Consider the following 57,671-nt stretch of genomic DNA (forward strand, 5'->3'; position numbering starts at 1 on the left):
TGGCCAGATCAACGCCGATTGTGGTAACTTGCATGGGGTGGCTCCTCTCATAAGCAGTCTTAGACAACTGCACTATGGCGCATTGCGACGCCCGTTGGAGCAGGAGCCATCCACACCATCAGGTTTGTGGCCCTCATGACAACCGATACTTCCCGCGCGCCTTGCCCTTGGGAGCAGACGACGAACACGTCATCGATACGTTCCTTACAAAGGAACCGCTCGAAGCAATGATCGCTGTGTTTTGGCTTAGGAGTTCACTCCAGAAGACAAAACACTGAACTCAAACGAGATCAGGATCATTGCCATCGAGTACGTCGAGGACGAAGTGCCGTCCTGTCCAATCCCAATATTGGCGGCCCAGCCATCGCGGCTGGTGGGTTGATAGTTTCCTTGACCTATGAACCGTTGCTTGCTTGTCAAGGGCAGCACGGCGTAGTGAACCCACGGTTACCGACTCAGAGATCAGGCCGGACTCAACATGTGTAAGTTAAAGTAACTATTTGTTTTTACCTTATTTTGGCTTGGGGTGGTTATCCGAACGTGATACCTTCATGCGCAAGGGTGCCGGGTGAGGTCCGGATTTAGCTGCGATCCGCTAATCATGCAAACTGCGGAGAACGATAAACTTGAGCCCGAAGCGCAAAATGCGGAAAGTTGCTCCAACGGCAGCGAACCACAAGAAACCCACTTTGAACATGGTGATGACGACCCTTAAACTTTTACAGGTCAACGGTGCTAGTAACCCCATCTGAATATCGGCAACTGAGCTTCCAGCCAATTCCGTCTTTGCGCACCGCCAGATAGGTCGGTCCATCACCTGCAGAAGGGCGTGTTGCCGCGACCTTGCAAAAATAATCGATTCCGCCCTGCCTTACAGCTATCGTTTCACAATCGACAAAGTCCTCGTCGATAGCATTTGCAAATGGAAATGGCGACCACATTGCCGAAGTGTGGATAGAATGCACCCGCGTGATCAGACTACCTTGATCATCATTCAGGTCTGCCTTGGCGATGCAGCCCCGGTGTTCGTCGCCTGAAAGGAAAACAACGTGCTTGATCGCGTTCTCTGCGATAAACGCAAGCAAGTCACGCATGGTTTCAGGGTATCCGTCCCACCCATCGGAATGAAGGGCGCTGAGGTTTCCGGCATTCAAATCACTGTTGCGTTGCACTGCACGTCGGTGACGTGGCAGCAGCATTGACGGCGTGACGACGAACTTCGGTAACGATTTGATTTCATTTTGGTTCAGCCAGTTTTTCAGGTGGGCAATGTCGGGATCCGCAAAGAGCTTCGCAGTGTTCAGCATTCCGACTTTTCGATGTGATCGCATCGTCCGTGCATCAAGGAAGTAGAACGGGAATCCATCGAAACTGAAATCGCGCAGCACTTTGTTCACACCGCGCTGGTACTTTTCAAACGCGGGCCAGCCATTTTGCAGCGCGGCTTGGTTCTGTGCCGTGTCTGGCGTTGCGACCGGTTCCCAATTGTCCGTAATCTCGTGATCATCGAGCAGCATGAAAGACGGGACAGAGCGCAGAGCGGTACGGGTGCTGCGCATACGCAACCAGTTTTCATAGGGAATGCGGTATTTGTCATCGCTGTCCGAAGGATCAAACAATCCGGCGGTCGGATCCACATAGACCTGATCGCCCGCAAAGATCATGAAACGAGGCGCTTCTTCCGGCGGGCCATCCAATGCATCCGCAATGCTCTGATATGATGCAGACGCGACGGGTGCATCGAAGAAACCAGTTGGGTATTGGCAGGATGCCAGCGTGAATCGCGTTTCGTTCAAAACGGCGTCCAATGTCTGGTCCGGGATGATGCCATCCATCAACCTCCGGTCCTGTCCCAAAGCCTTGGCGACAGCGGCGCTGTTCACCATGGCCTGCTCAGCCGGTGTCGTATCCCTGTCGTGGATGTTACGTTCTGTTCCAAGCGAGTCTGTATTTTTGCCCCCCTCAGGATCCGTCGCCGAGCCAGGCGTTGCGAGTTTCATGAGGTCGCTCGTCGCCTTCGACATGCGCTCGAAGGTTATGTATTCGAAATCACTGCGCTCTCTCTGAATGTCATAGTCGTTGGGATCAAATTGTATGACCCGTCCGGCCTGCGCGATGAAATAGCCGACAACCGGCAGAAACAGGGTGTCGGATTCGTCGTAGACAAGTAAAAGCAGCGTGGCGTTGCCTGCATGCAGGGGATCATGGTGCGGAAACGCAGTGGGTGGCGGCACTTCGAAGGCTGCCCAACGATGATCCGTCAGGTCCTCGATCTTGAGAACGATCATGTGTTCGACAACATAATCAGGCGTCCACTCTGCGGTTTGATCGTCGGGGCGGAGAATCTGGTCTCCGACGACCTGAGCGCGCAGCATCACGATCGCCTGGGCTTCGCGATGTGTTGGCGCCGATCCCAATCTTGCGATCAGCTTTGCCTTGGAGCCTTGGACTTCTTTGGTGATGATCGGCCCAATCCACGGCGGAAATGCGACTTTTTCATCATTTGGGTCTCCGGCCGTCAGGTCTGAGAAATCTTGATCTAGAAACGTCTCGATCCGGCTAGCGGTTGCAAATCGCTTTGTGCCAATCAACGAATCCTGATGACCGGCCCCGTCGTTTATGAACGGATCGACGAAATGCGCGCCTGCGTCGTCGAGGATCGTCTCCATTCGGTCCAGCGTCGATATCGCCGACATCCCATTTTCTTCGCCATGCATACTGAGCGTCGGGAAATGCCAATGTTGGCGAAACAACCTGCGGGACACCCTTTGATTGCGTCCATGCCGATCCGTCATCATCGCGTAGCGTGCATAGTGCAATGCTGTGCTAACCGTGCGGAGGCTCAACGCGCCGAAATGCTCATCCAGATAGGTCAGAACGTCTGGTTCCATGTTCTCTGAGCTGAAATTTCGACCATAAATCGCATCCATTCGATGTCGTGTCCGCGTCCATGGCGTCCGTTTCCATGGCAAAATCGGATTCTCGATGTCGAATTCTTCGATCGGGTAAGGCAGGCTGGTGAGCAGGCGATCCAGCAAGTCATCCGCCAGCGTCGGGTCTTGTGGCTTGAACTGATAGTTGTCGGGAAGGAACTCGATCAGATACCGCGTCGCATAGGCCTTGAAAATGTTGATCGGCGTAAAGACGACAAGCGGCCCGACTTGCGAGAATACGGCGCGGTTGACTTTGGATGGATGGCCAGACGCGGGCAAGGCCGAAAACCTGCCGCTCAGCGCAGCCATGCTGAACATGACCGTTCCCATGCAATGCGCGACGACGTCTACCTGTCCATCCGGAGACGCCTGTGCGGCTAGGTCAATCACCCAACCAACATCTTTGTCAGCGACCTGCTCAATACTCCAGGGTTTAGTCGCCGTATCGGGCACGGTGCTTTCTGTTCCATCCGGTAAGGTAAATGTCGTGGCACTGGAAAAAAGTGGGCTGGTGCGAAGATCGGCAAGCCACACGTCTCGGCCGGTGTCAAAAATTCGACTCGCAAGGTTGGGTTCGACGGCGTGATGCGCAAATGTGGTCGCACCAGAACTGTAACCGTGCAGCATGACGACGGGCCGTTTGGTCGAATTTTCGTGCTTGTATTGCGTGATCCAGACTTCGGTATCTATCGGATCGTGTTCCTCACCAAGTTCGGGCACCTCAGCGGCAAATGTCTTTTTCACAATTGTTGCTGGAACTGAGCCGCTGGGGACACTGCTGACTTTCAATTCAGCAGGTGGCTGGAAGTGGATTTCATCATTTGCAGGATCCAGATCTTCGTCGGGTGCGCGGAAACTCCAGATATGGATGCCAAGCAGCATTCGCAGGAAATATCCCAGGAACCCGATCATGTCCCCAATTGCACTTACAGCATCGTCTTGGCGGGCAATGCGAAAGAGTGGAATGTTGATCCGTGCGAAAAAAGCCAGATCGAGCTTGAGTACCGGCTTTGAAGATGACGACAGTCCGGGGAATTCCTCCAGATCCACGTCCATCAGCTGCCGCCACGGATTGCCCCTGCGTGCATAGGTAAACCGCTTGAGCCCAACGATCTTGTTGCCATCCAGCGCTATGTCAGCTCCGGCCTCGGCGGTGCCGATATCCAGATCATATACGAAGCCGCGCAGCTCTCCGCTGCGGCTGGCAATGGCGATACCCGACTTGATGCGCGCAAACAGGCCGGGGCCATCACCGCCATCGACCAATGCCTGATATGTGTCGCGCGCGCCCCGGTTGGGCAACCAGGCCGCCAAGGCCCTGACGATACGGCCAAAGCCAAATGAACTTTGGCGTTCAAATACCTTGAGCGTGCCGCTGATCGGGGCCTTGAACACAGCAAGCTCGTTCAGTTTCTCCTCACGCAGTTCAGGCGGATCCCAGCTGTCATTGAGAGATTTCCAATTGTCGTCATCCGCATAAATCCGAACTGTGCTTTGCAGGTGAGCGTTGGACGGATCAACCGAAACACTCAGGGTGCAATCGCCCCCCGTCGCTGGTGACAGATCAGCAATTTGTTTGGGCGCGAAGCGCAGGGTCAACTCAACAACATAAGATGCCGTTGACCCGTTTTGCGGCGCCATTTGAACCTTTCCGACAAGGCGCTCGAAGACTTCGACCTCTGTGCGCGGCTTGGGCGCTGCGACATCGGTCCCCCGGAACACAGGCCGTTCAAGGGGGGCTATGGGCGCAACTGCAGGCGGAGCGTCTTCATATCCCCAGATATTAGCAAGGTTTTCGGCCGCACGCAGCGCGACTGCCGAAATCGTCAGTGCCGGATTTGCCCCAAGCGCGGTCGGCACGATCGATCCGTCCAGTACGACCAAACCATCGTGCAAACTTGAAGACGTGCTTGAGGCGTAGACGCGTCCAAACGGATCAACAACACCATCGGCGCCGGTATCACCCATGACCAGACCACCGAGCGGATGGACCGTCGTAACTGGCCCCTTTTGATCTTTCAGCAACCAGTTCATGGATTTTGGCAGCAGCCTCCAAACCGGGTTTGGAATGATGTGACCGCCAGTAATGTCTGTCAGACCAGATAGGGTGTCGACTTCGGTGTTAAAAATCGGATGATCTCGGACATCGCTCCAGTGCATCTCAGCGATTCCGTCACGGTCCGGCGTCGGGTCACCGTTTAGGGTGATGTGGCCGCCCGCGCCGTCATTCCCCATCACCGCAAACAGCGCAGTATTGTCTATTCTCTCTTCAGCAACCGAATAAATGTCGTCCTGCGGGAAGCCTTTTGAATGCGTGGACCAATCGATTTCGTCCAAACTGTGAAGTGCGTTCACTGTTCCAAATATCTCTTTGAATGCGATGCGCAGCGAAGCTGGAACAGAAATTTCTTCGATCAATACACCTGCGGTGTCGCGCAAGTCGATGATGCCTGTAATCGTAGGGCCGATTTGACGTTGGGAGGGTTGTACCTGTTCGCTGGCTACATTGTTTACTCGGGCACTTGTATTGTAGTCTGCGACCAGCATATCGCCATTTGTCGAACAACGTTTTCCGATCATCGCATCCGAGACGACAAGACCTTCTGATTTTGACCGCAGCAGAATCTCGGTGGACCCAAGAGTGCCTGCCGCGACGATGACCTTTCGCGCGCGAACCCTGACAACTTCGGGATCGCCGTTCGCGTCAGAGTGGCGTTCGCGCAGGGCCGCGTTCGTGTAAACGGTGTTTACGACCCAGTTGTCGCCGTCTTTTTCAATGTGCAAAACCGTTGCGCCGCTGAAAATGTCCGCGCCATTTTGCTGTGCTTGGACCAGTAGATTGACATCCAATGAATCTTTGGCACCGAAATTGCAGCCCGTCGCGCAATCCCCGCACATCTTGCACATCTTCAGGGCGACGTTTCCAGTATTTGTACGATCCTCCATGGCCACGGTAATGGCGGCAGGACGAAACTTGCCGCCAGGCGCTATGCCCTCAAGCGAATTGTATTTCTGCGGTGGGCCGCCAGGGCGCTTGAGAATAGTATTTGGAGCGTTGTCGGCGGTCGCGCCAAGCAATGCAGATGCGCGGTCAAAATAGTTTCGCCATGTATCCAAGTCAGAAAGTGCCGCCGGCCATCCGGATTGAAAAATTTCGGGGCGAGGCACCTCCATCACGCCTGCATTGATCAGGGAGCCACCGCCGACGCCGTTTGCCGTTACCGTTGTCACACCCCTCCCCAGCCGGACATCAAACAGTCCTTCCCGATGTCCATCTCGGCGGAGATGCTTGGGCAATTCAGCTAGTCCGGTCGGGAAGGCGCCAGGCAAATATTCTCTACCACGTTCCAGAATGCCGATCGTAATGCGCTGGTTGTCATGATGTTTCCCAGCGAGCGTCGCCGCAGAGATAGCGCCTCCATACCCGCTCCCAATTATCAAAATGTCGAAATGCACATCGTCGGGGTCGGTCAGAACGCGGCCTACAAGGTTTTCAAAGCCTTGCGAAATCCAAGCGGTGCGAGAATCAGTGTCCAAGTTAACCGGCATTGCAACGTCTTCCCCCGAGTTCAAAAAGCGTTGGGAAACGGCGGTAATCTGGTCCGGTACTAAAATCCCAAAGCAAAAAATGCTGTGTAATTGGACAGTCATTTGCTCAGAGCAGAACTGTCCGATGCACTTATTTATTCAAACAACTCAGCAACCAATTGTACGCGTGGCGGCTAAAAATACAAGAAATAGGCCAGACAAACGCCTTCTAACCCGAATATCCTCGGCAAGCACTTACAACACGTTCTTCGCAAATCCGTCTAAATGTGTAAGCATTAGCCTGATTTTAGGTCGTGCTGACGCGAACTGAAGCTCGATTTGGTGAACATTTTTCTGACCATTTCGATGCCTTCCCATCTCCATGCGTCAGCATCCCGTTGTTGGAAAGGGATTATGGGCGAGGGCAATTCTATTCTGGCGAGCTTTTTACCTTTACGCTTGCTTGGAAGCATGTATCCCAGGCACCGCGCACGCCCCTCTGTCGTCAGACTTTCTGGCGCGGCTCTGTTTGTGGATGTGTCACGCTACACTGCGCTTGTTGAACAGTTGGCGCGCCGTGGCCAGACGGGCCTTGAAGAAATACCCAAGCTGCTTGACCAGACCTATTCACGATCAGCGAACCAAATCATGGCGAACGGAGGCGAGGTGCTCAGCTTCTCCGGAGATTCCTTCCTCGCTTATTGGCCTGCGGACACGCTCGGCGCTGCGGAAGCTGTTCGTCGCGCGATATCATGTGCAGGTGCAATCTGCCGAAAAAGCGAGAGAGGTGCTGATCTTTCTGTAGTCTCAGATACACCCGCCATTCACGCCGGTATCGGTTTTGGCGAGATGTGGGTGGCGACGGTTGGCGGAAATCCGGTTTGGAACCTGATCTTCGGTGGCACAGCCATCCTGCAAGCGGCTACAGCGCAATCTCATGCTCGCAGTTCCAGCTATGCATTATCCGACGTTGCGCAGGCGGTACTGGACACCTCCGCGGACCCCGTGGTCAAACCGGCTCAAGCTGATCTGAGCGATTGCCCGCCTTACTCATGGCTTCGCGGCTTCTTGCCACAACATTTTCAGGACAACCTTTTTCCTCGCGAAGAAGATCGCAACCAGGACAGCGCGTCTGGGCGCAACACGCTTCACAGCTTGAAAGACGTTGACGCGAAGCTGGATGAATTGGCCGAGGTTCGTCCGATTTCAGCGCTATTTGCGCGGATTGTCGGGATCTCCACCGACAGTCCACCTGCAACGGAACAGTTTCAGGCGCTATGTGTCTCGTTGCAGGCATTGTTGATCGCGCGGGATTGTCCGGTCGGCGAAATGCTCATCGATGATAAAGGCCTGGTTTATTGGGTCGCCTTTGGGGAACCTGGAAAATTCCATCGTGACGATCCGCAACGCGCCCTTGATGCCGCGTGCGCGATCCGTGCAACCGTTCTGGCGCACGGATTTGACACTTCTATTGGAATTGCAACAGGTGAAGCATTGTTCCGGGTCGTCGGAAGTCCGCGTTGTCGTCAATGGATGGTTATTGGCCAAACCGTCAACCGCGCCGCCCGCTTAATGACCGAAACCGATGGGGCAATACTATGCGACGCCCCGACCGAGCGTGTCGCACGCAGCGAGTTCTTGTTCAAGCGGCGTGGAACGCTTCAGCTTTTGGGTCTTAGCGATATGACACCCGTGTTCGAACCGCTGGAACGTACACCCAGCACCGTATCCTCTGTCGATATCGTCGGGCGAACGAAAGAGATCGAGGCGCTGAAATCCGCATTCGAAAATGTCAAATCCGGCGCAAACCACATTGTCATTGTCGACGGCGAAGCAGGTATTGGCAAGACAACTCTAGTCAAGGCGTTTGCCGATGATCTCAAAGCGGAAGGATATGCGGTCTCGATTGCTTGCGCTGACCGCGAAGTTCAAAGAACCTCGCTGCTGATCTGGCGTAGAGTTTTGGAATTTCTTGTCGGAGTGCCCATTGATAGCAATGGGAATCAAGTTCTTGAACTGATCCGGGTTCGCACGCAAAATCAACAAGATATAGAAAAGCGGCTTCCACTGCTTGGCGATGTACTCAGCATTGATATTCCACAAACCGAGATGACTCGGCATTTGCAAGGTGCCCATCGCGCCGACGCAACAATGCGCTTGCTTGGCACCATTATTGATCGACTGGGTCCACGCCCCCTAACCTTGGTATTGGAAGATTGCCAGTGGCTAGATTCCGCGTCCTGGCGTTCGGTGGAATGGGTGTTCGGTTCCGTTGATTCTCTATTTTTAGTTCTATGTGTTCGCGCGGGCGAAGCCCCGGAAGAGCTTGAGGATCTGCGTCGACGTACAAATCTGATAGGTTGGCAAAGTGACGGTCCAGCGGTTGCGTCACATCGGGCATGTGAAACGTTAAAATTGATGGCGCTGGATGAACGTTCCATTCAACAACTCGTGGCCCGTACACTTGGCGATGCTCCACCAAGTGATGAACTGGCTGAAAACGTGTCTCGACTAGCTGGCGGAAACCCGTTTTTCGCCGAGGAGATCTCCCTGTCCCTAAGGAACCAAGGGCTGATTACGCTCCGGGACGGGTTTTGGTGTTCGAGCAGGCCTTTGGATGAATTGACGTTTTTTGAGGGTGTCGAAAAAGTTATTCGCGAGCGGGTCGACCGCCTGGACATGGCCGTGCAGAAAGTTCTCAAATCCGCTGCGGTGATTGGACGTCGATTTAACATCTCTGCACTCAGGTTTCTCAATGGTGCAGGGGCTAAAAAAATCGTCCTCCAACTGGCTGACGCCCAACTGATCACAGACACCGATGAACCCGATGTGTACGAATTTCGCCACGGGCAAATTCGTGATGTCGTGTACAATTCGATTCCCAGCGAAATTCGGCGTCAATTGCATGGGGCCATTGCACGCTGGATTGAAACCACCCGCCCCCAAGCCACAGGTGCGGATCTTGCCATCTTGGTACAGCATTTCGAAGCGGCGGACGACTTTGATCATGCCGTAAAGTACGCAGACCTGGCGGCAACAAACGCGGTGCAGGTCGGTGCTTTTCGAGAGGTAGAGTCCTTTGTGGGTATTTGCCTTGACCATGAACGACGTCAACGCGCGTTGGAACCGCTGGAAAAGCTGCGCTCGGTGCGTTGGCGACGGCAACTGGCCGAAGCGCATTACAGTCGGGGCGACATTCGGGCGCAGGGAGTGGCCATCCGCAAAGCGCTTGATGTGGCCGGGCAACCCGTCCCAACGAACAGCGGCAGGATCCTCATGTTGCTGATCATGCGTTTCTTGTTGCTCTATTTGAGGAACCTGTTGCCCATCATTCAAAAACACTTGGACCGAACCGACTCAAAGGAACGTGAACGCGAAATCTCACGCTGCTTAGGTCAAGCTGCCACCGTCGACTACTTCGAGCTGCGAATGACTCGCGGTATGTGCAATTTGGCAGGTTCGGTCTTACATGCTGAAAAAGCCGGTGAAACTGTCGAAACGGCGATTTCGTCCGCACAACTTGCCAGCGGCCTGGGCATGATGCGCCTGCGCAAAGCGAACAACCGGTTGATGCAACGAGCCGAACAGGTTGCCGTCAAACTGGATGATCCGTCGACACAATCACATATTTGTACGGTGGATGCGCTTTGGCGCTTGGGTTTGTGTGAATGGCACGAAGTTGATACACGCGTCGATCAAGCCCTGCAGTTGGCGCAAAAAGCGGGTGATCAATTGCGCTGGTGCAATGCACAGGGAATTCGCTTTTGGTCGCAATACTATCGTGGCGATCTGAGTTCGCTGGAAGAAACGGCTTTGGCGTTGTTGTCCCGGGCACAGAATGCGGGTCACACGCAACAGGAAATCTGGGCTTTGCGATGCAAGGCATTGTGCATGCTGCACATTGATCGCCCTCGTGAGGCCGTCGAGATCCTGCACCTAATTTCTTCCGGTACAACAAAAATTTCCGATCTTGCCGCGGAGGTTTCCATCAAGGGAGCCCATGCCTTGTCCCTGTCGCGCGTCGGCAAACACGGCGCCAGTTATGATACGTCGGTCGAAATGATGCGGCTTCTGGAGCAGATAAAGCGGCCCTCATCGCACGTCATCATTGTTGGAATCGGCAGCGTGCTGGAATTGCTCTTGCGCGGGCGCGAGGCGGGTGTTGCCGATGGGTATGACGAATGGAAACGCTTGGAAGACAAGGCCTTTGGCCATCTAAGTCGCTACTGCAAGACATTTATCATCGGAGAAACCCAGCTAGGTCTTTGGTCAGGACTGGATCAATGGTTGAACGGTCATTGCGATAGGGCAATGCAGACTTGGAGGTCTGCACTAAAAGTCGCGCAAGACCGAACACTGCGCAAAGATGAGTCTCTAATCCTTGCCGAAATCAGACGGCGGGAGTGATTGGATGCTAAGTTATCTAGGCCTCAAATCCAATAAAGCGTTGTATAGCTCCTAGGAAAAGACTGGGGTTAAAATATGGCGGCTTTGGTGAGGGTGCACTGCGCCATCAGAAATTGTACGTTTACCGCACTAGGTGCTTTTGCGACATTCTCTAAGCGCCCAAACCCGTCGTTCGAATAAAAAACTCTTAACGGCTAATCTGTCCGCATCTCGGAAGTTCACTAGTGAAGTTTTTTTATGTCCGCTTCCGCGCTAAATCTGACATCTTAATTTCGTCCGGCAACGGTGGTTGCGCCCTCCCGCAACCAGGTCGGAAACCTTCAAAGCAGCCCGTTCAGACTACGATTGATCCCCCGGATCAATTGCTTAACGTCTTCACCTCGTCAGGCTCACAACCTCAAGGTAGAAGTTCAATTCCCAATCCCGAAACCAAATTTACACCAATGAAAGCAGTGCGTTAAGGGTCAGGTAGGCGCACTCCTGTTGCTGCAATCCATTCCCACTGGAAACACTGTGGAAGCAATTCGAGCGAAAGTGTGCGGCACTTCCAATCAATGCTTCGCCACATTGCGCCCAATTGGGTTGACCAATAGAACTGGTCGATACACTTAGAGGTACCTTCCACTAGTGATTTGTTGCCCTACTTGCCTCTCCTAAGAGAATCCGTGCAATCAGTTCGTTAAAGTAAACGCCGCTCGTTTATAGCGACCAGACGCGACTTCGGATCGCGGCATTCTGATGAGTCCTGCATAGCCGTAGTAAGAAACCGGCAAGTCAACCGGGGACTTGAGGAAATCGAGTATGTTTTTAAGCATTTGTACCTGAAAGAACTTGAGGATCTTGTGTGAAAAGATCCGAGCGTTCGAAAAGATAAACAAGTGACCTTGAGATGAGCAGACCAGTTTCTGCTCTTTCGTGTGATCTATTTACCCGGGGTGTACCCAGCTCCGCGTTGGCGGAGCGTATGTCGGTGATCTCGCCGCCGTTGCGGCAACCCTACATGACCCGATTCAACATTTGTTCCGACAAAATATCCAAAATGCCAACAAAATGACCATTACATCCGTTATTTCGTCAATTTGAACCCTGCGAAATGACGATGTTCTCCGCCACTCTGGATTAAAAACCAGACTGAGGAGGCGCATTATGGGTTGGAATATTTGCATCGTAGGAGCTGGCAAGATTGGGCAGATGATCGCCACGCTGTTGAAGGGGTCGCCAAACTACAGCGTCACGGTTGCGGATCATGATCTCAAGGCCTTGGGCGACATTGCCAAAATGGGCGTAGCGACCAAGCAGATTGATGCCTCGGATATTGAAGGTCTGGCGCAAGGGCTGAAGACGTTTGACGCGGTGATCTCGGCGGCTCCGTTCTTTTTGACACCAAATATCGCGCAAGCCGCCCAGCAGGCCGGGGCGCATTATTTTGACCTGACCGAAGATGTCGCGGCCACCAATGCCGTGCGCGCTTTGGCGGAGAACAGCAAGACCGCGTTCATGCCCCAATGCGGGTTGGCGCCCGGTTTTGTCGGGATCGCGGGGGCATCGCTGGCGGCTGAGTTTGATGAGATCGACAGCCTGCATATGCGGGTTGGGGCCTTGCCTTTGTTTCCGACCAACGCGTTGAAATACAACCTGACCTGGTCGACCGATGGGCTGATCAACGAATACTGCAACCCGTGTGATGCCATCGTGAACAGCAAACGGGTTAAGACCGCCCCGCTGGAGGACTATGAGGTCTTGGGTCATGACGGGGTGGAGTATGAGTGTTTCAACACCTCAGGCGGCCTTGGAACCCTTCCCGAAACCCTGGAAGGCAAGGCGCGGGCGGTGTCCTACCGCTCGATCCGGTATCCGGGTCATTGTGACATCCTGAAACTGTTGTTGAACGATTTGGGGCTGGGTCAACGCCGCGATCTTCTGAAAGAGATTTTTGAGGCCGCCCTTCCGCGCACCGATCAGGATGTTGTGCTTGTCTATTGCACCGCCAAGGGCAAGATCGACGGAGCCCTGCGCGAAAAGTCCCTGATCAACAAAAGCTTCGCGCGTGAGATCAACGGACAGGTCTGGAGCGCCATTCAGGTCACCACCGCAGCGGGCGTTTTGGGCGTGGTTGATCTGATGCGTACGGGCGTTCTGCCCTCAACCGGTTTTGTCCAGCAAGAGCAGGTGAAGCTGTCCGATTTCCTCAATACCGAATTTGGCCGGCTCTATCGGGCGGGCGACGTAACCCCACAGAACAAGGCGGCGTAAAAGATGAAAGACGTTGTGATGACTGCAGAAACCACTCTGGCAAACCTCGACCTGACCGCAGCGGAGCTGACAGGGGGAACGTTGGCGGTAAGGTCTCCGATCGATGGACGCACCCTGGCGGACGTGCATGAAACACCGGCCTCTGAGATGGAGGCCATCCTAGCCAACGCCAAAACCGCCTTCAAAGCGTGGCGCACCGTGCCCGCCCCTCGGCGGGGGGAACTGATCCGCCTGCTGGGCGAGGAGTTGCGCGCCGCCAAGGACGATCTGGGCGCCTTGGTCAGTTGGGAGGCGGGCAAGATCACCTCGGAAGGACTGGGCGAGGTGCAAGAGATGATCGACATCTGCGACTTTGCCGTCGGCCTGTCGCGGCAGCTTTACGGTCTGACCATTGCCTCGGAACGTCCCGGCCACCGGATGATGGAGACATGGCACCCGGCAGGTCCGGTCGGCGTGATCTCGGCCTTCAATTTCCCGGTTGCGGTCTGGTCGTGGAACGCGGCGCTGGCGCTTGTCTGCGGCGATCCGGTGATCTGGAAACCGTCCGAGAAGACGCCTCTGACCGCGATGGCCTGTCAGAAGATCTTTGAACGTGCGCTGGCCCGGTTCGGGGACGCGCCCGACAACCTGCTGCAAACCCTGATTGGCGGCGCTGCTCTGGGTGAGGCCCTGGTGGCCAGCGAAGACGTGCCAGTGATCTCGGCCACCGGCTCGACGCGTATGGGCCGTGCGGTTGCACCGATTGTGGCGGCGCGGTTCGGCAAGTGCATTCTGGAGCTTGGCGGGAACAACGCGATGATTGTCGGTCCGTCGGCCGATCTGGAAATGGCGGTGCGGGCGATTGTCTTCTCGGCGGTCGGAACGGCGGGTCAGCGCTGCACGACACTGCGCCGCCTGATCGTCCACAACTCGATCAAAGATGAGCTGGTCGCGCGTCTGAAGAAAGCCTATGCCGGATTGCCCATTGGTGATCCGATGGCTGAGGGTACATTGATTGGCCCACTGGTCGATGAGGCCTCGGGCGCGGCGATGACAGCGGCGCTGAAAGCCGCCGAAGCCGAAGGCGGCGTGGTCTTTGGTGGGAAGTGCGTCACCGACGGCGTTCCGGGCGGCGTCTATATGGAGCCTGCCATTGTTGAAATGCCGGGCCAGACAGCAACGGTCAAAACAGAAACCTTCGCGCCGATCCTCTATGTCATGGGCTATGACGATTTTGACGATGCCATTGAGATTCAGAACGGTGTGCCGCAGGGCCTGTCCTCGTGCGTCTTTACCCTGAACATGCGTGAGGCCGAGCAGTTCCTGACAGCCGCCGGATCGGATTGCGGTATCGCCAACGTCAATATTGGCCCGTCCGGCGCCGAGATCGGTGGTGCCTTCGGTGGTGAAAAGGAAACCGGCGGCGGGCGCGAAAGCGGCTCGGACGCGTGGAAGGCCTATATGCGCCGTCAGACCAACACGGTTAACTATTCGGCAGAGCTGCCGCTGGCGCAGGGTGTGAAGTTCGACATCTGAACGCTCGTCCGGCGGCGGGGTCACGCCGCCGGGCCATCAATCTGAGAACAGATAGTCCAGCTGCATGATGGATTGGGCTGTCTCGTTTTTCACACCAAGGAACTTGGAGATTGCGGCCTCATTCTCGGCTCGATCCGATGTCTCGCGCAGGCGCAGATAGCCATCAATTCCGGCCTTGCGGATTTCTTCGGACTCGTGTGCCAGATCATTGCGCAGGGTGGGCAGCAGGCGCGCAACGGTCTCGGATGGGCTGTTTTCGCCTGCAAGGCCGACACGGCGCGCATGGCCGATCAGGTAGTCGTCGGAATACTGACACTCGATTTCCAACACATGGGTCTTGGCGGCATCGCCGCAGAAATCCTGAATGGCGTCCAGATTGGCCGGATCAAGGCACAGCGCCAGTTGGTTCGATCCGAAATGATCAAAGAGCATGCGCACAACGGCCCGCCTGTGGCGCGAGCGTTTGGTCAGAGTCGTCTCGATCCCGCCCAGATCCGGCAGCGGAGTGTCCTGCTCGTTGAACAGATACTCGACACAGGGGATGTCGGTGACCGAAGCAATCTGATCCACCAGCCGCTTTGCCACGTGCCACTTTTTGCAGACGATCAGAAACAGCTCTCGTTCCGGGCCCAGCGTATTCCCGGCCTCCCAGAACCGTTGACCGAACCGGCGGCCGACACGCCCACGCCCGGCAAGGAAGGCATAGAGGTTGCGCCCCTCATCCGAGATCGGGAAATCGACACCGGTGCTGGCGTAGAGGGTTCCGAGACGCTCTTTCAGCTCGTGGGCTTCGGGGCTGATCTTGCGGGCGAATAGGTAATTCTGCCCCAATAACATGTCGAAGTGATCATTGTAGAAACTCACTGGCATGCCGTAATCCGAGAACATCAGAAAGGTCAGCGTGCGGTTTTCGATTTCGTTCTTCGGGATCAGGTGCCGGACCAGCGTCTGAAAGAAGGTCTCGTCGGGAATCCAGGTAGAGGAGAAAAACCGGACCACATCGCGCCGCTGTTTCAGGAAATCCAAAATCATCTCGACCGTCCGGCGACGCAGGCACCACCACTGGCTGCCGATCATCACCTGAATATCGTCGGGGATGTCGCGCGTGATTTTGAACCGTTTCTGCAGCTCGTAAGAGGTATAGAACCGCTTGGGCTGCGTGCGTTCGTTGAAGTAGTGGCGGTAGATCAGCCGGTCTTCTTTCATGCCGGTCTTGATCCAGTTGCTGGCAAAAAAGTCGTGGCTTTCGATGAAATCCGTGTCGTGCTCGTCCAGAAAGTTGTGGGCGTATTCTGCTGTCTTGATGGCCATGCAATCGCCCGACAGCATGTAGAAATGCGTGGCACGGGGAAAGGCGCTTTCGGCCGCTTGCAGGGCGTGCAGGGTGGCCTGCACCAAAGACCACTCACCCCAACCGCATTTGATGCGTTTGGCGGCGAAGGTGACGTTCGGATTGTCCTTCAGGGCGACACGAATGCGGTCATAGTCCGACGCCTTGGCCCGCGCATCGAAATGGATTGCCATATAGTCGCCGACGGCGGTCAATTGCTCAGCCTGCGCGATGATCGCGTCGGGGTCCTTGTGACACAGCAATATGTAGGCAATCTTCGCCATGTGGGTCCGCTATTTCCGTTTCTGCCCGTTTACACTCGTGATACTGAGGATGAGCGATTGAATAAACCGAATAGTTTTGGTTCTTTGCTTGTAAAACGACTTGCGCGTAACAAGTTCCGAGATTTTGAGGAGGCATAGCAGATGGGGTTCCCCGGCACCTGGATGACCGAGAGCGAAAGCATGGTGTACCGTGTTGTGCCTAAATGTGCCTGCTCGACCATTGGCCAGATTATGTACTATTCTGATCATGGCCGGTTTTTTGACGGCGACATTCATGATGCCAAGGATGGGATGCACAAATGGGCCTTTGACCATAGTCAGGGCATGATATCGGCCAATGTACGCAATCATGGGTCTTATGCGTTCACCTGCGTGCGCAATCCCTATACGCGGATCCTCAGCTCCTTCTTCGATAAGATCTGTGGTATTCAGCGCAACGGAAAGCGGTACCGGGGCAAGCTGGTGCCGACGCTGGTCTATAACTACGGGATCGAGGTTGGCGGTGAGGATGGAAAGGGTGAGTTCGACCAGATCGCCAGTTTCCGCCGCTTCCTTCTATTTGCACGGGATACGATCCGGTGGCGCAGGCCGATGGACCCGGATATCCACTGGTCGGCCATGTCGGGCCACGTGTCGACCTTTGTGGTCAATGGCGGGCGCTACGACAACATTTTCTGGACCGAGAAGTTCAACGACGGGATGCAGGATGTTCTGGAGCATATCGAGACCGCGCATCCCGTGACCCTATCTGAGATCCCGAGATTCAACGAATCCGAAGGCCATGGTCCCAAGCGCGCTCACCCGGTCGAGGACTATTTCGACGATCTTTCGATGCATCTGGTCTATGAGATCTACAAACAGGATTTTGAGCTGTTCAAATACGATTTCGAAAACCCGGCAAACAAGATGCCGGTGGGTGAGATCGACTTGGATGAAATCCACGCGAAACTCGGGTCGTAGTTCTGGTTTATTTGGGGCAGGGGAACGCTCCCGCCCATCGTCAATGTCTCTGACGAGACATCTCCTCTGGTTGGGCCCGGCGCCGCGCTTTGCGCGGCGCCGGGCCCAAGTCCGAACGGGGTATCGGCGTAGCCGATGGCACGGATCGGGCGCGGGAGCGTTTGGGATTGTGTCAGTGGTCAGCGAAGTCTCGAATCCAGCTTAGCGGGAGTAGGGGGCCCTCGACGTCGCGTTCGTGGGCGATGAACTGACGCACAGTTTCCGTATTCTGGATGGGTCCCAAGACGTGTCGGCCGCGTGAGTGTATCCCGAAGAGGACAGTCCGACTGTGGGATTGCTCCATCCACCTCAAAAAAGGCCCCATCCGCCAGGCGGGTGGGGCCTTTGGATTTCGCTTCCGAAGACGTTACAGCTCGCGCACGGCACCTTTTGCTGCGCTGGTGGTCAGCTTGGCATAAGCTTTCAGCGCGGTGGACACTTTGCGTTTGCGCGGTGCTGCCGGGGCCCAACCTTTTTCGTCCTGCACCTTGCGCCGTTCAGCCAGATCCTCATCCGAGACCGCCAGATGGATCGAGCGGGCAGGGATGTCGATTTCGATCTTGTCGCCGGTTTGCACCAGGCCGATGACGCCACCTTCAGCCGCCTCGGGCGAGACATGACCAATCGACAGACCCGATGTACCGCCTGAGAATCGACCGTCAGTCAACAGGGCGCAGGCTTTGCCCAGACCTTTGGATTTCAGGTACGAGGTCGGGTACAGCATCTCCTGCATGCCCGGCCCGCCGCGCGGACCTTCGTAGCGGATAACCACCACATCGCCCTCTTTCACCTTGCCGGTCAGGATGTCGCTAACGGCCTGATCCTGGCTTTCGCAGACATAGGCCGTACCGGTGAATTTCAGGATATTCTCATCCACACCCGCGGTTTTCACGATACACCCGTCACGGGCGATATTTCCGAACAGAACTGCCAGGCCACCGTCCTGGCTGAACGCGTGTTCCTTGGAGCGGATGACGCCGCCTTCGCGGTCGGTGTCCAGCTCTTTATAGCGGTTCGACTGGCTGAAGGCCTGCGTGGTGCGGACGCCGCCGGGGGCCGCTTTGAACAGCTCTTGCGCCTTCGGGTTGTTGGCAACCTTGATGTCCCAGTTGGCAATCGCTTCGCCCATGGTAGCTGAGTGCACCGTGCTGCAGTCTTCGTGCAGCAGCCCGGCGCGGCTGAGTTCGCCGAGGATAGAGAAGATGCCACCGGCGCGGTGCACGTCTTCCATATGCACATTCTCGGTGTTCGGCGCGACTTTGCACAGGCAGGGAACCTTGCGGCTCAGCTGGTCCATATGGCTCATGTTGAAGTTCACTTCGCCTTCATGAGCGATGGCCAGAAGGTGCAGAACGGTGTTGGTGGACCCGCCCATAGCGATATCTAGGCTCATGGCGTTTTCAAAGGCTTCAAAGGTCGCAATCTCACGTGGGAGGAAGCCTTTTTCGTCCAGATCGTAGTGCCGTTTGGTGATCTCGACGATGCGGCGACCGGCTTCCAGGAACAGCTCTTTGCGGTCCGAATGGGTGGCCAGAGTCGAGCCATTGCCCGGCAGGGCTAGACCCAGCGCCTCAGCCAGACAGTTCATCGAGTTCGCCGTGAACATGCCCGAGCAGGAGCCGCAAGTGGGGCAGGCGTTTTCCTCGATATGTTTGACCTGTTCGTCGGTGTACTTGTCGTCCGCTGCGGCAACCATCGCGTCGACCAGGTCGATCTTCTTCACGTCCAGATCGGCGATGTCGATCTTGCCGGCCTCCATCGGTCCGCCTGAAACGAAGATCGCCGGGATGTTCAGGCGCATCGCGGCCATCAGCATGCCGGGGGTGATCTTGTCGCAGTTCGAGATGCAGACCATCGCATCGGCGCAGTGCGCGTTGACCATGTATTCCACCGAATCCGCGATCACCTCACGCGAGGGCAGTGAATAGAGCATGCCGTCGTGACCCATGGCTATGCCGTCATCCACAGCGATGGTGTTAAACTCTTTGGCAACGCCGCCAGCGGCCTCAACCTCGCGCGCAACCATCTGGCCCAGGTCTTTCAGGTGGACGTGACCGGGCACGAATTGGGTGAACGAGTTGACGATGGCAATGATCGGTTTGCCGAAATCGTCATCCTGCATACCGGTGGCGCGCCACAGGCCGCGGGCACCGGCCATGTTGCGGCCATGGGTAGAGGTTCTGGATCGGTACATTGGCATGATGCTGTTTCCCTTTTGCCCCGGTTGCGATATGCGGGGTGCGTACGTTATAGCGCACGTACCACATGTGCGTTATAACGCACAAGACAAATCGTTGGGCGCGGATATGGAATCGGACGAAATCACGCTGAAACTAAAGGATGTGCGGGCAGCGTCGGGCCTCAGCCTGTCCAAAGTGGCCGAGTTGACGGGTGTCAGCAAGGCGATGCTGGGCCAGATCGAGCGTGGCGAATCAAGCCCAACCATCGCGACCCTGTGGAAAATCGCCAAGGGGTTTCAGGTTCCGCTCAGCGCCTTGATCGGAACATCGGACGCGCGCGCGCAGGGCGTGTTCCGGACCGTGACCTTTCCGGGCAGCATTCAGGTCAAGATCGTCTTTCCCTTTGATCCCGCCCTTGGCGCCGAGACCTTCCATGTCGAACTGGCCGCCAATCAAAGCCACGAATCCCCGGCCCATGCCGCCGGGGTGACCGAAGAGGTCTTTGTTCTGAACGGCGCGCTTGAGGTTTTGCAGGATGGCAAATGGGTCGCCCTCAAAGCCGGTGAGGGACTGCGCTTTGCCGCCGATCTGCCGCATGGCTATCGCGCTGGGCCAGATGGGGCGGCCTTCCTGAACATGCATCACTATTTTCAACCGGCCGAGCTGGCCTCGGTCGGGTAGCCCGGCCTTTCAGGATTTTTTGCAATGACGGACGTGCTGAACAGCCTGACTATCGTGGATGCCGTGGGATCGGTTGGCGCGCTTGTCGTGGTCGCGGCCTATTTTGCGACGCAGATGCGGATGATGAATTCCGACGATTTGGCCTTTCCGGTGATCAATCTGCTGGGGTCGGTGCTGATCGCCTACTCTCTGCTGCATAACTTCAATCTGGCCTCGATGCTGATCGAGGGGTTTTGGATCATCATCAGCGTGATCGGGATAATTCAGTATTTCCGGCTGAAACGGCATGCGGAATAGCGCTCGGGTCAGGACCCATTAATCTTGTACCACTGGTTTGGCTGATTTTGGTTTTGACAAGGTACGTCCCTGCAGGAATAGTGGTTCTATTTCAAAGGGATGTAACGCAGCTCAGAGCTAAAATCAGCCAAATCCTTCGGACGCGTGAACCGCTGCAAAGCAGCGGCTTTGACCGCTTGAAATTGACACCGCCAGTTCCGGCGCGTTCAAAACCACTGCTTTTTTGCCGTTCACGCGCCAGTGGCGCAAGATTAACGGGTCCTGACCCTAACCCGGCTTGAATACGGCCCTTTGCGCGTATAGGGAAAACCCAACCGCGCTAAGGGGAGGCTTTGATGCAAGACGATCCCAAAACCCTCGTTTCTACCGACTGGCTTGCCGCCCATTTGAAGGACCCGGATCTGCGGATCCTGGATGGATCGTGGTACCTGCCTGCGCAGAACCGTGATGCCAAGGCGGAATATGACGCGGCACATATCCCCGGCGCCCGGTTCTTCGATATTGATGACGTTTCGGACCACCGCTCGGACCTGCCGCATATGGCCCCTCCGGTCGAGAAATTCATGTCGCGCCTGCGCGCTATGGGCGTAGGCGATGGCCATCAGGTGGTGGTATATGACGGGGCCGGGCTGATGTCCGCCGCGCGTGTCTGGTGGATGTTCCGGCTGATGGGGCAGGAAAACGTCGCCGTTCTGGACGGCGGTCTACCAAAATGGCAGTCTGAGGGGCGCGAGGTCGAAGACTTGCCGCCCGTGATCCGCGATCGCCACATGACGGTGCGGGTTCAGAACCATCTGGTTCGGGACGTGACTCAGGTCTCGGCAGCCGCCAAGCTGGCCGATCATGAGATCATCGACGCCCGCTCAGCCCCCCGTTTCGCGGGCACCGAGGCCGAGCCGCGCGACGGTCTGCGCTCGGGCCACATTCCGGGATCGCGCAATGTGCCTTTTGGCCAATTGCTGAACAAGAACGGCACAATGAAATCGCCTGAGGATTGCCGCGCCGTATTCGAGGCCGCAGGCGTGGACCTGTCGAAACCCGCGATCACCTCCTGTGGGTCGGGCGTGACAGCAGCGATCCTCAGCCTTGCGCTGGAGCGCATGGGCAAGAAAGACCACTCGCTTTATGACGGGTCATGGGCCGAATGGGGTGCCTTCCCAACCCTGCCTGTCGCAACCGGAGAGAACTGATGTTCGAGAACCTCAAGCCGCAGCCAGCCGACAAGATCCTGGCGCTGATGCAGATGTACCGCGAAGACCCGCGCGACCAGAAGATTGATCTGGGCGTCGGCGTCTACAAGAACGCCGAGGGCGTGACCCCGGTGATGCGCGCCGTCAAGGCCGCCGAAAAGCGCATTCTCGAAGAGCAGGAAACCAAAGCCTATACCGGTCTGGCCGGTGATCCGGCCTATGCAGATGCGATGATCGGTCTGATCCTCGGCGACGCAGTACCGCGCGCCAATATTGCCGCCGTTGCGACCCCGGGTGGCACCGGCGCCTGCCGTCAGGCGTTTGAGATGATCCGCATGGCCAATCCCGAGGCCCGCGTATTCGTGTCGAACCCGACATGGCCGAACCACCTGTCGATCCTGAACTATCTGGACATGGAGACTGTCCAGTATCGCTACTTCGACGGCGAAACCCGCGGCGTCGATTTCGATGGCATGATCGAAGACCTGAAAACCGCCAAGGCGGGTGATGTGGTTCTGCTGCATGGTTGCTGCCACAACCCCACCGGCGCGAACCTGAACCTCGTGCAGTGGCAAGAGGTCGTGAACCTGATCAACGAGCTTGGCCTCGTGGCGATGATCGACATCGCCTATCAAGGCTTTGGCGACGGTCTTGAGGAAGACGCGCAGGCGACTCGTCTGGTGGCATCGTCGGTCAAGCGCTGCCTGATCGCGGCGTCCTGCTCGAAGAACTTCGGCGTATACCGTGAGCGTACCGGCCTTCTGATGGCGATCAGTGATGATGCGGCGCAAACCTCGCTGAACCAGTCGACGCTGGCCTTCCTGAACCGCCAGAACTATTCATTCCCTCCGGATCACGGCGCGCGCGTCGTGACCACGATCCTGACCGATGACGCCTTGCGTGCCGATTGGCAGGCCGAACTGGAAGAGGTCCGCCTGTCCATGCTGGGCCTGCGCCAGCAGCTGGCGGATGAGCTTCAGCGCCTGACCGGGTCGGATCGGTTCAGCTTTGTCGCCCAACACCGCGGTATGTTCTCACGTCTGGGTGCTGCACCTGAGCTGGTTGAGAAACTGCGTGCGGACCACGGGATCTACATGGTCGGCGACAGCCGCCTGAACATCGCCGGTCTGAACGCAAACACAGTGCCTATTCTGGCAAAAGCGATCGTGGATGTGGGCTGCTAAGCCACCCTTTGGAAAACAAGAAAGCCACGAAATTCGCGGCTTTCTTGTTTTGGCGGTCAGGACTTGATCCAAGCCCAGGCTTTATCAAGTTCGTCGGTGGTAAAGTGCTTTTCACCGATATCGAGCATGGCGGCAAATTTCGCGTCGATCTCGACCAGGTGACCCAAGAACATGCTGTCAGCGACAATCGCCAGCTTACCAAGTTTCTTCATATTCTTGATGATCCATTTCAGATCAGTCATTGCGGCCTCAAATGTGGCAGAGACCCCTTTGTCAACGACCAAGAGCACGCTGATCTTGGCGTGATCTTTTAGTATGTCTTCGGCTTTTTCGATCAACTCACGTTCCTGCGTGATGTCGATTTTGCCGGAAATTTCTAGACCGAGGATATTGCCCTCGCTTTGGTCCAGCACCTTGTACATAACTCTCTCCCGATCTGATGTACGTCTTTGCGACCCTTGGTTGGTCGGCTGTGTCCAGTGTTCACCCATATACCAGAGTTGAGGGTGCAAGGGATCGGACAAAAGCAAAATGGCCCGGCATTGCGCCGAGCCATTTCAAAGGTGTTGTAAGCGGCACTTACCCTTTCGAGAACTCGGGGTAAGCTTCCATACCCAGCTCTGCCATGTCGAGGCCGTTGATCTCATCCTCTTCGCTGACGCGGATGCCAACGATGGCTTTCAGGATGGTCCACAGGATCAGTGCGCCAACAAAGGTGAACACACCGTAGGCCGCGATACCCAGCAGCTGGGTGCCCAGAGACGCCTCGCCGTAGAAGATGACGGCGATGGTGCCCCAGATACCTGCGAACAGGTGAACCGGGATTGCGCCGACAACGTCGTCCAGCTTGAACTTGTCCAGCATCGGGACAGTGAAGACCACGATGATACCGCCAACTGCACCGATCCACAGCGCACCGAACAGGGTCGGGGCCAGAGGTTCAGCGGTGATCGAAACCAGACCGGCCAGCGCGCCGTTCAGCACCATGGTCAGGTCAGGCTTTTTGTACAGAAGCTGGGTCAGGATCAGGGCTGTAACAGCACCCGAAGCGGCGGCCATGTTGGTGTTGGCAAAGATGCGCGATACGTCTGTTACGTCACCCACGGTGCCCATCGCCAGCTGCGAACCGCCGTTGAAGCCGAACCAACCCAGCCACAGGATGAACGTACCCAAAGTGGCCAGCGCCAGGTTCGAACCGGGCATCGGATGCACTTTGCCGTCCTTGTACTTGCCGATACGCGGGCCCAGAACGATCACGCCTGCCAGAGCCGCCCAGCCACCGACCGAGTGTACGACGGTCGAACCAGCGAAATCCGAGAAGCCGGCTTCAGACAACCAGCCGCCGCCCCACTGCCAGGAACCCGAGATCGGGTACAGGATACCGGTCAGAACGACCACGAAGATCAGGAAGGGGAACAGCTTGATCCGCTCGGCCACGGCACCCGACACGATGGACGCGGTTGCAGCCACAAAGACCAGCTGGAAGAAGAAGTCCGACCCGATCGAGGCATAGTCCAAAGCAGCCTCGGCAGGGTCAACGCCAACCGGGTCCAGCACGGTTGGGCCGCCAATGGCAAAGAAGCCGTTGAAGTCGCCGGGGTACATCGTGTTGAAGCCAACCAGCCAGTACATGATTGCGGCAATGGAAAACAGCGCCACGTTCTTGATCATCTGCATGGCCACGTTCTTTGAACGCACCAGACCGCCTTCCAGCATGGCAAAGCCTGCCGCCATGAAGAAGACCAGGAAGCCCGCCATCAGGAACAGCAGGGTGGTGAAGATATACTGAGTGTGCAGCGCGGCTTCGCCTTCAGCGGCAGCCTCTTGCGCCAGACCCATCTGCGGCAGCGCGACAATCACGGCAGCAGGGATGAGAGATTTCATCAGGTTCATAGTCAGTCCTCGAATGATAGTGAGTGTGGGCGCCTTACAGCGCCTCTTCGTTCGTTTCCCCAGTCCGCACGCGCATGGCTTGCTCGACATCGAGGACGAAAATCTTGCCGTCACCGATCTTGCCGGTCTTGGCGGTGTTGGTGATGGTCTCAACGATCTGATCGGCCATCGTTGCAGGTACCACGATCTCAAGCTTGATCTTGGGTACGAAGTTCACGGCGTATTCCGCGCCACGGTAGATTTCGGTGTGACCGGATTGCGAGCCGAAGCCCTTGATTTCGGTCACCATCATGCCGCGTACGCCCGCTTCGGTCAGTGCCTCGCGCACCTCCTCGAGCTTGAACGGCTTGATTGTCGCAATGATCAGTTTCACGTCTGTCCCCTCTACTACTCCGGATCGGGCCGGCTTGTTTGCACGTGCAGAAAAAGAGCGCGTGTCGGGGCGTTAAGGAACGATTCCCCGACGTGAAACCGACTGAAAATGACGCAATATTGCACAATTTTTGCACAAACAGTGCTTGTTGATTAAAAAATAGGCGATAATGGGAAGGGGAGTTCCGGAAAATCGGACCTCAACATAGGCGGGACGTCAGGGTATGGTGAGGTAAAAGTATAAACGGGCAGAGTTTGAGCATGTCTGAGTCCAAGCGCCGCAAACCGACACTGGTCGCGGATAAAAGATACCCTTCGAAGGCGCGCAAACCTTCGACGACCAAGCGGGCTGCCAAGCCTGCGGGCAAGAAGTCGACCGCCCGAAAAACCGCGACCCGCAAGACGACACGGAAGAAAACGCGCAAGCGGTCGGGCGGCAATGGTGATGGGTTTTTCCGTCGTCTGTTCCGCTGGATCTGGCGGCTGGTCTGGGGCGTGACATGGCGCGTTGGGGCCGTGGTCGCCACGCTGATCGCGCTGGCGGTGGGCGTGGTCTATACCTCGCTGCCGGATGTCGATGCCTTGCTGGATGGTCGCGCGCGCGGGTCGGTGACGATGTTGGACCGTGATGGCAAGGTCTTTGCCTGGCGCGGGGACCAGTTCGGCGGGGTGATCACCGCCGATACCGTCTCGCCCCACCTCAAAAACGCGGTGATCGCGACCGAGGATAAACGGTTCTACCGCCATTTCGGCGTCAGCCCGCGCGGTGTGGCCAGCGCCGTGCGCATCAACCTGAGCGAAGGGCGCGGCCCGCTCTCGGGCCATGGTGGTTCGACCATCACGCAGCAGACGGCCAAGCTGCTGTGTCTGGGTGTGCCTTACGATCCCACCGAGTGGGAGTCGGAGGCCGCCTATGAGGCGGATTGCCGTCAGGGCTCGCTCTGGCGCAAAGGCAAAGAGGCGATTTATGCCCTGGCGATGGAAGTGAAATACTCCAAGGATGAAATCCTGACGATCTACCTGAACCGCGCGTTTCTGGGTGCCGGTGCGCGTGGGTTCGAGGCGGCCAGCCAGCGCTATTTTGGAAAATCCGCCGCCGAGGTTTCTCCGGCAGAAGCCGCGATGCTGGCCGGTCTTCTCGTGGCCCCATCGCGCTATGCGCCGACGAACAACCTGCAACGCTCACAGGATCGCGCGCGGCTTGTGGTTGGGCTGATGGAAGCGCAAGGCTACCTGTCGGGTGCACAGGCCAGTGAAGCGCGTGCCCGTCCTGCGCAACTGTCTGAGGCCGCCGCTGCCCGTGCAGGCGGCTATTTCGCCGATTGGGTCATGGCCAGCGGGCCCGAGTTCTTCACCCGCAACACCACCGAGGATGTGGTGATCCGCACGACACTGGATCAGCGCATCCAGACCTCGGCGGAAGAGGCGCTGCAGTTCATCTTTCAGGAGAAAGTCCGGGAAGGATCCAAAGCGCAGGCCGCAATTGTCGTGATGTCGGCGGATGGGGCGGTGCGCGCCATGGTCGGTGGCCGCAAAACCCGCGTCTCGGGCGCGTTTAACCGCGCGACACAGGCGCTGCGGCAGACTGGATCGTCGTTCAAGCCTTTCGTCTATGCCACCGCGCTGGAACTGGGCTATTCGCCCTATGACACGGTGATGGATGAGCCCTACTGCGTGAACATTCCCGGATCGGGGCAGTGGTGCCCCAAGAACTACACCAACAAATATTACGGGCAGGTCACGCTGGCGGATGCGCTCAAGAACTCTCTGAACATCCCGGCGGTGAAAGTCGCCGAGATTTCGGGCCTCGACAATGTGCGCACGGTCGCCACCGGTTTCGGGATCGCCAGCGATCTGGCGCGAGGCCCCGCGCTGGCGCTGGGCGCCTCAGAGAGCACGCTGATCGAGATGACGGGTGCTTATGCGGGTATTCTGAACGGCGGCTCGTCGGTTGAACCCTACGGCCTGACCGAATTGAAGCTGTTGGGCGATGAAACCCCGGTGATGGTGACGACCACAGGGATTGGCGAGCGGGTGATCAATGACAAAGCCGCCAAGGAACTGATCTGGATGATGGAGCGCGTCGTGTCCGAGGGCACAGGTGGCCGCGCCCAGCTGCCGGGATGGCAGGTGGCAGGCAAGACCGGAACAACACAGGCGGCGCGGGATGCGTGGTTTATCGGGTTCACAGCCGACTACGTGGCGGGTGTCTGGATGGGCTATGACGACAACACGCCGCTGTCTGGCGTCACCGGAGGTGGGCTGCCGGCTGAGATCTGGAAAGAGACCATGCTGCGCGTGACCGAAGGGATGACGCCCACGTCTCTGCCGATGATCGCGCCAGAACCGCCTTTGCAGGTCGCGCAACCTCAGCCCCGCCGCAAACAGGGCGGAGGGTTTGAACGCGCCATCAACAACCTGATCCGGGATATCTTCGGCGGGAACTAACGCGTCGCGGTCCAAACACAAAAAAAGGCGGCACACTAGGTGCCGCCTTTTTCAATTCAAACGGATCGAGGATCAGACGCTGGCGTCCAGCGCCTCCAGGATCGCATCGCCCATTTCCGAGGTCGAAACCGGGGTCACGCCTTCATCGGCCAACAGGTCTGCGGTGCGAACACCGTCGGCCAGCACTTTCTCGATCGCGGCTTCCAGACGGTCGGCCTCGGCCCCCTGATCAAAGCTGTAGCGCAGCGCCATGGCAAAGCTGAGGATACATGCGATCGGGTTGGCTTTGCCTTCGCCCGCGATATCCGGGGCCGAGCCGTGGACCGGCTCGTACATCGCCTTCGGGCGGCCATTCTCCATCGGGGCACCCAAGGACGCCGAAGGCAGCATGCCCAGCGAGCCGGTCAGCATTGCAGCGCAATCCGACAGGATGTCGCCGAACAGGTTGTCGGTCACGATCACGTCGAACTGTTTGGGCGCGCGCACCAGCTGCATCGCGCCGTTGTCGGCATACATGTGGGTGACTTCGACCTCGGGGTAATCCTTGGCGACCTCGTTCACCACTTCGCGCCACAGAATGCCCGATTCCATGACATTGGCCTTTTCCATCGAGCACAGCTTCTTGTTCCGGCGCATCGCCAGTTCAAAGGCCGAGCGCGCAGCGCGTTCGATCTCAGATTCGGTATAGCGCTGGGTGTTGACGCCCACACGCTCATTGCCTTCCTCAAAGATGCCGCGCGGCTCGCCGAAATAGATGCCCGAGGTCAGCTCGCGCACGATCATGATATCCAGACCGGCCACGACATCGGTTTTCAGCGACGAGAAATCCGCCAGCGCGTCAAAGCACTGCGCCGGGCGCAGGTTGGAATAGAGGTCCATTTCCTTGCGCAGGCGCAGCAGCCCGCGTTCGGGCTTCAGGCTGAAGTCCAGATCGTCGTATTTCGGGCCGCCAACAGCGCCCAGCAGAACCGCGTCTACCTCTTGGGCTTTGGCCATGGTCTCATCCGACAGGGGTTTGCCATGGGCGTCATAGGCCGCACCGCCGACCAGATCCTCGCTCACGTCAAAGTGAAGGCCGCGATTGGTGTCGAACCAAGAGATGATTCTGCGCACTTCGGCCATAACTTCCGGGCCAATTCCGTCTCCGGGCAGGATGAGGAGCGAGGGGTTGGACATCGACAGTCTCCTTGCGTTTTGTCGCAAAGGGCCTAGCGTCTGCGCCGCACCGGGTCAATGAGACGATCCGGATGAATCACGAGGAAAACACATGTTGATACCGGGAAATCCCGTCCCAGGCCTGAAAATTGAAACAGTCGGGCACGGGGTATTCGATCTTGAGGCCGACAAAGGCGAAAACGGAACGTTGGTGATCCAGTATCGCGGCCTGCATTGCCCGATCTGCATCAAGCAGATGACCGAGGTCGAAGCGGCGCTGGATGGTTTTGCCGCGCTGGGGGTCGAGGTCATCATGATCACCACAGATACCGCCGACCGCGCGGCCGAGACCGCTGAAAAGGCCGGTGTGTCCCGTCTGCGTGTCGGGCACAGCCTGCCGCTGGCCGCCGCGCGTGAGGATTGGGGCCTGAACATCTCAACCGCGCGCGAGGGCAGCGCTGAGCCCGCCTTCTTTGCCGAGCCGGGGCATTTCTACATCGCTACGGACCGGACGCTGTATTACGCGTGGCAGCAGACAACGCCATTTGGACGTCCGGCCATGGCAGACATTGTTGGTGGTCTGAAATTCACCCTCGGAAACAACTATCCTTCGCGTGGTACCTATACCGGCCCGCTTTAGGCCCCTTATGGCAAAGCGACATCTACCCACACCACCCGGTGACGGCTGGCGCGCTGCGCGGTCTCGCGCATCTGGTCCCCGGGGCTGGGCCAGAACACGCCCGAGTTAACAACCTGCAGGTCAGCTGAGGGCAGGACATAGTCCACCCTCAGTTCTCCGACGGCTTTCCAGTTCACAGTTGCGGCGTCGCCCTCTGCGGTCTTGGGCTGTGGGTCCTGCAGACGCGGATCGGAGATAAGCGCGGCGATGGTCTCGGTGCGTCCGTCGCTCTTGCCGGGGTCCAGATTGGCGTCGCCTGCGATGACAAAAGGGCCTTCCGGGGCGGGGCCAAGCCGCCCGTCCAGCAGCAGGGACCAGAACCGGATTTCATCGCGATTGCGCAGGCCGTTGCGGTCCTCTGGCCCATCGAAGACCGGCGGAGTGGCGTGAAAGGTCATCAGATTAAGATGACCAAAAGGCGTGGTGACGGGAACCACCCAATGCCCAGTGGAAGACAGCCTCTGCGCCGCCTGCGCCTGTGCTGAGGGGTAGGGTGCGCCATTCACGACTGGCAATTCAGCCCCCGGAAGTTCGGACCACAAGAGAGGCGCAAAATCCTGCGTCTCGTCCTGTGCGATCTCGTATCGGGACAGAACGGCCAGCCCACCATGACCCGTGAACAAGCCCCAACCCTGCGAGTCGCCCGGCCCTTGGGTGCGCCCGTCTCCGTCCAGATCCAGACCGCTGTCTATCCCGTTATTGGGCTGCGCGGCAAAAAGGTGGGGATAGTCCAGACCGGCAGCGCGCAGCGCATCAGCCAAAGCGGTCAACGCGAGACCGTCCATGTCCCAGTCGATCCCCTGCAACGCCAGAATGTCGGGTTGTACGGTCACCAAGACGTCGACAACGGCCTGAACCTGCGCGTCATCGCGCTGAATATCGCGCAGCAGCAACCCGGGGCCTTTGCGGCTGAGCTCGGTATTATAGGTGGCAACGCGCACAGTCTCTGCCTGTGCGACCAGAGGCAGCATCAGCAGGATCAGGGCACGGATCATGCGGTCTGAGTAGACTCGGTCGTGGAATAGGCGCGGCGTTTCTCAACGATCAGCCCGGCAATCCGAAGGGTCGCCATGCCACGCATGATCATGCTTGCAGGCAGGAAGGCCCAGGCGCACATGGTCCAGATCAGGGTCTGAGGGTTGCTCAGCGAGATCGGGAGCAGGAAATTTGTCAGCAGCTTCATCACTGCCGGGATCAGGAAGGGCAATAGAATGCCGATGCAGATGTTCAGGCGCCCGTCGCGCTGCAGGCGTGTGACCACGTCGCCGCCTTTGGTCGGGTCGAACAGAGGCAGGTTTGTCCACACATTGAACGCCCCGTTTCCGGTCGGCCAGCCGCGCAGTTTCACAGCATAGGCGAAGCTTGCGATGGTTACCAGCGCGGCCATGTAGGCGATGCTGGCCGCGACACGCACAAGCTCAACCAGCGGCTGGGCGGCATCTGCGGGCAGCATCAAAACGATCAACCGAACCGGGGAATAGGGAAAATCCACCACATTCGCGACGGACATGCCCATCGCGTAGGAAAAGCGGGTCATTTCGGTCGGCGCATAGGCGTTTTTGCAGATCAGCGTCAGGAACGTGACCATCGACATCAGGCCTACGAAGCGCAAACGGTTCACCGGAGGCGCATCACGGAATTCGATAAAGCTGGGGAAGGCCGAGTTATATTCGGCAAAGGTCAGGATGAACGCGAGGATCGCGAGGAAGACAACGACCTCGGTCCCGTTCGTCGATGAAACTGGCAGGTACAACGCGGGGGTCAACACCATGACCGCAACCAAAATCCCACGTATCGCCGCCCCTGTCGTGCGTGCAATCACTATCCGAACCCTTTTTCAAACCGGAACCAGCCAATTCTGTGTCGGCTTCATTCCAACTTGTGCCCGTCGCCTGCGTTTTTTGACGGATACCTCTTTCGACCAAACATGGACGATAAGCGGTAATTCGCTCAAGCCAGGGTGCAGATAACACGTGATTTCGGGCAAAATGATGGCGCAACTGGTGCGGGATTGCATCATTTTCGACGCAAATCCGACGTGTATCTCAATTTGAGACCTACATGTTGTGTTTGTCGGATTTTCGACCCCAAGAATGCGAACGGAGCCCCCTTGGCGACTCCGTTAGGTTGAGTATCAACAGATTCGTCCCCAGAATCATACCCAGGGGCGGGCCTGACTGGCGTGACCCTCGAATTTGTCGATGTGATGGTCTTTTTCCATCGTCAGGCCGATATCGTCCAGACCGTTCAGCAGGCAGTGCTTGCGGTGCGGGTCTATGTCGAAAGTGATCTCAACGCCGTCCGAGGTGGTGATCTTCTGATCTTCCAGATGAACGGTCATGCGGGCGTTTTCGCCTTTGTGTGCGTCATCCATCAGTACCGCGTGATGCTCTTCTTCGACCACGATGGGCAGGATGCCGTTCTTGAAGCAGTTGTTGAAGAAGATGTCGGCGAAGCTGGTCGAGATCACGACCTTGATGCCGAAATCCTTGATCGCCCAAGGTGCGTGTTCGCGCGAGGATCCGCAGCCGAAATTGTCACCGGCCACCAGAATCTCGGCCTCGCGATAGGCGGGTTTGTTCAGAACGAATTCTTCATTCTCCTGCCCATCATCGTGATAGCGCATCTCGTCAAACAGAACGACGCCAAGGCCGGACCGCTTAATGGTCTTCAGGTGAACTTTGGGGATGATCATATCGGTGTCGATATTGATCAGCGGCATTGGGGCGGCCACCCCGTGGACTTTGTCAAACTTTTCCATGTCTACACTCCTGCGGGGTAGGGCCGCGCCCGTGCCTCGCGTTTAAGCTTCTTTCGCTTCAGTTGTTTCGTCTTTGGGTGCGCTCTTGACGAAGAACGCCATGAAGACCAATCCGAACCCGTTAAACAGCATCTCGATGCCCAGGAAGATCCCCAGAATGCTCAGAAGGGCCTGCGGTTGCTGCCCGACATAGCTCCAGATGATGCCTGCGAGGATGATCGACAAGATGCCCGAGATCATCGTGGGCCAGAAAAACTGCGTTCCCTTCATTTGGAACGACAGAATGATCCGCGCGATGCCGCCTGCCATGAACAGGATCAGCATAACGGTCGCCAGCGTCAGCGTGCCCTGCAGCGGGTGATCCAGAAAGGACCAGCCCAGAAACAGCATGACCGCACCCATGATGAGTGACAGGATCTTGTTGCCAACGCCTTCAACCGTGAAGCCGCCAACAACCTGCAGCACGCCCGAGATCAGCAGCAACACGCCGGTTACCACCGTCACGGCGACAGATGCCACAACAGGTGCGCCCAGCACAAAGATACCGAACGCGATGGATAGGAGCCCCAGCAGGAGCCATTTGATCCAGTCACTCATTTGTTCAATCCCTCAAATATCTAGATATGAGGGGACCTTACATCAATTCACGGACGTCTGTAAGACGTCCCGTGATCGCCGCAGCGGCAGCCATTGCCGGGCTCAGCAAGTGAGTTCGCCCACCCCGTCCCTGACGGCCTTCGAAATTGCGGTTCGAGGTCGCGGCACAGCGCTCGCCCGGTTGCAGCTGGTCGGGGTTCATCGCCAGACACATCGAGCATCCCGCCAGACGCCATTCGAAACCGGCCTCTTTGAAAATCTCGGCCAGACCTTCTTCTTCGGCCTGAGCGCGTACAAGACCTGAACCGGGCACGACCATGGCGCGCATGCCGTCCTTGATCTTCTTGCCCTTCAGAATTTCCGCGGCGGCGCGCAGATCTTCGATACGACCATTGGTGCAGGATCCGATAAAGACGGTGTCGACCTCGACATCGCTCAGCTTCTGACCGGCTTCCAGACCCATATATTCGATCGAACGGCGGGCTGCTTCGACCTTGCCGCCTTCGAAATCTTCCGGGTTCGGAACGGTTGCGGTGATCGGCAGAACGTCCTCGGGGCTGGTGCCCCATGTGACCACCGGCGCGATATCTTCGCCGCGCAGCGTGATGACCTTGTCGAAATGCGCGCCTTCATCGGTGTAGAGCGTTTTCCACCAATCCAGCGCCGCTTCCCACTGAGCGCCTTTCGGGGCATGCGGGCGGCCTTTGACATATTCAAAGGTGGTTTCGTCCGGCGCGATCAGACCGGCACGCGCGCCGCCTTCGATCGCCATGTTGCAGACGGTCATGCGGCCTTCCATCGAAAGATCACGGATCGCTTCGCCGCAATATTCGATGACATATCCGGTGCCACCAGCGGTGCCGGTCTCACCGATCACGGCCAGAGTGATGTCCTTGGCGGTCACGCCCGGCTGCAATTTGCCAGTGATCTCGACCTTCATATTCTTGGACTTCTTCTGGATCAGGGTCTGGGTGGCCAGAACGTGCTCAACCTCAGACGTCCCGATGCCGTGGGCCAGAGCGCCAAACGCGCCGTGGGTGGCGGTGTGGCTGTCGCCGCAGACGACGGTCATGCCGGGCAGGGTCCAGCCTTGCTCGGGGCCGACGATGTGGACGATGCCCTGGCGGACGTCATGCACCGGATAGTAGTGAATGCCGAAATCCTTGGCGTTCTTGTCCAGCGCTTCGACCTGAATGCGCGATTCGGGGTTTTCGATCCCGTTCACGCGGTCCGGTGTGGTCGGAACGTTGTGGTCCGGCACGGCAATCGTCTTTTCCGGCGCGCGTACCTTGCGGCCTGCCATGCGCAGGCCTTCGAACGCCTGCGGGCTGGTCACTTCGTGAACCAGATGGCGGTCGATATAAAGCAGGCAGGTGCCATCATCGGCTTCATGCGCGACATGGGCATCCCAGATCTTGTCATAGAGTGTTTTGGGGGACATCGGTCCTCTCCCGTATGTAATGAGAAATAGCTGGCGAGGTGGCTTAGGCCGCCGATAGGCGGGCCAGAACCGTGCGGGCAGCCCCATAGAACCGTTCGCGCAACCGCGCGCGGTCTTCCAGATTCTGCTGTTGGGCTACATTGAGTCTCATGCGCCTCAGATATATCGGGCTTTGGCGGCAATCAAGGTTCAATCGGGCAAGGTTCAATCGGGGCGCGGTCTTGCATCCCCGTGCGTGGGCCGTCAATCTGATGGTCATGAACCAAGACCTGCTTCCGGAAACGCTGTCCGAGCTATTTGCCAACATGACGGCGGCTTTCTCAGCGCAATTCTCAAATCTGATTGAGCTGGTCGTCACGCCGGGCTGGAGACAATACCAGCTGGTCATCATCCTGCTCCTGTGGCTGCTGTCTTTCCTGCTGAGGCTCTTGACCCAAAACCGATGGGAGGCATGGGCCCGCGCACGCAGTGGCTGGCCGAAATGGCGGTTGCGCATTCTGATTCAGATGATGCGGCGTCTGACGCTGGTGTATTTCGTGTTGTTGTCTTGGGGCCTCTACTGGGTCATGCAGCAGACAACATGGCCCTCGCGCAGTTATATCATCGGTGTATTTGCTACGCTTGCAGTGGCCTGGCTGGCCATTGCGCTGGTCTCGCGTTTGGTGCGCAACCGGACGCTGCGGCAGATCTTCAAATGGTCCATGTGGGTCTATGCAACGCTGATTGCCCTGGGATTGACCGATGACGTGGCCGAATTCCTGGACGGAGTAGCGATCTCGATCGGGGACCTGCACATCTCGGCGCTGGGCATCATCAAAGCTGTTTTGCTGATCGGTATCCTGCTGACGCTGGCGCGGCTGGGAACCCGCGCCGCCGAGCGAGGTCTGAAGAACAATGACGACATCACGCCATCGATGCAGGTGCTGCTGGCGAAGGGCATACAGGTGCTGCTTTATGGTGCGGTGTTCCTGGCCGCGATCCGGACGCTTGGCTTTGACCTGACAGGGATCGCGCTGTTGTCCGGTGCGATTGGTGTCGGGATCGGGTTCGGGCTGCAGAAAGTGGTTTCGAACCTGATCTCGGGCATTATCATCCTGATGGATCGGTCGATCAAGCCGGGCGATGTGATCTCATTGGGGGATACGTTCGGCTGGATCAATGCGCTGGGGGCCCGCTATGTCTCGGTGGTGACGCGGGATGGGCGGGAATATCTGATCCCGAACGAGGACCTGATCACCAATCAGGTGGTGAACTGGTCGCATTCAGACAAGTTCGTGCGGCTGGATCTGAATTTCGGCACCAGCTATGGCGATGACCCGCACAAGGTGCGCGCCACGGCCATCCGTGCGGTGAAAACCGTTGGCCGCGTGCTGAGCGGCGGGTCGCACGAACCGGTCTGCCATATCATCGGGTTCGGCGACAGCAGCGTGGACTACGTGTTGCGCTATTGGATCAGCGACCCGACCAAGGGGCTGACCAATATCCGGGGCAATGTCTATCTGGCCCTGTGGGACGCGTTTCAGGCTGAGAACATCTCACTCCCCTTCCCGCAGCGCGAGGTGCGCTTGTTGCCCGACGACGCAGAGGCGCAACATCTCACCAAAGAGTGAGCGGATGTGGCGGCCAGAAACCGCCCTTCATTGAAATGTTGCAATCCCCTTGTTACCTTATTAGTACCCCTGCGCCGGGTGTCACGGCGCGCAGCAAAGGAGGACTATGTCCTGTCTCTACATACCCAGGCGGGTTTGCCCGCCGATGACGGGGCCGGTGTAATGGCCCACTCTCAGTCAATCAGCGACAAACTGCTTGAGCGTATCCTTTCCTCACTTTCCGACGACAAGGCCGAAGACGTCGTGCAGATCAACCTGCAAGGTAAGTCTTCTGTTGCGGATCATATGGTGATTGCCTCGGGTCGGTCGACCCGTCAGGTCGCAGCCATGGCGGAAAAGCTGACGGATCGCATCAAGCAGGAATTCGGTTTCACTTCGAAGGTCGAAGGCAAGGATGCCGGCGACTGGGTGTTGATCGATACGGGCGACGTGATCGTCCATATCTTCCGCCCCGAAGTGCGCGAATTCTACCAGCTGGAAAAGATGTGGCAGCCTGCGGGCGGCAGCGCCTCAGCCAACTGAGGCGCCATCCCGGCCTTTATTGAAGGGCCGGAGGCGAGAGAGATATGCGTATCAGCATAGTTGCGGTCGGGCGATTGCGCGCCGGACCCGAGAAAACCCTGCTTGACGATTACCTGATCCGTTTTGACCGCACCGGCCGTGGCCTGGGCCTTGGTCCTGCGCGGGTGATCGAGGTTGAAGACAAGAAAAACGCAGGGATGGGCGCCGAGGCCGGGTTGCTGCGCAAGGCGCTGCCCAAAGGCGCTGTGATCTGTACGCTGGATGAGCGTGGACGGATGATGTCCTCACCGGATTTTGCCCAAAAGCTGGGGAATTGGCGCGACGCCGGGCGGCAGGATCTGGCGCTGATCATCGGCGGAGCAGACGGAATTGACCCCACACTGCGCGCCGCGGCGGATTTTTCCATCTCATTCGGGTCCATGGTCTGGCCCCACATGCTGGTCCGTGTGATGCTGGCCGAACAACTCTACCGGGCCGCAACCATCTTGTCGGGCGGTCCTTACCACCGGGTCTGACATGGCGCAGCTTCTGATTGTCTATCATTCGCGCACCGGCGGGGCCCGGCAAATGGCCGAAGCGGCGGCCGAGGCGGGCAGGGATGAGGCAGATATCGTCCTGAAAACCGCAGATCAGGCCGGGCCCGAAGACCTGCTGGCCGCTGACGGCTACATTTTCTGCGCTCCCGAAAACCTCGCCGCGATTTCGGGCCTGATGAAGGAGTTCTTTGATCGCAGTTACTATCCCGTTCTGGGCCGGATCGAAGGTCGCCCCTACGCCCAGATGATCTGTGCCGGGTCTGACGGAGAGAACGCCGCCCGCCAAACCGCCCGCATTGCCACCGGCTGGCGGTTGAAAGAAGTGCGGCCGCCTTTGATCATTTGCACCCATGCTCAGTCGCCTGAGGCGATACTAGCCGAGAAGACAATCCCCGAAGACCAGCTGGATCAATGCCGCGAGATCGGCGCGGCCATGGCCGCGGGGCTGAGCCTCGGGGTGTTTTGATCTTTAGTTCAAGTCGATGACCGTGGTGGCATCACTCCAACCACCGACAGTGTCGCGGGCCTGAATTTGCACCTGCGTGGTACCTACGGGAATCGAGACGCCGCTCAGCGAGCGGGTGAAGGGCTGTTCGTCCACATGCGGATGATGCAACACGCGCATGCCAAGCTCGGCCCCCTCCATGTCCAGCACGCGCCAGCCATCGGCGTAGTCATCCCATCCGGTATCCGGATGCCGGATCGTCACATCAAAACGCCAGGTATCTCCGTTGCGGCTGGCCGAGACACTCTCGATAGTCGGCGGATCGGCAAGAACGGGTGTGGCAAAGAAAGCGGTAAGAATCAGGTGGCGCATGGGCAGATCCTAAGGAATTGGTTGCGAAATAGGGATCACGTCTTGGTGTCAGGGGGCAAGGTCAGAAGCACCGTTCTCGAATGTGAGGCGAACTCGCGCCGGTAGAGGACACCAAAGGTGATCACGGTGCCAATGATCAACGCGATGGGGCCAAGGAACCACGCGAGCGAGGCAAGCGCGAAATAGGTGGCCCTGAGGGCACGGTTGAAGCTGCGGGCGGCGGTCACACAGATCTCGGCGGCTTGCGCGGCGCGCGGGTAGGCTTGCGGGTCGTCTGGGTCATTCGGCACGGCGGCCATAAGGACGGCGCAGTAGCCGAACAAGCGGTGCGCCCAAACGTATTTCAGAAACGCGTTTGCCAGAAACAGGATCACAACGAGGATCTTGATCTCCCATACCAATGCAGGGGCGCTGCCGATGGCCAGATCGCTGGCAACGCCTGCCAGTTGCTCGGTATTGCCCAACAAGGCCAGCCCACCGCCAATTGCGATCATTGTGGTTGAGGCGAAGAAGGTGCTGCCCTGCCGCATGGCCGCAACGACCTGTGCGTCGAACATGCGGGGTTGGCGGGTGACCATCTCGTGCATCCAACCGCGGCGGAAATCATCCATCATCATCGCAACAGACAGTTTGCCCGGCGAGGGGTGTTCGATCTTCCAGCCGATCCATTGCCATGCAGCCAGCAAAAGCAAAACGGCGGCATAGTCCAGCGTCGAAAACATAAGCGCGCGATCAATCCAGGTCATGGCGCGACAGTAGGGTCAGATCATAAAACTTGCCAGACAGAGAAATTGGTAATATTATTTTACCAAATTGGAGGATCAGCCATGGAAATGCCCCAGCCAAATCCTGACGTGCTTGCGCGAAAGCAGGCCGTTCTGACGCGATTGCTACAGGTTTTGCCTGAGGATGCGGTGATTCACGACCCGTCGGAAACGCGGGCCTATGAGTGTGACGCGCTGACCGCGTATCGTTGCCCGCCCATGCTGGCGGTGCTGCCTTCGTCCACGCAGGAGGTCTCGGACGTGCTGCGTATTTGCCATGACGAGGGCGTGCCGGTGGTCCCGCGCGGCTCGGGGACTTCGTTGGCCGGCGGGGCGCTGCCAACGGCAGATTGTGTGATCCTTGGCGTGGCGCGCATGAATGACGTGCTGGAGACCGACTATGACAACCGCTTCATCCGCGTTCAGACCGGCCGCACCAATCTCAGCGTGACCGGCGCAGTAGAAGAGGAGGATTTCTTCTACGCGCCCGACCCATCCTCTCAGTTGGCTTGCGCAATTGCGGGAAACATCGCGATGAACTCAGGCGGAGCGCATTGTCTGAAATACGGGGTAACCACCAACAACCTGTTGGGTGTGACCATGGTGATGATGGATGGTAGTGTTGTCGAGATCGGCGGTGCGCATCTGGATTCTGGTGGGTTGGACCTGTTGGGTGTCATCTGCGGCTCGGAAGGTCAGCTTGGCGTCGTGACCGAGGCGACGCTGCGCATCCTGCGCAAACCCGAAGGCGCGCGGCCTGTTCTGATGGGGTTCGATGACAACGAGGTGGCCGGTCAATGTGTCTCGGACATCATCAAGTCGGGTATCTTGCCGGTCGCGATCGAGTTCATGGATACGCTCTGCATCAAGGCGTGTGAGAACTTCGCCCATGCCGGCTACCCAGATTGCCACGCGCTGCTGATTGTCGAGGTCGAAGGCTCGGATGCCGAGATCGACTATCAGCTGTCGAAGATCGTCGAGATCGCGAAACGTCACAACCCGGTGGAACTGCGCGAAAGCCAGTCGGCTGAGGAAAGCGCCAAGATCTGGCTGGGTCGGAAATCGGCCTTTGGTGCGATGGGGCAGATGAACGATTACATGTGTCTGGATGGCACGATCCCCGTCTCGGCACTGCCACAGGTTCTGCGCTGCATCGGAGAGTTGAGCGAGGACTATGGCCTGCCCGTCGGCAACGTTTTCCACGCAGGCGACGGCAATATGCACCCGCTGATTCTGTTTGATGCCAACAAGCCCGGTGATCTTGAGAAATGTGAGGCGTTTGGTGCCGATATCCTGAAGCTGTGCGTGGATGTGGGCGGCTGCCTGACTGGAGAGCACGGGGTGGGCATCGAAAAGCGAGATCTGATGTCGCATCAATATAGCGCGGCAGATCTTGAGGCGCAGATGGCGGTGAAGGATGTGTTCGACCCGCAGTGGCTGCTGAACCCGGCCAAGGTGTTTCCGTTGGACGTGTCACAGGCGCGCCGGATGGCTGCGGAATAGGGGGCTCTGCCCCCATCCCTCCGAGGTATTTTAGAACAGAAGAAGTGTCATGAGACCTGAGACAGAAACGGAACTGGCCGAGATCGTGGCCGGGTTGCAGGGGCCGGTGCGTATTGCAGGTGGCGGGACGCGCGGGGTGGATGGCCCGGGGGCGGTTTTGAATGTGGATGGGTTGCGTGGGATATCGCTCTATGAACCCGGCGCGTTGACTTTGGTTGCGCAAGCGGGAACCCCGGTGGCTGAGATTGACGCCGCGTTAGAGGCCGAAGGCCAGCAACTGGCGTTTGAGCCTGTGGATTACCGCGCGCTGCTGGGCAACTCGGGTGAGCCGACGATTGGCGGGGTTGTTGCCGCCAACATCTCTGGGCCACGGCGGGTTCAGGCCGGGGCGTGTCGGGATTTTCTGCTGGGCGTGCGCTACGTCGACGGGCAAGGGCAGGTCGTAAAGAATGGCGGGCGGGTGATGAAGAATGTCACCGGCTATGACCTGGTCAAGCTGATGGCAGGCTCCTGGGGGACGCTGGGAGTGCTGACCGAAGTGTCGTTGAAAGTGTTGCCGAAACCCGAAGCGGTCGTGACCCTGGGTGTGCCGGTTGCCCATGCCACGGGTGCGGTTGAGGTTCTGTCTGCCGCATTGCGGTCGCCTTATGAGGTGAGCGGGGCTGCGTTTGCCCCTGAAACGGGTCAGGCCTTGCTGCGGATTGAGGGGTTTGCGGACTCGGTTGCGTATCGTGTCGGACGGTTGCAGGACGTGCTGTCCGGGTTTGGCGAGGTCGCCGTTGTTGAGGACTCAGATGCCACATGGCGCGCGATCCGGGACGTGACCCCATTCGCGGGGAAAGAGGGCGATGTCTGGCGTATCTCGGTCAAGCCCAGCGATGCGCCGGAAATCACTGCGCGGCTTGAGGCCAATAAACTCCTGCTCGATTGGGGCGGCGGTTTGATCTGGGCGTTGGTCGATGAGGGCACCGATGTCCGCGCGCGTCTTGGCGGTTTTCAGGGCCACGCCTCGATCGTGCGGGCGAAACCCGAGACCGTTCAGGCGCTGGGCCGGTTCCAACCGGAACCCGCACCGGTTGCAGCCTTGAGCCAAGGTTTGCGGCAGCGGTTCGACCCAAAAGCTCTGTTTAATCCGGGATTGATGGGGTAGGCCGATGCAGACGACTTTCACCGAAGAACAGCTGCAAGACCCGGCGATCCAGCGCTCGAACGAGATCCTGCGCAGCTGTGTTCATTGCGGGTTTTGCACCGCCACTTGCCCCACCTATCAAGTGCTGGGCGATGAGTTGGACAGCCCACGCGGCCGTATCTACCTGATCAAGGATATGCTCGAGAATGAGCGTGTACCTGACGAGAAGACGGTCAAGCATATCGACCGGTGCCTATCCTGTCTGGCTTGCATGACGACCTGCCCGTCGGGCGTTCACTACATGCATCTGGTCGATCACGCGCGCGAGTATATTGAGAACACCTACAAGCGCCCATTGTCGGATCGTGTTCTGCGCTGGGTTCTGGCGCAGATCTTGCCCTATCCGATGCGATTTCGCTGGGCCTTGATCGGGGCCAAGCTGGGCCGTCCGTTCCGGTTCTTGATGCCGGATGCCCGGCTGCGAGCGATGCTGGATATGGCGCCGAAACATATCCCTCCGGTCAGTCGCAATGACGACCCGCAGAGCTTTGCGCCCAAAACGCCGCGCAAAATGCGTGTGGCTTTGATGACGGGCTGTGCGCAAAAGGCTCTGAACACCGATATCAACGACGCCACGATCCGCCTGCTGACCCGGTTGGGGTGCGAGGTGGTGGTGGCCGAAGGGGCCGGATGCTGCGGCGCGCTGACCCATCACATGGGCAAAAGCAAGCAGAGCCACGCGGCGGCAGCAAGCAATATCCGTGCTTGGGTGCATGAGATGGATGGGGACGGCCTGGACGCCATCGTCATCAACACCTCAGGCTGTGGGACGACGGTCAAGGACTATGGGCACATGTTCCGAAATGACCCTCTGGCGCAGGACGCGGCACGGGTGTCGGCCCTTGCAATGGATATCAGTGAGGTCTTGATGCAATTGGACTTGCCCGAACAGTCGGATCAAGGGCTGACCGTGGCCTATCACGCGGCTTGCTCCCTGCAGCATGGGCAGCAGATCAAGACCTACCCGAAGGAGCTGCTGAAAAGCGCTGGCTTCAAGGTTGTTGAACCCGCTGACAGCCATCTGTGTTGCGGCAGTGCCGGCACGTATAACCTTATGCAGCCCGAGATCTCGGGCCAGCTGAAGCAGCGTAAGGTGCGAACGCTTGAGGCGAAAAAGCCCGACCTGATTGCGGCGGGGAATATCGGCTGCATGATGCAGATCGGATCGGGAACCGAGCTGCCGATCGTCCATACGGTCGAGCTGCTGGATTGGGCCACCGGAGGTCCGAAGCCTAGCGGTTTGCAGGCGGGTGGTGCGAATTCCGAGATACCTATATTGCGCTAGGCAGCGATGATGCGCCTTGGCATCAGTTGAACGGGAAATTTCCGCCAATCCGACCTGCCCTATTTTCGCCCAACGCAGCCCGTAGAACAGTTGACCGGAACGGATAGCCGGAGAACCGCGTGCGCAACTGGATCAAGGCCATCGTGCTGAGTGTGCTGCCTATGGCTGCCTCGGCGCAGGATACCGGGCTGAAAAGCCTTGAGACGTCGGATTCCGGGCGGCAATGGATGGCCGTGGGGCGGCTGGATATTGATGGCACCGGGTTTTGCACCGGCGCGCTGATCTCGCCCACGCTGGTGCTGACCGCTGCGCATTGCCTGTTCGAAAAACACACCAAGACGCGAATCGACCCATCGCGGATCGAGTTTCTGGCGGGTTGGCGACGTGGGAGCGCTTCGGCTTATCGTCCTGCGCGGCAGGCCGTGATTCATCCGAAATATGTATACAATGGCAGGGCCACCAGCGACCGTGTCCGCTATGATCTGGCGTTGATTGAGCTCTGGCAGCCGGTTCGAAACACCACCGTTATTCCTTTTGAGACCGGCGCGCGCCCCGACCAAGGCGAGCAGGTGGGTGTGGTGTCTTACGCGCATGACCGGGCCGAGGCCCCGTCGCTGCAGCAGGTTTGCTCGGTCATGGCCGGGCATCGGGGCGTTTTGGTAATGTCCTGCGATGTCGATTTCGGGGCCTCTGGCGCGCCGATTTTCTCGCTGAGCGGTGAGCGTCCGCGTATCGTGTCTGTGGTGTCGGCCAAAGCCGAGCTTAACGGGGAAAACGTATCGCTGGGCACCGCGCTGGATGGATCGCTGCAGCTGCTTCAGGCGGAACTGTCCAATGGAAATGGGTTTGGCCTGTCTTCGGGCAGCACCGGGTCTGGCAAGAATGTCGGAGCAAGGTTTATCCGACCATGATGCGCGCCTTTGCCTGTTTGTTACTTTGCGTCTCTTTGGTGGCCACGGCGGCGCAGGCCCAGAGCAATAAACGCACGCTGACGGATCGCGATGACCTTTACGGGTGGGAGGCGATCGGCCGGCTTGATGTGGGCAAACGGTCCTTCTGCACAGGAACGCTGATTGCGCAGGATATGGTGCTGACAGCCGCCCATTGCGCCTTGGATAAACGCACCAGACAGGCCTATGAGCCGGGCGAAGTGACGTTCCGCGCCGGGCTGAGCAATGGCGTTGCTCTGGCCGAGCGCAAGGTGGTGCAGATTGCCACGCTTCCAAGCTATGGGGCCAATGACCCTCTGTCGTCTCAGGGTGTCCGCGAAGACGTGGCGCTGATGCGGCTGGATGAGCCGATCCCCTATTTGATTGCCGATCCGTTCGTCCTGTATAAGGGGCCCGTCATCGGATCGGAGCTCAGTATCGCCTCTTACGGGCGAGGCCGGTCCGAGGCCATAACGCGCGAAAAATCCTGTCGAATCCTGGATCGGCGAGACGGGCTAATCACCTTTGATTGCGACGTCACCTTTGGCTCATCAGGGTCGGCCGTTCTGACCAAAAACGGGTCGCGCTGGCAGATTTTGTCGGTTGTCTCCGCTATTGGCGAGAGGGGGGGACGCAAGATCGGCTTCGGGATGGAACTGTCTCCGGTCGTCTCTGAACTCAAGGCGATCATCCGGCGCGATGCACCCCGGCCCGAAGCCAAGATCCGCAGATTGCAGGTGGGTTCGGGCAAGTCCGGATCGGGCGCGAAATTCATCAGCTCGGGCGGGGGTTGAACTTACCCATATCGCTACCCATGTGGTTTGTATCGGATCGCCACAACGGGGTCCGGTATCACCCGAGGCCCGTCCAGAATGGAGGGCTGAACATCGTAAATCGCTCAAAGATGAGGATAACGACACATGCGTACATTTGATTTTGCACCGCTGCACCGCGCCACCATTGGTTTCGACCAGATCGCCGACATGATGGACCGCGTTCTGACCAACGACGTGGCACAGCCCAGCTATCCCCCATATAACATCGAAAAAACCGACGCCGACACCTATCGGATTTCCGTTGCTGTCGCCGGTTTTTCCGAAGAAGACCTGTCCGTCGAAGTGAAGGAAAACGCACTGATCGTGGCTGGCAAGAAAGCCGCCGAGGACAAGGACCGCAGCTATCTGCACCGCGGTATCGCCACCCGCGCGTTTGAGCGCCGCTTTGCTCTGGCCGACCACGTCCGCGTGACAGGTGCCAGCCATGAGAACGGCATGCTGAACATTGACCTCAAACGCGAAGTGCCCGAAGCGCTGAAACCGCGCCGGATCCAGATTTCCTCGGGCAAGGCCATCGAAAAAGATGTGGTTGATGCCAAGGCCGTGAACTGACGCGCCTTAAGTTCCTGCGGCGGTCTCCTCCTCCCTGACCGCCGCAACACCCGCCCCGCGTTCCTCCAGACGCGGGGCGTTGTTTTTTGGCGCTACCCAAGGGCTCCCTTCCCTGATCAACCACGTGGCTTTCCTGTTCCGATCCGCCTATAAGTGAATGAAAAGACCAAGAGCAGTCAGAGGTCATGCATGACCCTATTGGGCATCACATGTCAGAAGGATGACGGGCCGTTTCTAGTGGAATGGCTGGCCCATCACCTTGCGGCAGGCGTCGACCGGTTTCTGGTGCTGAGCCACGATTGCTCGGATGGGTCGGATGCGTTGTTGCAGGCGCTGGCCCAGGACGCGCGGATTGAGCATCTTCCCTTCACCCCTAAGGGCAACAAGGCCGTGCAATGGCAGGCGTTGAAATACGCCTCGGATCATCCGGCTTACGCTTCGGTCGACTGGGCGCTGTTTTTCGACTGTGATGAGTTTCTTTGTCTGCGGGAGGCTTCGCTGCTCGATCTACTGACCCGGTTCGAGGCAGCATCAGGGTCCTTTGACGCTCTTGCCCTGCCATGGCGGTTCTTTGGCGCAGGTGGTCAGTTGAAGCGTGAAAGCGGGTTAACGCCCGAGAGGTTCAGGCAAGCCGCGCCCGAGGACCTGCATTTTCCGCTCGGCCACCTGTTCAAAACGCTCCACCGTCCGGCGGCGTTTCAAAAGCTGGGGGTGCATCGGCCCCGCAGTAGACCGTCAAAACCCGCGCGCTGGATCGGCCCGGATGGGGCAGACCTGCCCGCGGGTTTCGCGGGAAATGATGGTGCGATTTCGCTCTATGGTCTAGCTATGGGCGCGCGTCAGGTCTGGTTGAACCACTATGCCCTGCGCTCGCGCGAAGAGTTCATGGTTAAACGCGCCCGCGGTTTGCCGAACCACATGGATCGCGAGATCGGGATGACCTATTGGGCTGAACGCAATTGGAATACGGTCGAAGAGACAAGCATTTCCGCAATGATGAATGCGACCCGGGCTGTTTATGCCGACCTGATGGACCTGCCCGGTGTAGCCGCCGCGCATGAGGTCTGCCTGAACTGGCACCGTGCCAGCTATGCGGCCCTGCAGCAAGATATCGAGGCCGTGCGGCTGGAGTTCCGCCTAGGGCTCGTCGACAGCATCCCGCCCTCCGCTCAAGAGGGGGCTGCGTTTGTTTGCCGACAGGTCTCGCTTTTGTCGAAGGCGGCTGAGTGATGGGGCTGATCGAACGGCGGCTTGCAGGTCAAGATTTGGGTGTCGCGATCCTGCTCGATGCGGTTGTGCATCAGGATGGTGGCGCGCAGGTCGTCACGTTGTTCTTTGATCGTTTGATCGCGGCTGAGGAAGTCATCCCCCCTGAGGGCAGCGTAGCTGAGGAGGCAGGCGCCGTGGGCGACGCGCGCATCCTGCGATATCGCTTGCCGCAGGATGCCCACCCTCGATTTACGATCTGCGGGGAGGCCTTTGATCTGACCTGCGCGCCCTCCGAATGCGGGCTGTTTGAGGGGCAGAACGCCTTCATCGCCCAACGCAACGGCGAAAGCGCTGAGATCGTGTTGCAGTGGCTGGCCTACCACATCGAAACGCAGGGGCTTGAGGCGGCGGTGGTCCTCGACCGCGCCCCTCCCGGTGCCGAGGATGGGTTTGCCGCCGCGCTTCGCGAGGGTCTGGAGAGCCATGCCTTGCCCTGTCAGGTGGTTATGGTCCAAAGCCCTGTGCCGCTGGGCAAACCCGACCTGCCGCCTGAAGCGCACCCGTTTTGCGTTAGCGAGTCTCCGGGCAAGGACCGGATGAAGGTCCCGCCCTCCAGCCCATGGAACAGCCCGCTTGGCGCGTTTTCGGTCTATGAAATCATGCGCATACGGTTTCTGGCGCAGGCGCGCGCCGTGGCAAATATCGACGTGCATGACCTTATGGTCGAAACAGATACATCCGTCTTCGACGCAGCCGCTACAGCCGAGGGCGGGTTGATCACGCTGTTCGGGCGGCATTGCTATCCGTGGCGCGTGCGTGCGGGCCAAAAGGCGCATTTCGGCGATCATATCTGCGTGCAATTCGATGCGACGGGCGGTCGGCAGCGCTGGTGCATCGCGCCAGCCAAATCCGCTCCAGATGCGGTCTGGCGGCTGGTCAGGGTCGGAAATGCGCGCCCGGATTCGACCCTAACTATGGGGTTCTACCGTCACATGCTGTTGCGGCACCCAACACGCTCGATCTCAAAAATCGTGCCCAAGACCTCTCTGATCGAACATGAGCCGCTGTTGCAATTGTCCGCCACGACCTGGGGGCACAAACCGGTGCGGATGCCTGAGTTGGCGGTCACGTCAAAGGAAACAGGGCGCGGGCGATGTGCCATCGTGACCACGATGAAGAACGAAGGCCCGTTCATTCTGGAATGGCTCGCTTATCATCGGGCCATCGGGTTCGATGATTTCCTGATCTACACCAATGACTGCACCGACGGCACCGATACGATGCTGGAGATGCTGCAAAGCAAGAGCCTGGTTCAGCATCGCGACAACCCGTTCCGGCAGATGGATATGCGTCCGCAGCACGCGGCCCTGCATTCCGCGGATGATGAGCAGATCGTAAAAGACGCGACGTGGGTCGCCTGCATTGATGTGGACGAATACGTGAACATCAAATGCGGCGACGGTACTCTGGATGCGCTGTTTGCCGCTGTACCTGACGCCAACATGATCGCAATGACCTGGCGGTTGTTCGGCAATGGCGATCTGCACGGGTTCGAGGACCGGCCCATTATCGAACAGTTCCAGCGCTGCGCCCCCGAATATGCCCGCAAGCCGCATCAGGCCTGGGGGTTCAAGACGCTGTTCCGCAATATCGGCCTGTTCCGAAAGCTGGGCGTGCATCGCCCCAAGGGCCTCAATCCGCAATTGTGGGAGGAGATCAACTGGGTCAACGGATCCGGCGCGCCGATGCCACGCTCGATGTTTCGCAATGGCTGGCGGTCCACGATCAACACCTATGGCTATGATCTGGTGCAACTGAACCACTATGCCGTCCGCTCGGCCGAGAGCTTTCTGGTCAAGCGCGACCGGGGCCGGGTGAACCATGTCGAGCGGGATCAGGGCCTCGCCTACTGGTTCCGTATGAATAACAACTACGCCGAGGATCATTCCATCGCGCGGATGGTGCCTGCAATGCGGGCCGAGCTGGATCGTCTGCTCAGCGATCCCGAGATCGCCGCCGCACATGCCCATTCCGTAGACCGCCACCGCGCCAAGATCGCGGAGTTGAAAGCCACGCCGAACTACGCCGCTTTCTACGCGGAATTGACAGGCGCGCGCCTTGAAAAGCTTTCGCGCCTGCACCGGCATTTCGGGGCGAACGTGTTCCTCAAAGGCCCCTCATCCATTCCGGATGACGTGCTGGAGCGTGACCCCGACAAGGATTGGTTCTTCACCGTCGATCATGACGGGGAAACCCAGCATTAGAGCCTAAAGCGCGGCTTTCAGCCCGTTGACCAGCTCATCCATTTCCGGATCCAGCTTCATTGAGGCTGCTTTGCGCCGGTGCCATTCGACCGCCCGCGCATGCAGATCGCCCAGCACCGGGTCCGATTTCAACTCATCCGCCAGCTTGTTGCTTTGGGGTGCATAGCGCTCGATCGAGGTGTCTTTCTCGTCGTTGAGGTTGAACCTGTCCCAGTATTCCATGCCCAGCACGTGATGGCTGTGGTTCGCTCGTCCGCGCGCGCGTTTGATAAGAAAACTCTCCATCGAGCGCAGCGCATAGTGGTTGACCTGCGCGTGGGTAAACAGGGGCGGGTTCTCGGTGCGGACGCCATCTACGACGTAGTCCGCGCCGCCGGGCAGAACACGTTTCGTGTCCGAGACATGCTCATCCAAAGACACCGGCGCATGCAGGCCCATCCGCTTGAATTTATGCTGGTTGGTGTAAAGGGACTTGACGAACTTACCAGTTTTGGGTCGTTCCTCTGCGTCCCATTCAAGCTCGCCCATGGTGAATTGTTGGGTGACGGGCGCGTCGTCGAACCGCTCGATATGGTCCGGGCCGAAGACCCGCCAAGGGACCGAAATCACATCTGCATCCGCACCGGATCCTTCGACCAGCGCACGGGCCGAGCCGTCGCCCATATGGATATTCAGGTACTCATCCACATCGCAGACGAAGACCCATTTGGCATCCATCACGATGTCATAGCGGCGCGAGGCCTGCCGCAGGGCCGAACGGTGAATGCCGCCGCCGCGAATGATCGTGTTATGCTGAGTGACCAGCCCCATCTCTTGCAGCCGCAGAAGGATTTCGACGGTAGGGTCGGTGCAGTCATTCGTGCAGACCAGAATGTGGTCAAAGCCCAGCGTCTTGTAATGCGCCACCCAATCGATGATGTATGGGCCTTCGTTTTTCATCGTGGAGACGACTGTATAAGTCTCGTTGCTCATGACTGTCTGCTCGCTTGCCCGCCTAGGCGCCTGGTTCTTGTCTGTGCGGCGCGAAGGATGCAACAAGGTCACGCCCGGCCAACTATTCACGCTTGCTGCGTAATCTGGCGGTACCCAAGCGCGGTGCAAGACCTTAGGATCAAGAAAACGACGCGTGTGCCAAAAATAAACGTAGGCTCAAGGATACGCAGATGGCACGCACGCGCGGGGTCGGCACTTTGTAGATCGGTGGCCCGCTCAGTTGGTTTGAACAGCTGTTCTTCTCCGGCAGCACCAGGCTGCGATCTCACCGCGAAGCACGGTCGATAAGTCCGTTGTCCCGTGGGAGACGCGCTATAAAACCGTGTGGGATCGGGACTTCTCTGGCCCATATGGCGATGCCGCGCAGGTCAGTCAGGCCGCACGACGGGTGTCGATCCTTTATGACCCTTATGAGCCGCTGGATGCCGGTCACGCGGCGCGGTTCACGAATACCAACGTCTCGCATCTGCGCGCGCCGCTACTGGGGCATCGGTTGGGGTCGTCTCTGCTGCAGATGGGTATCCTGCACCCGATCATTCTGGGGGCGTTGAACGGAACCCTGACCGAGGCCGAGTTCTACACCCTTCTGCGCGCCCGAAGACAATTCCCGCGCTATCAGCGAGAGCTCTTCAATCGCGCGGTCAAGAAAGGGCACAAGGACCTCGCCCGCCGCCTTGGCGTGCATATTCTGAAACAAAACCCCAATCGGGCCGTGCGGCTGGGGTTGAAGGAACTGGGTTAAACGAGGCCGCTAGGCGCGTTTTTCGCCGATGGTCGCAACGCCAAGAACCTCCAGAACCTTGGCTTCGATCTGTTCGGCATTCATGCCCGCCACCGCGTACATGTCCGCGGGACTGGCCTGATCAATGAAGATGTCGGGCAAGACCATCGAGCGGTATTTGAACCCGCGATCAAACACGCCTTCGTCTGCCAGAAGCTGCGCAACATGGCTGCCGAACCCGCCAATGGCGCCTTCTTCGATGGTGATCATCGCCTCGTGGTTTTCGACCAGATCGAGGATCAGATCACGGTCCAGCGGCTTGGCAAAGCGCGCGTCCGCAATGGTCGGAGTGATGCCGCGCGCCGACAAGGCCTCGGCCGCTTTTTGAACCTCGGCCAGACGGGTGCCGAAGGACAACAAAGCCACGCGCGCACCTTTCTGAATCAGCCGGCCCTTGCCGATTTCCAGAACCTCGCCCCGTTCGGGCAGGTCAACGCCAACGCCCTCTCCCCGGGGATAGCGGAACGCAATCGGGCCGTCATCATGGGCTGCGGCGGTGGCCACCATATGCATCAGCTCGGCCTCATCCGCGGCGGCCATGACGACCATGCCGGGCAGATTGGCCATATAGGCAATGTCGAAAGACCCGGCATGGGTGGCCCCATCCGCGCCAACAAGCCCGGCACGGTCGATGGCAAAGCGCACCGGTAAGCGCTGGATCGCCACGTCATGCACAACCTGATCATAGCCGCGCTGCAGGAAGGTCGAATACATCGCGCAGAAGGGCTTCATCCCACCCGCAGCCAGCGCGGCGCAGAAGGTCACGCCATGCTGCTCTGCAATCGCTACGTCAAAACAGCGCGAGGGGTAGCGTTCCGCAAACAGGTTCAGCCCGGTACCATCGGGCATGGCGGCAGTGACCGCTACGATCTTGTCATCCCGTGCGGCCTCTTCCACCAGTGTTTTGCCAAAGACCGAGGTATAGGACGGCGCGTTTGAGGGCGCTTTCTTCTGTTCCCCCGTGACCACATCGAACTTGCCGGTCGCGTGGCCTTTGTCGCGGGCCTGCTCGGCCGGGGCGTAGCCTTTGCCCTTTTTGGTCAACACATGGATCAGGATCGGCCCCGTCGCCCGTGCCTTGACGGTGCGTAGAACCGGCAGCAACTGGTCCATGTCATGCCCGTCAATCGGGCCGAGATAGGAGAACCCGAGCTCTTCGAACAAGGTCCCGCCAACGGCCATCCCTTTGAGCATCTCTTTCGCGCGTTTGGCTCCTTCGCGGAACGGCTCGGGCAGCAGAGAGACCGCGCCTTTGGCGGCGGCCTTCAGCTCGTGAAACGGTTCCTCGGCGTAGATGCGTGACAGGTAGGTCGACAGCGCCCCCACGGGTGGCGCGATGCTCATTTCATTGTCGTTCAGGATCACGATCAGGCGCTTTCGCAGGTGGCCTGCGTTGTTCATCGCCTCAAACGCCATGCCCGCAGACATCGAGCCATCGCCGATCACCGCTATCGCATCACCCAGCCCCTCGGGCGTTACGCCACCCAGATCGCGTGCGACGGCAAAGCCCAATGCGGCACTAATCGAGGTGCTGGAATGCGCCGCGCCAAACGGGTCATAGGGGCTTTCACTGCGCTTGGTGAAGCCGCTGAGGCCATCTTTCATGCGCAAGGTGCGGATACGGTCGCGGCGCTCGGTCAGGATCTTGTGCGGATAGCACTGATGCCCCACATCCCAGATGATCTTGTCGCGCGGTGTGTCGAAGACCGCATGCAACGCCGTCGTCAGCTCAACCACACCAAGGCCTGCGCCCAGATGCCCGCCGGTGACCGAAACGGCCGAGATCGTCTCGGCCCGCAATTCCTGCGCCACCTGATGCAGTTGCGCGTCCGAGAACTGCTTCAGATCCGCAGGGCGGTTCACGAGGTCCAGCAGTGGCGTATTCGGACGGTCAGACATTTGGCGCGTTCCTGGCTTAGCTGTCCCGGGCAATAACGAAGCGAGCAGCGTCCTTCAAGGTTTCAGCCTTTGCCCCATATCCATCCAGCGCGGCGCAGGCTTCGCCTACCAGCTCAGCTGCACGGGCCTTGGCTGCATCCAGTCCCAGAAGCGAAACAAAGGTTGCTTTGCCCGCATCCGCGTCTTTCTGCAGCCGTTTTCCGGCCTTTTCGGCGTCACCCTCGATATCCAAGATGTCATCGGCGATTTGAAAAGCAAGCCCAAGGGCTTGGGCATATTGGCGCAACGGGGTCGGATCGGCTTGCGCCAACCGAGCGCCCGCACAGGCGGACCAGTCGATCAACGCCCCGGTCTTGCCCGCTTGCAGCCGTGTGATTTCATCCAGCGACAACGGGGCAGAGGCCGTTTCAGCCGCGATATCCAGCGCTTGACCCAGAACCATACCCTGCGCCCCACTTGCCTTGGCCAGAGTCATCGCCAGTTCGGCGCGAATCTCGGGCTTGCCGACGTCAGGCCGCGTGCAAAGCTCAAACGCCAGGGTCTGCAAAGCATCCCCGGCCAGAACGGCGGTGCCTTCGTCCCATTTTACATGGACCGTCGGGCGCCCTCGTCGCAGGTCATCATCATCCATGCAGGGCAGGTCATCATGGACGAGGGAATAGGCGTGCAACGCCTCAATCGCTGTCGCGGGCCAGATTGCCTGAGCAGCCTCAACGCCATGCAGGCGCGCGCTTTCCAGTACCAGAAACCCCCGCAGACGCTTTCCGCCTTCGGTGGCGTAGGCCATGGCCCGCGTCACATCCAGATCGTCAAGTTCCCCCAGAACCAGGTCAAAATGGCTCTGAACCCGCGCCGCATCCTGCGCCAGCCTGTCGCGAAACATTTACTGACCTTCGACTGGAGTCGTCCCGGTTGGCTGCCCGCTGGCGTCCAGTGTGATGGCGGCGACCTTCTCTTCAGCGCGCTTCAACTCATCTTCACAGCGCTTTTTCAAAGCCGCGCCGCGCTCATAGAGGGCAATCGACTGATCCAGCGCCACATCACCGCGTTCCAATTGGCCGACTACGGCCTCAAGCTCTTTCATTGCCTGTTCAAACGTCATCTGCTCAACGGGGGTATCGGTCATCGTGCTGCCTTCATCAGTTCTTCCACATGGGCGTGTGTCGCCTCGGCCAATGCGTTCAGATCATACCCGCCTTCCAGAGTCGAGACGATACGGCCCTCACAAACTTCATCGGCGATCTTGCAAAGCTCGGCGGTGATCCAGGCGAAATCTCGTGTGGACCAGTTGAGATTGGCCAGTGGATCGTCCTGATGGGCATCAAACCCGGCCGAGATAATGATTAGTTCGGGCTTAAAGGCTCTCAGGCGCGGGAAGGCCTGCGCCTCATAGGCTGCGCGCATCTCAGCCCCACCGCTTGCGGGTGGCAGGGGGATGTTCAGAACCGTATCATAGGCCCCGGTTTCATCGGGGCGACCGGAGCCGGGCCACAAGGGCATCTGCTGGCTGGTGATCACGAGCGCGCGTTTCTCGTCCCATAGCAGGTCCTGCGTGCCATTGCCGTGATGCACATCGAAATCCACCACCGCAACACGGGCCAGCCCGTGATGATCCAGCGCATGTTTGGCACCCAAAGCGGCATTGCCGAACAGGCAAAACCCCATCGCCTTGTCGGTCTCTGCGTGATGCCCCGGAGGCCGAATGGCGCAGAATGCATTCGGAACCTCGCCAGACAGCACCAAATCCACCGCCCGAACAACGGCCCCAGCGCCGCGATACGCGGCATCGACCGAGCCCGGAGACATAAAGGTATCCCCATCAATCTGCGTAAACCCTTCGGCAGGCTGCGCGGCCCGGATATCGCGGATATAATCCTCAGGGTGAACCCGCAGCAAATCGTCATCCGCCACCATCGGAGCGGTCCTGCGGTCCAGATCCAAAGCCTCCAGCGCGTGCAGAATATGCTCCAGCCGCGCCACCCGCTCAGGGTGACCATCCGGGGTCACATGGCCCAGACAATCTGCATGGGTCAACAAGGCCGTCTTCATCGGGATCCCCTCTTCATCTGGCTAAAAATATCCTCGCCGAAGGCATAAAATCGCCGCTCAGCGGCCGGGTCAATCCGGTGCCAGCATATACCCTGCTCCGCGAACGGTTTGCAGGTATCGGGGCTGTTTGGGGTCCTGTTCGATCTTGCGGCGCAACCGCGTGATCTGCACGTCGACGGCCCGCTCCTGCGCCTGCCCCTTGTCGCGTCCCAGATCCTCGACCAGTTTTGCCCGGCTGATCGGCTCACCCGGCTTGGCCGAGAAGATCTTCATCAACTGGCTTTCGGTTGCGGTCAGACGCACCGGGTCCTCGCCCTGCCACATTTCACCACGCTCGATGTCGTAGCGGATCGGGCCAAGGGTCAGGATTTTCGCTGCCGCGTCCTGAGCGGGAGCTTCGGGCATCCGCCGCAGAATGGCGTTGATGCGCAGCAACAGCTCTTTCGGCTCAAACGGTTTGGCCAGATAGTCATCGGCCCCGGCCTCAAGCCCAGCGATCCGATGCTCGGTCTCGCCACGCGCCGTCAGGAGAAGGATCGGAGTGCTGTGGGTCTCGCGCAGCGCTTTGGTCAGGCTCACGCCATCCTCGCCGGGCATCATCACATCCAGAACGATCATGTCGAAGTCCAGCCCGGACAGCACACGACGCGCATGCGCCGCGTCGCGCGCGGCGGTCACCAGAAACCCGTTCCGCATCAGGAATTTTTTCAGCAGGTCGCGAATGCGCTCGTCATCATCGACGATCAGCAGGTGGGCATCCATATCGCTCATGAGGTCGTATCCCGCAACTTCTTGTAAGCATGACGCATATCAGCATCCATCATTGCTTCAAGTACTTTGCGAAAACCGGCCACGGCCTCGGGCCCCGCATCCTTGTAGGCGGCCCGCATCCGCGCGCGCTGGGCGTCGGACAATGTCGCCTCAAGTGCGCGGCCTTTTCCCGTCAGAAACAGATGCCGCTCGCGCTTGTCGACGGTCCCAACCCGGCTTTCGACCATGCCGTCTTCGATCAGGGTCCTTAGCACCCGGTTCAGGGATTGTTTCGTCACCCCCAGAATGGCCAGCAGGTTGTTTACCGTTGTGCCGGGGGCGCGGTTGATGAAGTGGATCGCCCGGTGATGCGCCCGCCCGTAAGACATGTCCGACAGGATTCGATCCGGGTCCGCCGTGAACCCCCGATAGGCGAAAAACATCGCCTCAATCCCCTGCCGCAACTGCTCATCGGTTAGGAATAACAGGCTTTCACCCCCAAATACCGGGGCGGGGCGGATTTCGGACATTTCATGCCTCATGTGTTACACGATCTGTAGTTTAAGTCAGCCTTATTGACATTCCAAGGGCAGACAGGTATCGAATCGCAGTTTTTGCGCAAGATTGTGTCCGCTCCGGTCCTAACTAGCGCAACATTCGCAAATTCAACCCGGTTCAGGAGGTTTCGCATGGCGGGGTATGATGATCGTGATGGCACCATCTGGTTGGATGGCAAGCTGGTCCCATGGCGCGAGGCCAATGTCCACATCCTGACACATGCGATGCACTACGCCTCGTCCGTGTTCGAAGGCGAGCGCGCCTATAACGGCAAGATCTTCAAAAGCCGGGAACATTCCGAACGTCTGATCGCCTCGGCCGAGGCGCTGGACATGCCGATGCCCTACGATGTGGATCAGATCGAGGCCGCCAAGGAAGAGGCCCTGAAAGCCAGCGGCCTGAAGGACGCCTATGTCCGCGCGCTGGTCTGGCGTGGTTCGGGCGAGGATATGGGCGTGGCCTCGGCCAAGAACCCCGTGCGGATGGCTGTCGCCGTCTGGCCGTGGGGGGCCTACTACGGCGACGCCAAGATGCAAGGTGCCAAGCTGGACATCGCCGAATGGAAACGCCCCAGCCCTGAGACCATTCCGGTTCACGCCAAGGCGGCGGGCCTCTACATGATCTGCACCATCTCCAAGCACAAGGCCGAGGCTAAGGGCTGCTCGGATGCGCTGTTCATGGATTGGCGCGGTTATGTGGCCGAGGCCACCGGGGCCAACGTCTTCTTCGTCAAGGATGGTGAGGTCCACACTCCGCTGGCGGATTGCTTCCTGAACGGCATCACCCGCCAGACCGTCATCCAGATGCTGAAAGACAAGGGCATTACCGTGCATGAGCGCCGCATCAAGCCCGAGGAAATGGCTGATTTTGAACAATGCTGGCTGACCGGTACGGCGGCCGAGGTTACTCCGGTCGGGCAAATCGGCGACTACACCTTTGAGGTTGGCGATCTGACCCGCGAAATCGCGGAAGATTACGAGAAACTCGTTCGCGCCTGATAAGACCTTGAACCCCCGCTTCGGCGGGGTTTTTGTTGCAGATCGTGCAGAGTGTCTTGCAGATCGTTCAACAGCATGGACCTTGGCGCCCTGCGCTGTATCTTTGTCCTATGTTGGACCTACTCAGCGATATCCTCACCCGCCTGTCCCTGCGCGGTACGTTCTATTTCCGAACCTCCTTCACCCCGCCTTTTGGGATTCAGGTGCCCGGTTTTGAAAACGTGGCCCGGTTTCATTTCGTCCAACGCGGAGAGCTGAAGGTCCACATCCCGGCATCCGGTGAGACCGTGCGTCTGAAACAGGGCGACCTGATCGTGATCCCGCATGGTGCGCAACATGCGCTGCTGTGCAATGAGGTCAGGCCATTTGACGCCTTGCCATTGGAACAGGTCCTCGACATCGCGGGCTATACCGGTGACGGCGTTCTGGTTTATGGCGGCGGGGACGAGGAACGCGATACCCAACTGATCTGTGGGCATTTTTCCTTCACGGGACCGGCTGGCCGGAATGGCACCGGTCATATGCTGATTGACCGATTGCCGCCCTACATCCTGATCCAGAATTACGGCGAAGAAGGCGGATCGTGGATTGAGGCCACCCTGCGCATGATCGGCTCAGAAGTGTCCGGAGCGCGGATTGGCGGCGACCTGATTGCCCTGAAACTGTCCGAAGTGCTGTTTGCGCAGGCGATCCGGGCCTATCTGGAACATCAAAGCCCTGACGATGACGCCCTGGCCGGATTTGCCGACCCGCGGATCTCGCGCGCTTTGACCGCGTTCCACCAAGCCCCCGCGCAGGAATGGAGCGTGGCCAGCCTTGCCAATGAGGCAGCTATGTCGCGCACGGCCTTTGCCCAGCTTTTTGCCGAGAAGATGGGAACCACCCCGATGCAATATCTGACGGACTGGAGGATGCAGATCGCCTGCCACGGTCTGACCGAGGGGCGTTGGAACGTGGCCGACGCCGCAGCCGAGGCCGGATATGCGTCTGAGGCGGCGTTTTCGCGGGTGTTCAAGAAACAGGTCGGAGTATCGCCGGCCGCCTATCGAGAAATGCACTGATCCGCCAACACTTCTGAACGATCTGCAATATTTTGCAAACGATCTGGGCTGCTGCGTTCTCAAGTCAGTTCCTATTCTTGATCTGTCTCTGATTGAGGAAAGGAAATCCAGATGTCCCTCCGTTTTGTCACCCGCAATATTCACGCTTATCTCGACTATCCCGTTGCCATTGCGCTGATGGTGCTGCCCTTTGTGCTTGGTCTGGGCCAATCCAACCCGCTGGCGCTGTGGCTGTCCGTTGTCACCGGCGTTGCCGCTTTCGTCCTGACAGTACTCACCGACCATCACCTGGGGATTTGGCAAGTGTTGCCTTACAAACTGCACCTCGCGGTGGATCTGGCCGTTGGCGTGACCTTCCTGCTGGCCCCCAGCTTGCTCGGCTTTTCGGGAATCGACGCGTTGTTCTACTGGCTGAACGGGGCCGCTGTTGTTGCCGTGA

Annotated in this window: 48 protein-coding genes (1 of these 48 running past the window's edge); 26 read left to right on the top strand and 22 right to left on the bottom strand. The window is 58.6% G+C overall.

From position 1 onward, the window contains the following. Positions 1-719: 719 nt before the first annotated feature. Positions 720-6,164: an alkaline phosphatase D family protein gene (locus J7394_RS06125; protein WP_371811959.1), complete on the bottom strand. Its 5,445-nt coding sequence runs from the start codon at positions 6,162-6,164 to the stop codon at positions 720-722. A 711-nt stretch (positions 6,165-6,875) separates the two neighbouring features. Here J7394_RS06125 and J7394_RS06130 point away from each other — a divergent pair. The 3 genes from J7394_RS06130 (at position 6,876) to J7394_RS06140 (ending at position 14,636) form a co-directional block, all read left to right on the top strand. Next, positions 6,876-10,868: an AAA and adenylate/guanylate cyclase domain-containing protein gene (locus J7394_RS06130; RefSeq protein WP_209251640.1), complete on the top strand. Its 3,993-nt coding sequence runs from the start codon at positions 6,876-6,878 to the stop codon at positions 10,866-10,868. Positions 10,869-12,014: 1,146 nt separating this feature from the next. Next, positions 12,015-13,121: a saccharopine dehydrogenase family protein gene (locus J7394_RS06135; protein ID WP_209251642.1), complete on the top strand. Its 1,107-nt coding sequence runs from the start codon at positions 12,015-12,017 to the stop codon at positions 13,119-13,121. 18 nt (positions 13,122-13,139) lie between these two features. Then, a complete protein-coding gene (locus J7394_RS06140) occupies positions 13,140-14,636 on the top strand; it encodes an aldehyde dehydrogenase family protein (RefSeq protein ID WP_209252054.1) in 1,497 nt (498 codons plus the stop codon). Between the two features lie 36 nt (positions 14,637-14,672). Here the strand turns inward: J7394_RS06140 and J7394_RS06145 are convergent, their stop codons facing one another. Then, positions 14,673-16,250 (bottom strand): DUF5928 domain-containing protein, encoded by a 1,578-nt coding sequence (locus tag J7394_RS06145; protein WP_209251644.1) that lies wholly within the window; start codon positions 16,248-16,250, stop codon positions 14,673-14,675. A 141-nt stretch (positions 16,251-16,391) separates the two neighbouring features. Between J7394_RS06145 and J7394_RS06150 the strand changes: the two genes are divergently transcribed. After that, positions 16,392-17,210 carry a sulfotransferase family protein gene (locus J7394_RS06150; RefSeq protein WP_209251646.1) on the top strand — a complete coding sequence of 273 codons (819 nt, stop codon included), beginning with the start codon at positions 16,392-16,394 and terminating at the stop codon, positions 17,208-17,210. Between the two features lie 406 nt (positions 17,211-17,616). Here J7394_RS06150 and ilvD read toward each other — a convergent pair whose 3' ends face one another. Beyond that, on the bottom strand, positions 17,617-19,449 hold the full coding sequence (gene ilvD / locus J7394_RS06155) for a dihydroxy-acid dehydratase (protein ID WP_209251648.1): 1,833 nt from the start codon (positions 19,447-19,449) through the stop codon (positions 17,617-17,619). Between the two features lie 106 nt (positions 19,450-19,555). On the opposite strand from ilvD, the gene J7394_RS06160 reads away from it, so the two are divergent. From J7394_RS06160 to J7394_RS06175, 4 genes are all read left to right on the top strand, one after another. Beyond that, positions 19,556-20,110 (top strand): helix-turn-helix domain-containing protein, encoded by a 555-nt coding sequence (locus J7394_RS06160; protein ID WP_170555177.1) that lies wholly within the window; start codon positions 19,556-19,558, stop codon positions 20,108-20,110. Between the two features lie 24 nt (positions 20,111-20,134). After that, complete coding sequence (locus J7394_RS06165; RefSeq protein WP_209251650.1) at positions 20,135-20,407, top strand: hypothetical protein; 273 nt, start codon at positions 20,135-20,137, stop codon at positions 20,405-20,407. Between the two features lie 335 nt (positions 20,408-20,742). Continuing rightward, positions 20,743-21,597, top strand: coding sequence for a 3-mercaptopyruvate sulfurtransferase (gene sseA / locus J7394_RS06170; protein WP_209251652.1), 855 nt, complete (start codon positions 20,743-20,745; stop codon positions 21,595-21,597). Continuing rightward, positions 21,597-22,781: an amino acid aminotransferase gene (locus tag J7394_RS06175; RefSeq protein ID WP_209251654.1), complete on the top strand. Its 1,185-nt coding sequence runs from the start codon at positions 21,597-21,599 to the stop codon at positions 22,779-22,781. Before sseA ends, J7394_RS06175 begins: the two co-directional genes overlap by 1 nt. Before the next feature lie 56 nt (positions 22,782-22,837). Here the strand turns inward: J7394_RS06175 and J7394_RS06180 are convergent, their stop codons facing one another. The 3 genes from J7394_RS06180 to J7394_RS06190 form a co-directional block, all read right to left on the bottom strand. Further along, entirely contained in the window at positions 22,838-23,203 is a 366-nt protein-coding gene (locus J7394_RS06180; protein ID WP_209251656.1) for an STAS/SEC14 domain-containing protein, read from the bottom strand. A 157-nt stretch (positions 23,204-23,360) separates the two neighbouring features. After that, positions 23,361-24,674 carry an ammonium transporter gene (locus J7394_RS06185; RefSeq protein ID WP_209251657.1) on the bottom strand — a complete coding sequence of 438 codons (1,314 nt, stop codon included), beginning with the start codon at positions 24,672-24,674 and terminating at the stop codon, positions 23,361-23,363. A gap of 34 nt (positions 24,675-24,708) precedes the next feature. Further along, positions 24,709-25,047: a P-II family nitrogen regulator gene (locus J7394_RS06190; RefSeq protein ID WP_170379789.1), complete on the bottom strand. Its 339-nt coding sequence runs from the start codon at positions 25,045-25,047 to the stop codon at positions 24,709-24,711. Positions 25,048-25,307: 260 nt separating this feature from the next. Here J7394_RS06190 and J7394_RS06195 point away from each other — a divergent pair, with 260 nt between their 5' ends. Beyond that, a complete protein-coding gene (locus J7394_RS06195) occupies positions 25,308-27,494 on the top strand; it encodes a transglycosylase domain-containing protein (protein ID WP_209251658.1) in 2,187 nt (728 codons plus the stop codon). Between the two features lie 72 nt (positions 27,495-27,566). On the opposite strand, the gene leuB is transcribed toward J7394_RS06195, so the two are convergent. Next, positions 27,567-28,670 (bottom strand): 3-isopropylmalate dehydrogenase, encoded by a 1,104-nt coding sequence (leuB, locus tag J7394_RS06200; protein ID WP_209251659.1) that lies wholly within the window; start codon positions 28,668-28,670, stop codon positions 27,567-27,569. 91 nt (positions 28,671-28,761) lie between these two features. On the opposite strand from leuB, the gene J7394_RS06205 reads away from it, so the two are divergent. After that, on the top strand, positions 28,762-29,289 hold the full coding sequence (locus J7394_RS06205) for a redoxin domain-containing protein (protein ID WP_209251660.1): 528 nt from the start codon (positions 28,762-28,764) through the stop codon (positions 29,287-29,289). Positions 29,290-29,294: 5 nt separating this feature from the next. On the opposite strand, the gene J7394_RS06210 is transcribed toward J7394_RS06205, so the two are convergent. The 6 genes from J7394_RS06210 to J7394_RS06235 all read right to left on the bottom strand — a co-directional run bounded on the left by J7394_RS06210 (position 29,295) and on the right by J7394_RS06235 (position 34,278). Next, positions 29,295-30,323, bottom strand: coding sequence for an endonuclease/exonuclease/phosphatase family protein (locus J7394_RS06210; RefSeq protein ID WP_209251661.1), 1,029 nt, complete (start codon positions 30,321-30,323; stop codon positions 29,295-29,297). Beyond that, positions 30,320-31,150 (bottom strand): hypothetical protein, encoded by an 831-nt coding sequence (locus tag J7394_RS06215; RefSeq protein WP_209251663.1) that lies wholly within the window; start codon positions 31,148-31,150, stop codon positions 30,320-30,322. The genes J7394_RS06210 and J7394_RS06215 overlap by 4 nt, the downstream gene beginning before the upstream one ends. Positions 31,151-31,483: 333 nt before the next feature. Beyond that, positions 31,484-32,089: a 3-isopropylmalate dehydratase small subunit gene (leuD, locus tag J7394_RS06220; RefSeq protein WP_209251665.1), complete on the bottom strand. Its 606-nt coding sequence runs from the start codon at positions 32,087-32,089 to the stop codon at positions 31,484-31,486. A gap of 42 nt (positions 32,090-32,131) precedes the next feature. Next, positions 32,132-32,686 (bottom strand): HdeD family acid-resistance protein, encoded by a 555-nt coding sequence (locus J7394_RS06225; protein ID WP_209251666.1) that lies wholly within the window; start codon positions 32,684-32,686, stop codon positions 32,132-32,134. A gap of 37 nt (positions 32,687-32,723) precedes the next feature. Then, the gene (leuC, locus tag J7394_RS06230; protein ID WP_209251667.1) at positions 32,724-34,127 is read right to left on the bottom strand and encodes a 3-isopropylmalate dehydratase large subunit; all 1,404 of its coding nucleotides are present in this window, start codon (positions 34,125-34,127) and stop codon (positions 32,724-32,726) included. 43 nt (positions 34,128-34,170) lie between these two features. Beyond that, positions 34,171-34,278 carry an isopropylmalate isomerase gene (locus tag J7394_RS06235; protein ID WP_170379772.1) on the bottom strand — a complete coding sequence of 36 codons (108 nt, stop codon included), beginning with the start codon at positions 34,276-34,278 and terminating at the stop codon, positions 34,171-34,173. A gap of 106 nt (positions 34,279-34,384) precedes the next feature. Here J7394_RS06235 and J7394_RS06240 point away from each other — a divergent pair, with 106 nt between their 5' ends. From J7394_RS06240 to J7394_RS06255, 4 genes are all read left to right on the top strand, one after another. Next, entirely contained in the window at positions 34,385-35,737 is a 1,353-nt protein-coding gene (locus J7394_RS06240) for a mechanosensitive ion channel family protein (RefSeq protein ID WP_209251668.1), read from the top strand. Positions 35,738-35,899: 162 nt separating this feature from the next. Then, the gene (gene rsfS / locus J7394_RS06245) at positions 35,900-36,259 is read left to right on the top strand and encodes a ribosome silencing factor (RefSeq protein ID WP_170379770.1); all 360 of its coding nucleotides are present in this window, start codon (positions 35,900-35,902) and stop codon (positions 36,257-36,259) included. Between the two features lie 44 nt (positions 36,260-36,303). After that, positions 36,304-36,774 carry a 23S rRNA (pseudouridine(1915)-N(3))-methyltransferase RlmH gene (gene rlmH, locus J7394_RS06250; protein WP_209251669.1) on the top strand — a complete coding sequence of 157 codons (471 nt, stop codon included), beginning with the start codon at positions 36,304-36,306 and terminating at the stop codon, positions 36,772-36,774. Between the two features lies 1 nt (position 36,775). Further along, positions 36,776-37,261: a flavodoxin family protein gene (locus tag J7394_RS06255; protein WP_209251670.1), complete on the top strand. Its 486-nt coding sequence runs from the start codon at positions 36,776-36,778 to the stop codon at positions 37,259-37,261. Between the two features lie 3 nt (positions 37,262-37,264). Here J7394_RS06255 and J7394_RS06260 read toward each other — a convergent pair whose 3' ends face one another. Together J7394_RS06260 and J7394_RS06265 are read right to left on the bottom strand one after the other, a co-directional pair. Then, positions 37,265-37,612 (bottom strand): hypothetical protein, encoded by a 348-nt coding sequence (locus J7394_RS06260; RefSeq protein ID WP_209251671.1) that lies wholly within the window; start codon positions 37,610-37,612, stop codon positions 37,265-37,267. A 35-nt stretch (positions 37,613-37,647) separates the two neighbouring features. After that, positions 37,648-38,358 (bottom strand): DUF599 domain-containing protein, encoded by a 711-nt coding sequence (locus tag J7394_RS06265; protein WP_209251673.1) that lies wholly within the window; start codon positions 38,356-38,358, stop codon positions 37,648-37,650. Positions 38,359-38,439: 81 nt separating this feature from the next. On the opposite strand from J7394_RS06265, the gene J7394_RS06270 reads away from it, so the two are divergent. From J7394_RS06270 to J7394_RS06305, 8 genes are all read left to right on the top strand, one after another. Beyond that, entirely contained in the window at positions 38,440-39,879 is a 1,440-nt protein-coding gene (locus J7394_RS06270) for an FAD-linked oxidase C-terminal domain-containing protein (protein ID WP_209251675.1), read from the top strand. A gap of 49 nt (positions 39,880-39,928) precedes the next feature. Beyond that, positions 39,929-41,029 (top strand): FAD-binding protein, encoded by a 1,101-nt coding sequence (locus tag J7394_RS06275; RefSeq protein WP_209251677.1) that lies wholly within the window; start codon positions 39,929-39,931, stop codon positions 41,027-41,029. A 4-nt stretch (positions 41,030-41,033) separates the two neighbouring features. Next, positions 41,034-42,353 (top strand): glycolate oxidase subunit GlcF, encoded by a 1,320-nt coding sequence (gene glcF / locus J7394_RS06280; protein ID WP_209251679.1) that lies wholly within the window; start codon positions 41,034-41,036, stop codon positions 42,351-42,353. Positions 42,354-42,472: 119 nt separating this feature from the next. After that, positions 42,473-43,264 carry a serine protease gene (locus tag J7394_RS06285; protein ID WP_371811960.1) on the top strand — a complete coding sequence of 264 codons (792 nt, stop codon included), beginning with the start codon at positions 42,473-42,475 and terminating at the stop codon, positions 43,262-43,264. After that, complete coding sequence (locus tag J7394_RS06290) at positions 43,261-44,076, top strand: serine protease (protein WP_209251681.1); 816 nt, start codon at positions 43,261-43,263, stop codon at positions 44,074-44,076. The genes J7394_RS06285 and J7394_RS06290 overlap by 4 nt, the downstream gene beginning before the upstream one ends. Before the next feature lie 126 nt (positions 44,077-44,202). Next, entirely contained in the window at positions 44,203-44,670 is a 468-nt protein-coding gene (locus J7394_RS06295; RefSeq protein WP_170459373.1) for an Hsp20 family protein, read from the top strand. A gap of 189 nt (positions 44,671-44,859) precedes the next feature. Next, positions 44,860-45,900 carry a glycosyltransferase family 2 protein gene (locus J7394_RS06300; RefSeq protein WP_209251683.1) on the top strand — a complete coding sequence of 347 codons (1,041 nt, stop codon included), beginning with the start codon at positions 44,860-44,862 and terminating at the stop codon, positions 45,898-45,900. Then, positions 45,900-48,143 carry a glycosyltransferase family 2 protein gene (locus tag J7394_RS06305; RefSeq protein ID WP_209251685.1) on the top strand — a complete coding sequence of 748 codons (2,244 nt, stop codon included), beginning with the start codon at positions 45,900-45,902 and terminating at the stop codon, positions 48,141-48,143. The genes J7394_RS06300 and J7394_RS06305 overlap by 1 nt, the downstream gene beginning before the upstream one ends. A 3-nt stretch (positions 48,144-48,146) precedes the next feature. On the opposite strand, the gene J7394_RS06310 is transcribed toward J7394_RS06305, so the two are convergent. Further along, on the bottom strand, positions 48,147-49,115 hold the full coding sequence (locus tag J7394_RS06310) for a glycosyltransferase family 2 protein (RefSeq protein ID WP_209251686.1): 969 nt from the start codon (positions 49,113-49,115) through the stop codon (positions 48,147-48,149). A 343-nt stretch (positions 49,116-49,458) separates the two neighbouring features. Between J7394_RS06310 and J7394_RS06315 the strand changes: the two genes are divergently transcribed. Further along, entirely contained in the window at positions 49,459-49,878 is a 420-nt protein-coding gene (locus J7394_RS06315; RefSeq protein WP_247748095.1) for a hypothetical protein, read from the top strand. 9 nt (positions 49,879-49,887) lie between these two features. On the opposite strand, the gene dxs is transcribed toward J7394_RS06315, so the two are convergent. The 6 genes from dxs to J7394_RS06345 all read right to left on the bottom strand — a co-directional run bounded on the left by dxs (position 49,888) and on the right by J7394_RS06345 (position 55,145). Next, positions 49,888-51,816 (bottom strand): 1-deoxy-D-xylulose-5-phosphate synthase, encoded by a 1,929-nt coding sequence (dxs, locus tag J7394_RS06320; protein ID WP_209251687.1) that lies wholly within the window; start codon positions 51,814-51,816, stop codon positions 49,888-49,890. A 16-nt stretch (positions 51,817-51,832) separates the two neighbouring features. Then, positions 51,833-52,699: a polyprenyl synthetase family protein gene (locus tag J7394_RS06325; RefSeq protein ID WP_209251688.1), complete on the bottom strand. Its 867-nt coding sequence runs from the start codon at positions 52,697-52,699 to the stop codon at positions 51,833-51,835. Continuing rightward, on the bottom strand, positions 52,700-52,942 hold the full coding sequence (locus J7394_RS06330; protein WP_170484940.1) for an exodeoxyribonuclease VII small subunit: 243 nt from the start codon (positions 52,940-52,942) through the stop codon (positions 52,700-52,702). It lies immediately after the preceding gene. Next, entirely contained in the window at positions 52,939-53,865 is a 927-nt protein-coding gene (locus tag J7394_RS06335; RefSeq protein ID WP_209251689.1) for a histone deacetylase family protein, read from the bottom strand. The genes J7394_RS06330 and J7394_RS06335 overlap by 4 nt, the downstream gene beginning before the upstream one ends. Positions 53,866-53,934: 69 nt before the next feature. Then, the gene (locus tag J7394_RS06340; protein WP_170379735.1) at positions 53,935-54,636 is read right to left on the bottom strand and encodes a response regulator; all 702 of its coding nucleotides are present in this window, start codon (positions 54,634-54,636) and stop codon (positions 53,935-53,937) included. Next, on the bottom strand, positions 54,633-55,145 hold the full coding sequence (locus J7394_RS06345) for a MarR family winged helix-turn-helix transcriptional regulator (protein ID WP_209251690.1): 513 nt from the start codon (positions 55,143-55,145) through the stop codon (positions 54,633-54,635). The genes J7394_RS06340 and J7394_RS06345 overlap by 4 nt, the downstream gene beginning before the upstream one ends. A 159-nt stretch (positions 55,146-55,304) precedes the next feature. Between J7394_RS06345 and J7394_RS06350 the strand changes: the two genes are divergently transcribed. The 3 genes from J7394_RS06350 to J7394_RS06360 form a co-directional block, all read left to right on the top strand. Continuing rightward, complete coding sequence (locus J7394_RS06350) at positions 55,305-56,171, top strand: branched-chain amino acid aminotransferase (RefSeq protein WP_170459390.1); 867 nt, start codon at positions 55,305-55,307, stop codon at positions 56,169-56,171. A 110-nt stretch (positions 56,172-56,281) separates the two neighbouring features. Beyond that, complete coding sequence (locus J7394_RS06355) at positions 56,282-57,232, top strand: AraC family transcriptional regulator (RefSeq protein WP_209251691.1); 951 nt, start codon at positions 56,282-56,284, stop codon at positions 57,230-57,232. 111 nt (positions 57,233-57,343) lie between these two features. Beyond that, on the top strand, positions 57,344-57,671 hold the 5' portion of the coding sequence (locus tag J7394_RS06360; RefSeq protein WP_209251692.1) for a hypothetical protein. 38 nt of this gene lie beyond the right edge of the window; 328 of the gene's 366 nt are visible here — the first part of the coding sequence; its start codon is at positions 57,344-57,346; the stop codon falls past the right edge of the window.

This window comes from Ruegeria sp. R13_0 (genome assembly GCF_017743995.1).
GTDB lineage: Bacteria > Pseudomonadota > Alphaproteobacteria > Rhodobacterales > Rhodobacteraceae > Ruegeria.

Bases quoted from the DNA above. Each gene is read 5' to 3' on its own strand.
- J7394_RS06185 (WP_209251657.1), bottom strand. From the start codon at position 24,674: ATGAACCTGATGAAATCTCTCATCCCTGCTGCCGTGATTGTCGCGCTG.
- rsfS (WP_170379770.1), top strand. From the start codon at position 35,900: ATGGCCCACTCTCAGTCAATCAGCGACAAACTGCTTGAGCGTATCCTT.
- J7394_RS06140 (WP_209252054.1), top strand. From the start codon at position 13,140: ATGACTGCAGAAACCACTCTGGCAAACCTCGACCTGACCGCAGCGGAG.
- rlmH (WP_209251669.1), top strand. From the start codon at position 36,304: ATGCGTATCAGCATAGTTGCGGTCGGGCGATTGCGCGCCGGACCCGAG.
- J7394_RS06295 (WP_170459373.1), top strand. From the start codon at position 44,203: ATGCGTACATTTGATTTTGCACCGCTGCACCGCGCCACCATTGGTTTC.
- J7394_RS06145 (WP_209251644.1), bottom strand. From the start codon at position 16,250: ATGGCGAAGATTGCCTACATATTGCTGTGTCACAAGGACCCCGACGCG.
- J7394_RS06165 (WP_209251650.1), top strand. From the start codon at position 20,135: ATGACGGACGTGCTGAACAGCCTGACTATCGTGGATGCCGTGGGATCG.
- leuC (WP_209251667.1), bottom strand. From the start codon at position 34,127: ATGTCCCCCAAAACACTCTATGACAAGATCTGGGATGCCCATGTCGCG.
- glcF (WP_209251679.1), top strand. From the start codon at position 41,034: ATGCAGACGACTTTCACCGAAGAACAGCTGCAAGACCCGGCGATCCAG.
- J7394_RS06325 (WP_209251688.1), bottom strand. From the start codon at position 52,699: ATGTTTCGCGACAGGCTGGCGCAGGATGCGGCGCGGGTTCAGAGCCAT.
- ilvD (WP_209251648.1), bottom strand. From the start codon at position 19,449: ATGCCAATGTACCGATCCAGAACCTCTACCCATGGCCGCAACATGGCC.
- J7394_RS06260 (WP_209251671.1), bottom strand. From the start codon at position 37,612: ATGCGCCACCTGATTCTTACCGCTTTCTTTGCCACACCCGTTCTTGCC.
- J7394_RS06335 (WP_209251689.1), bottom strand. From the start codon at position 53,865: ATGAAGACGGCCTTGTTGACCCATGCAGATTGTCTGGGCCATGTGACC.
- J7394_RS06195 (WP_209251658.1), top strand. From the start codon at position 25,308: ATGTCTGAGTCCAAGCGCCGCAAACCGACACTGGTCGCGGATAAAAGA.
- J7394_RS06180 (WP_209251656.1), bottom strand. From the start codon at position 23,203: ATGTACAAGGTGCTGGACCAAAGCGAGGGCAATATCCTCGGTCTAGAA.
- J7394_RS06225 (WP_209251666.1), bottom strand. From the start codon at position 32,686: ATGAGTGACTGGATCAAATGGCTCCTGCTGGGGCTCCTATCCATCGCG.
- J7394_RS06275 (WP_209251677.1), top strand. From the start codon at position 39,929: ATGAGACCTGAGACAGAAACGGAACTGGCCGAGATCGTGGCCGGGTTG.
- J7394_RS06345 (WP_209251690.1), bottom strand. From the start codon at position 55,145: ATGTCCGAAATCCGCCCCGCCCCGGTATTTGGGGGTGAAAGCCTGTTA.
- J7394_RS06330 (WP_170484940.1), bottom strand. From the start codon at position 52,942: ATGACCGATACCCCCGTTGAGCAGATGACGTTTGAACAGGCAATGAAA.
- J7394_RS06205 (WP_209251660.1), top strand. From the start codon at position 28,762: ATGTTGATACCGGGAAATCCCGTCCCAGGCCTGAAAATTGAAACAGTC.
- J7394_RS06135 (WP_209251642.1), top strand. From the start codon at position 12,015: ATGGGTTGGAATATTTGCATCGTAGGAGCTGGCAAGATTGGGCAGATG.
- J7394_RS06355 (WP_209251691.1), top strand. From the start codon at position 56,282: ATGTTGGACCTACTCAGCGATATCCTCACCCGCCTGTCCCTGCGCGGT.
- leuB (WP_209251659.1), bottom strand. From the start codon at position 28,670: ATGTCCAACCCCTCGCTCCTCATCCTGCCCGGAGACGGAATTGGCCCG.
- J7394_RS06175 (WP_209251654.1), top strand. From the start codon at position 21,597: ATGTTCGAGAACCTCAAGCCGCAGCCAGCCGACAAGATCCTGGCGCTG.
- J7394_RS06300 (WP_209251683.1), top strand. From the start codon at position 44,860: ATGACCCTATTGGGCATCACATGTCAGAAGGATGACGGGCCGTTTCTA.
- J7394_RS06305 (WP_209251685.1), top strand. From the start codon at position 45,900: ATGGGGCTGATCGAACGGCGGCTTGCAGGTCAAGATTTGGGTGTCGCG.
- dxs (WP_209251687.1), bottom strand. From the start codon at position 51,816: ATGTCTGACCGTCCGAATACGCCACTGCTGGACCTCGTGAACCGCCCT.
- J7394_RS06265 (WP_209251673.1), bottom strand. From the start codon at position 38,358: ATGACCTGGATTGATCGCGCGCTTATGTTTTCGACGCTGGACTATGCC.
- J7394_RS06255 (WP_209251670.1), top strand. From the start codon at position 36,776: ATGGCGCAGCTTCTGATTGTCTATCATTCGCGCACCGGCGGGGCCCGG.
- J7394_RS06290 (WP_209251681.1), top strand. From the start codon at position 43,261: ATGATGCGCGCCTTTGCCTGTTTGTTACTTTGCGTCTCTTTGGTGGCC.
- J7394_RS06150 (WP_209251646.1), top strand. From the start codon at position 16,392: ATGGGGTTCCCCGGCACCTGGATGACCGAGAGCGAAAGCATGGTGTAC.
- sseA (WP_209251652.1), top strand. From the start codon at position 20,743: ATGCAAGACGATCCCAAAACCCTCGTTTCTACCGACTGGCTTGCCGCC.
- J7394_RS06235 (WP_170379772.1), bottom strand. From the start codon at position 34,278: ATGAGACTCAATGTAGCCCAACAGCAGAATCTGGAAGACCGCGCGCGG.
- J7394_RS06310 (WP_209251686.1), bottom strand. From the start codon at position 49,115: ATGAGCAACGAGACTTATACAGTCGTCTCCACGATGAAAAACGAAGGC.
- J7394_RS06160 (WP_170555177.1), top strand. From the start codon at position 19,556: ATGGAATCGGACGAAATCACGCTGAAACTAAAGGATGTGCGGGCAGCG.
- leuD (WP_209251665.1), bottom strand. From the start codon at position 32,089: ATGGAAAAGTTTGACAAAGTCCACGGGGTGGCCGCCCCAATGCCGCTG.
- J7394_RS06240 (WP_209251668.1), top strand. From the start codon at position 34,385: ATGAACCAAGACCTGCTTCCGGAAACGCTGTCCGAGCTATTTGCCAAC.
- J7394_RS06210 (WP_209251661.1), bottom strand. From the start codon at position 30,323: ATGATCCGTGCCCTGATCCTGCTGATGCTGCCTCTGGTCGCACAGGCA.
- J7394_RS06340 (WP_170379735.1), bottom strand. From the start codon at position 54,636: ATGAGCGATATGGATGCCCACCTGCTGATCGTCGATGATGACGAGCGC.
- J7394_RS06270 (WP_209251675.1), top strand. From the start codon at position 38,440: ATGGAAATGCCCCAGCCAAATCCTGACGTGCTTGCGCGAAAGCAGGCC.
- J7394_RS06350 (WP_170459390.1), top strand. From the start codon at position 55,305: ATGGCGGGGTATGATGATCGTGATGGCACCATCTGGTTGGATGGCAAG.
- J7394_RS06130 (WP_209251640.1), top strand. From the start codon at position 6,876: ATGGGCGAGGGCAATTCTATTCTGGCGAGCTTTTTACCTTTACGCTTG.